A 57,671-nucleotide genomic window follows, 5' to 3' on the forward strand; every position below is an offset into this window, starting at 1 on the left:
GCTGGCGGGTATTCGGTTGGATTTAGGGCTGACCAAAAACCTGTCCTACGGGTTGAGTGTAAGACGTATCTACCTGGCGGATCAGGTAGCGGACATGTATTCGTTATCGGGGCGTTTGCGGTTTTAGCTGGTGATAAGCCTGAACTTGCACTAACTATTTCCTTTAAGGGCCCGCGCCAATTCGATTACCGATAAGGGCGCGGAGCCTTCTGCTTTATTGCTGAGTGTGACAAATACATTCTGCCCACCACTTGCTGTTCCGCTAATTACTTTTGCCAGCGCCATGCGTGTTTCTATGTCCGGGTCGATGATCTTGTCGTAAGGCTCATAGGCATCTTTGGCATCTTCATAACCAAATGCGCCATGCACCGGGTTTAAATTCCAGCGACAGACAAATGGCCCGGGCCAGAGCGCACGCAAAATGGGAAGTTGCTCGCTAATATGCGGCATTTTTGCATGTAAACCCATGCAATAAGTCGCGCCGGTATCGCGTAATGCCGCCACAAATTGCGGTGTTAACCACTGCGGGTCGCGCACTTCAACGGCGACAACGCCATCAGGGGCGATGCTTTTTAAATCGGGAATGGATTTTAATAATAGGTGCAAACGGTCTATTAATTTAGGCATCTGTGCGAGCCAGTGAGCGGGCAGGGGGCTGATCTGAAAAACCAGTGCACCTAATTTGTGTTGCAGACCTTGTAGTGCCGGCTCCGCAAATAATTGCACAGCATCTGCGGCGTTTAAGAAATTGGCATTGGCGCGCCTGCCGCGACCGCTTTCATCGCGCACCAACGCATCGGTAACCAAACTTGGGGCTTTCACCACAAAACGAAAATCATTGCCTACTTGTGAGGCATATTGCGCGAACTGGGCAAGGTTAAGTGGGCGATAAAAACTGCGGTCGATACTGACTGTGCGAAACAGCGGATGCTGGCCATAAGCTGCCAGTCCATAACGCGATAAGTTTGATTCGGTGTAATCACCATTCCACACTAGTCCATTCCAGCCGGGATAATTCCAGGATGATGTACCGAGCCGCACCTTCGCGGGCAGCGTATCTGCAAGTGCTATCCATTCTGGATCAGGATTCACCGGCGCAATCGCTTTGGTTGACTTTTTGGTCTGTTTTACGGTGGCGATCTCTGAACCATCAAACAGAGGGTTTTGCATAGATAAATTGCCCAAGTGGAATGACAAGGTGTCACTAAGAAAATCCTTGTCGTTTTTTATGGCTACTTGACCGCTAGATAGTGATTGGTTTGTAAATACTGAACAATTTGTGCAACGCATTGCTCAGGGTTCATTTGGTCAGTGTGCAGATGAATATCCGCATCAGTTGGCCGATCATAGGCGGAATCTATACCGGTAAATTGTGCAATTTTACCTTCACGCACTTTGCGGTATAGCCCTTTAGGGTCACGCGCCTCACATACACTTAAAGGTGCATCGATAAATACTTCAAGAAAATCACCTGGTGCAAAACGCGCCCGCAATTCGCGCCGGGTTTTTTCAAACGGGGAAATGGTGGCGCAAATCACCAGCAAACCTGCATCCACCATTAACCGCGCTACCTCACCAATGCGGCGTAAGTTTTCAGCGCGGTCTTCTTCGCTAAAGCCCAAATCTTTGCAAAGCCCCTGACGAAGCAAATCGCCATCCAGCAAATACGTATTGCACCCTAATTCGGTTAGTTGGGTTTGTAGCGCTGCAGCGGTAGTGGATTTTCCGGCGCCACTCAAACCGGTAAACCAAAGTACGCAGGGGCGATAGTGTTTAGCCATGGTTTCATCTATCCCTTTCTTTTTAATTAAACGGTAACTGGATCTACAGCAGTGTGCGCCGGTGGCATGGACAATAACTCATGCATCGCGCTGTCTGCGAGTGCTTGGCCTGCGCCATCGTAAACGTAAAAAATGGCGTTGGCTCCCAGGCTGCGCAGTATTTCTACTTCTTCTTCGTATTGCACTATGGCGGCGATTTTGCCCTTGAAGCGGCGGTGTTGCAGTTGTTTCAATGCAAACACGTTACCTTGGTGATAGGGCATGGCCAATACAATCAGCTGGATCTGGTCGGTGTTGACCAGCTTGTCCCAAAAGTCCGAGTCAGAGGCATCGCCCTCTGCCAGGCACATGTCGGAAACTTTGTGTAAGTGCTCAATGCGCAATGGATTATTGTCCACGCCCAGCACTCGCAGGTTGTATTTCTCCTGCAGCCGCTGGTAAGCCCCGCGGCCAATACGGCCCATACCAAACACAATCGCCTGGGCATCGCCCAAATACAGTGGGCGATCCTGCGGGCGCAGTTTTTCTGCTGGCAGGTCGGGGCGCTTGGCAACAAAGTACTGATACAGACGCTCGCTGTAGGCATTGGCGATAGCCGAAAATACAAAACTCAGTGATACCGCAAGGGCAATAATCACCAGCCAATCTATGGCTAACCAACCGGCAGTAACAGCGAGGCTGGCCACAATCAAACTGAACTCCGAGTAATTACCCAAGCCAAGGCTAGTGAGAAAGCTGGTGCGCAACCGCAGGCGAAAGCGGGGCAGTAACAGCATAAATAACACGACTTGCAGCGGTAGCAACAATTGCAACGCAAAGGCCCAGGCAAGGTGATCCCAGCTTGGGTCTGCCATCAGGCCGATGCTGAGAAAAAACGCCACCAGAAACAGCTCTTTGATATTAAAGAGGGATTTAGCCAAACCCGGTGCTGCCCGATGGGTAGAGAGCAGCATGCCTATCAGTAGTGCACCCAAATCACCTTTTACTCCCAGCGCCTCAAACAGCGCATAGCCAATCACTAGCGATAATAAAAAGCCAAACAACACCTGCATTTCGCCATGCCCCAGGCGATCCAGCAGGCGGCGTAAGATCGGTGCCAGTGGAATCAAACCAAGCAGTAAAAATGCCCACACACTGGGAATTTTGCCGGTAGAGGCGCTTAAAAAAATCACCGCGAAAATATCTTGCATCACCAATACACCAATGGCGATACGGCCATAAATGGATTGGCTTTCGCTGCGCTCCTCCAGCATTTTCACCACAAATACGGTACTGGAGAAGGACAGTGCAAACCCAATCAGTACAAAACTGCTCCACTCCATATTGCTGAGGAGTGCGGTTAAACCCAGCATTTTTAGCGTCATAAAAAGTAGCGCAATACCTGCGGTGGTGAGCAGCATATGCAGGGTGGCACCACCCCATATTTCGGCCTTCAACAGCGAGCGGACATCCAGCTTTAACCCGATAGTGAACAGCAGCAGGGTGACTCCCAAATCAGCGATAAATTGAATGTTGTCATTCAATTCATAGCCCATGAAATTCAGGGCAAAACCGGCCACTAAAAAGCCGGTTAATGGCGGCAATCGCAAAAACGACGCTGCCAAGCCGCCGGCAAAAGCGACCAAAATAATAATGGGTTCCATAGGGAGTCTACTGCTTTGATATCGAAGAGGTTTTCAGAGTAACAAATTTACAATAGGCTCGCCAAACTCACCAAGCTGCACTCGGCTTTGTTACTCCATACTCACGCGCAGGAGATTCGCTATGAGTTACCCCATGTATTTAGTTGATGCCTTCGTCGACCAACCCTTTAGCGGCAACCCCGCTGGCGTTTGTATTGTGGATAAAGAGCCGCCCGCCGGTTGGATGCAAAATGTCGCACTGGAAATGAATCAGGCGGAAACGGCATTTGTGCATAAGCGTGCCGATGGCAGTTGGGACCTGCGCTGGTTTACGCCGCAGGTAGAGGTAAGCCTGTGTGGCCATGCAACGCTCGCTGCCGCCCATGCGTTATGGCTGCACGCCGGAGAAACCGTCGCGACCTTGGAATTCCACACCCTCAGTGGCCGCCTTGCGGCGACAAGAATTGGCGATGAAATCCAACTCGATTTCCCGTCCGACTTCCCGCAGTTCATCGCCGAGGTTCCTACCGTGCTGTTGCAATTATTAGGTGATCAACCGCAGTGGTTTGGGCAGGGGCGTGACGATCTTATCGCCGTGGTGGATTCCGCCGACGCTGTCCGTAATTTTGTACCCAATGCGGAGCAGATTGCCTCGTTTACCTCGCGCGGATTAATCCTCACCGCACCGGGTGATGCAGGTTCAGGGTTGGATATGGTCTCGCGCTTTTTTGCACCCAAGGTCGGCATTAACGAAGATCCCGTCACTGGTTCTGCACATTGCTTACTCGCTTGTTACTGGGGACATCGCCTAGGGAAAACCCATCTGCGCGCGCAACAAGCATCGCCGCGTGGCGGATTGTTAACTCTCGATTGGCAAGGCGAGCGCGTTCTGTTGCGCGGCAAAGCGCGCACCATGCTCAGCGGAGAATTTCAGGGCTAATACGCGCTGCTTTTTCCAGATCAACTATCATAAACAAGATAAGTGGGTTGCTATCGCCAATAGTAAGGGTGCTGGGCATCTATCTTGCTAGCAATTTGGCAAGGGCTAACGAAGGCTCGTTACGCTTTGAAATAATTGGAGTTTTATATGTCGATTGCTAAAAAATTTATGTATGCCCTGACCGCCATTTTGCTGTTGGGTGTGGTGTCTGCTGTTCTTCTGGTATATCACCATCAGCGCGAGTTGGCTCAACAGCGTGCCGTCAATGAAAGCAACAGCATTAGCCGCGAAGCGATACGTCTGCTCACTGTTACCAACAACATAATGATGGAGCGTGTAAAAAGTAGCATGCAGCTGTTGCGTGAGTACGGCGGTGAGCTGGGTGAACCACAGCTGGGTGAACGGGTAGTCGTTAATGAACGCGAAACGAATAATCTTTTGCTCGGCGACACGGCCATTGCCAATCAGTTTGATCTGGTGGATAGAACCACCAAAATTATGGGCGGGACAGCCACAATATTTGCGCGCGACAATAATGAGTACGTAAGAATTTCCACCAATGTAATGACACCAACCGGACGCGCCGTTGGCACTATCCTGGCTCCGCAAGGGGCGGCCATTAAAAATATTCAGCAGGGCACTGCGTTTTATGGTGTGGTTGATATTCTCGGCAGCCCATACCTTACCGGTTATGAACCTATCACTAACCAGAGCGGCGATATTATTGGTGTTTGGTATGTGGGCTACAAAGCGGACTTGAATGATTTATTTTCAGCTATTGCGTCCAGTCGCGTATTGGAAGAGGGGTTTGTGGTCATTCGCGATAATACCGGCGCGACACGAGTCCATTCAGACAATCTATCCAAAGACGCTATCGACAAAATCCTTGCCGATCCCGGTACCGATTGGCATCTGCAAACTACCCGTTTTGATGCCTGGGGCTATGAAATTATTACGGTCTATTCCACCCAGGAAATTCAAGCCATGGTGCGTAAAGTTTCCTATCTCTTGACCGCGTTGATTATTGCAATTGGCTTGGTGTTTTTGGTTATCGTTTATTTGCTTATTCAAAAAGTTGTCGTAACGCCGCTACGCCAAACCACTAAACGGCTACACGATATTGTCGACGGCGAAGGCGATCTGACCCTGCGTTTTAATGTAGTGCGCGATGATGAAATCGGCGAGTTGGCCAAAGGGTTTGATTCACTGCTTGATCGGCTGCAAAACACAATCAAATCAGTCGCCAGTGCAACCCACCAATTATCGCAAGCGGCGCGGCATTTAAAATCAATCGCGGTGCAATCCACTGAAGCAATTAATACCCAAGCGCGCGACATAGACGGTATTGCCGCCGCTATACATGAAATGTCCACCACCGCGCAGGAAGTTGCACGCAATGCAGCCAGCGTCGCAACTGCAACACTAACGACCAATAAAGATGCCGAGCAGGGCTACAAGGTTTTGTCAGATACCATTGCGTCGACCGAAACCCTGGCAGGAAACATTGATAGCGCCGCAAAAGTCATTGCAGAGTTGGCTGATACCAGCAATGAAATTGGCTCGGTGCTGAATGTAATTCGCTCAATTGCCGAGCAGACTAATTTACTTGCCTTGAATGCCGCGATTGAAGCTGCCCGGGCTGGGGAGCAAGGCCGAGGTTTTGCCGTGGTTGCCGATGAAGTGCGCTCATTAGCCAGCCGCACACAAGCCTCTACCGCCGAGGTGGATAACATGGTGAAACGTTTTCAAAGCAATTCCGAGCGCGCCATTGAACAAATGCGTTTAGCGGATGAAATGATGCGGTTGAATGTCACTGGTGCGCAAAGTTCGGGTGAATCCATCAAAGCAGTATTGCGCAGTGTGTCTGATCTAAACGACCTGAACAGTGAAATTTCACACGCCGTAGTGCAGCAAAGCCATGTCGCGGAAGATATCAATAAAAATATTACCAACATCAATACTGCTGGCGACCAGAGCCAGACACGAGCGCAAGAGACATTGCGCGCATCGGAAGCCCTATCGCAATTATCCGAGGACATTCAACAGCAATTGGCAGCTTACAAAGTGTAAGCTGCGGCGTGGATTTTGTGATGTAAGAGTCAAAGCAAGTATTGCTTTGACTCTGATTAGGCTTTCAGCATATTCGTGAAATTTCGGTAATGCGAGCAGCACTGGCTGCTGTTGAAAGTGGTAACCGTATATATGACTTGATGATGGAATTAACACGAATCTTTCTTGCTACAACAGAGCCCTCTCTACTTCCTGCATCATTAGTGTTGCCTTCAATGGTGGTAACCATTCTTCCGCTAACACTTTCCACTATTCCTATGTGCGAAAAAGTGAAAACCACAATATCACCTTTCTGAGGTGTGAAAAACTCTGAGTTTCTTGGGAAAATTAAGCAGTTATTATTTTTCGCCCAGATGTTCAAAAACCGACTCACTGATGCTTCTTTTGGGGGTTGTGTTGTCAAAAAGAAAGGGGAGTTGTTTAGTAGTTTCTGCACGCAAAATGATACAAAAGCGGCGCACCAAGGATAGCCATCTGTAGCACCATTTATCGTCAGTGAGTCTGACTTAAAAATTGCCAGAAGTTCTTGGCTATCTCCGGCTTTATTATTTCCTGTCTCCTTCACACCAATATATTTTGCTGCGATTTCAGCCAGTAATCCCTGTGGCGAAGAAGCGCTAGAGGATGGGGTGCTGACAGTTGCTAATTTGGTTGTTGCATATGGTGCACCTAGGGACAGCGCATGCCATGTTTTTGGGCCAACCACGCCATCAGCCGTTAGTCCGGCATTTTCCTGAAAATGCTTAAGTGCCTTTAATGTTGCTGAACCAAAATCACCATCTACAGTTAAAAAGGTATTCTCATTAAATGCATTGAGCAATTTTTGTAGGTTTTCAACTGATTTTCCTTGTGATCCCTTGCGTAATGTTTTTTGTGTCATAGATAATTTCCTTTTTTAAATTTTTCCCAGTAGTCAGTTTTTTTCCAAATAAATCCACATGTCAGGTGAAATAAATTCGACGTCAGACTTCAGCTCCAACCACAAAATCCCTTTTTCAGTAAAAACACCGCGAACATGTTCACCGTATAGATGCTCTGCATTTATACATAAGTTCTTGTAATTCGAGGTCATATCTTGAAGGTCGGGTTCTTTGTAGAGTCGCGTTATCTGGTACTGATCTGTTAATGTTTGAACGTCAATTTTTATAGTGGAGCCACCCATCTCAGTATGAAAATGTGAACCTGAAATGGTAGAGCTTTTAAAACTGCTAATTTCTACCACATCTGTTCCATCAAGCACCTCAGTGGGTAACTTTTTGAATGCATCCGTGGGTATATTGCATGTTTTGGGCACCAGTATTTTTGCTGTGCTGCCCACCTCATTTTTAATTTCGCTAGCTATATTGTGCTCGTTTATACAGCCGCCTAGTAAAAAGGCTGCCATGTAAAGAAGGTTCTTCTTATTAATATTGCTCAACGTTAATCCTCCATAATTTAAGGGTGGTTGATTTTATACTTCAACCAATCGTTGTGGCCGAATTATTGCTCGCTATTGAGATAATTTGCTCACAGTTTCAGTGTTTCGATTAAGTCTGGCGGGTTTAGATCTTTATCCCATTTGCATGATTTAATTAAAACTCCTGACAATCAGTTCCTATTGCAAGTTGCGTACAGAAATAAGTACAGGTAGCATGAGGTCTTTACAGATCCTATTGGGGAGACGACCTATGGATACTATGAGCTATACCGCGTTTCGCAATGATCTGGCCAGTGTGCTAGACAAGGTGAACGACGATCACAAGCCGGTGCTGATTACCCGTCAGAATGGGAAGCCAGCGGTGGTGATTAGCTTGGAAGATTTTCAGGCCTACGAAGAAACCGCGTATTTGATGGCTAGCCCGAAAAATGCCGCGCGGCTGAATGATGCAATTAACCAGGTGGCCGCAGGGAAGGCGACGCAGCGGGGGTTGATTGAGGAATGATATTGGCGTGGGCGGATAATGCCTGGGAAGATTATCTTTACTGGCAACAAACGGATCAAAAAACACTGAAGCGCATCAATACCCTAATCAAAGAAATTCAACGTCAGCCCTTTATCGGAATAGGTGACCCTGAACCGCTTAAACACCACTGGTCAGGATATTGGTCGCGGCGAATTGATCGCGAACATCGACTGGTTTATCGCGTTGAAAATGAAATGATAATTGTGGTGCAATGCCGTTATCACTATTGATGACTACATTTTTAAATTGAATTTGATAAAGAGAAATCACATGTCTGCTGTTAAGGAAATCGTTTTAACATTTAGTTGTCAGGATTCCAAAGGCTTGGTGGCCGCTGTGGCCACTTTATTTGCGACCTTGGGTTTTAATATTAAAGAGTCTTCGCAATTTGAAGATGTGCAAAGCAACCGCTTTTTTATGCGCACCGTATTTGAGTGCCCGGTGGGTTACAACCTGGGGCAGATTCGCTCGCTGTTTAAGCCGCTGGGCGAGCAGTTCCAAATGGATTGGAATATTTTTGATAGCCACACCAAGCCGCGTGTGCTAATTGCGGTTTCCCAATGGGGGCACTGTTTGAACGCACTGCTGAACAGTTGGAAAAACGGTTCGCTGCCGATTGATATTGTGGGTGTAGTGTCCAACCACAATGTGATGCGCGATTTAACGGAATGGTATCAATTGCCATTTCATTATTTACCCATCACCGCCGACACCAAAGTGCAGCAAGAGGCGCAGCTGTGGCAATTAATGCAGGATTTGCAAGCCGAATTTTTAGTGCTCGCGCGCTACATGCAAATTCTTTCTGACGATTTGTGCCGCAAATTAAATGGCCGCGCGATCAATATCCACCACTCATTTCTGCCCGGTTTTAAAGGCGCAAAACCGTATCACCAAGCGTTTGAGCGTGGGGTAAAACTCATCGGCGCTACCGCGCATTTTGTCACGGCTGATTTGGATGAAGGCCCGATTATCGAGCAGTCGGTAGAGCGTGTGTCCCACGTAAATTCACCGGATGAAATGGCAGAGATCGGGCGCGATATTGAAGCGGTAGTGTTGAACCGCGCGGTGCGCTGGCATGCGGAACATCGCGTGTTGTTGAATGGCACCAAGACGGTGGTGTTTTCAAGATAGGTCAGTGCATAACTTCTTTTGGTAAGCAAGCTGGTGACAAAAAACGCGGCGATAAAATTATCGCCGCGTTTTTTATTGGATCAGATAATGTCGGTGTAAATTATTTGTGAGTCGCTTTTTTGGCCGACATCGCCAGCGCCAATAAACCAAGCGCTACAATCCCGAATGACACGTTCAAACTGCTTAACTCAGCGATAAAACCAATCACCGCTGGCCCCGCTAATAACCCTGCGTAACCCATGCTGACCACGGCAGCAATCGCCAAACCCATTGGCATGGATGTTTGATTGCCGGCGGCGGTAAATAGCACCGGCACTATGTTGGATGCGCCCACGCCAACCAGCGTGAAGCCGATAAAAGCGGTAGGGGTAAAGGGGGTAAGTACAACTAACAAAAAACCACTCGCAGCGCAGAGTCCACCCCAGAACACAACCCGGGTGCCGCCGAGGGCGTTGACAATTTTATCGCCGGTGAAGCGGCCGATGGTCATGGCGACTGAGAAACATGCGAAACCCAAACCGGCGTAAACCGGGTCGATACCGCGTAATGTATTGAGGAATACAGCGCTCCAATCCAGCACTGCACCTTCGGCGAGGAAGGCGACAAAACACAGGCTGCCGATGAGTAATACTTTGCCGCGCGGTAATACAAAAAAGGGTTCGCGTTCGCCGCTAGTACTTTCATTAATATTTTTTGGTAATAAATCTTTTGCACAGTAGGCCAGCATCAGTAAGAGCACGGCGGTAAGGCAGAGCAGGGCGTGAAAGGGCGATAAACCCAGCCACATCAGTGCGCTCATGACCACCGCACCAAAGATCCCGCCCAGACTATAAAAGCCGTGGAAGCCCGACATCATCGCGCGGCCGCTGGCTTTTTCTACCACTACCGCTTGCATGTTCATGGCGACGTCCGTGGCACCGAGCATCATGCCGAAAATTAATAAGTTAATGGCCATACCGGGAATACCGGGGGAAATGGCGAGGCAGACCAAACTCACACACATTAGTAACAAGGTGGTAGTGATAACCCGACGGCAGCCGTAACGATTAACCAGTGGGCCGGTGACCGGCATCGCCAGCAGTGAGCCAACGCCAAAACACAGAATTAATAAACCGAGGGTGGATTCACCAATCGCCAGTCGTGCTTTCACAAATGGAATCAGCGGCGCCCAAGCCGACATGGCGAGGCCGGTAATTAAAAACGCAAAACGGGTGGAGAGGTATTGGGCTGTACCAATAGGGTGGGTGGCAGACATAAGTAAAAACTTCCAGCGAATAAATCAAGCTGCGCACTATACCTGTCGCCAAAACGCAGGGTTAGTGAGGATTTGTAAATCGGATTTGCCCTATCAACTATGCTTGATACAGCGCAAATGGCGCTTGAGCATTTGGACTAGGATAGCCACATGAGATCACCTTTTATTTTTTGCCGGCGGTCGCGCCAATGACTTGGTTGCAATTATTCACCACGCTAGTACCCATTCTGTCAGTGTTTATCCTGCTGGTTTTACTGCGCTTGCCCGCGACCCGCGCTATGCCGCTCAGCCTGTTAATTACCGCTGCGTTTGCCGCCTGGGTGTGGCAGGTATCTGCAGTGCAATTGGCAGCATCGATACTGGAGGGGTGGATTATCGCCTTCACCATTCTGGTAATTGTGTTTGGGGCCATCTTGCTGCTGAACACCCTGACGGCTCTGGGGGCGATTCGGGTTATTTGCGACTGGTTCGCGCGTATCTCGCCGGATCACCGGGTGCAGGTGATTATCATCGCCTGGTTATTTGGTGCATTTTTGGAGGGGGCCAGCGGGTTCGGAACGCCAGCAGCGATAGGTGCGCCTTTGTTGGTCGCTTTGGGTTTTCCCCCGATGGCAGCCGTGGTAATGGCATTAATTGGGGATAGTGCGCCAGTCTCGTTTGGGGCGGTGGGTACGCCGGTGATTGTAGGCATAGGGCAGGGTTTGGCGAATGCGACGCCTGACCGGCTGCAGCAAATTGCCCTTGGTGCCTTGACGCTGGATGTGTTTATCGCCAGCTTTCTCCCGCTGTTAATGGTGGCCATGCTGACGCGCTTTTTTGGTGCCAATCGCAGCTGGCGCGAGGGCTTGCGACTTTGGCGTTTTGCCCTGTTTTCCGGTCTTGCGTTTACCTTACCTGCCTATGGCGTACTGCGCCTGTTGGGGCCGGAATTCCCCAGTATTCTTGGCGCTCTGGTTGGATTGCTGTTAGTCGTTGGCGCCGCACGGCGTCGCTGGTTACTGCCTACCGAGGTCTGGCGCTTGCCGGTTATGACAGATGAATTGCTGCCCCATGCCACCGGCGTTACACAGCTGCCAACGATGGGTTTATTCAAAGCCTGGTTTCCCTACCTGTTGGTAGCAGGGTTATTGGTGCTGACCCGGGTGGATACGCTGCCGTTTAAGGCGCTGTTGCAGTCAGTCAGCATCGAATTTAACGCGTTGCTAGGGACGCAAATTTCTACGCGGGTCGCGCCGCTCTATTTGCCGGGCAGTATTTTTGTGCTGGTCGCCGTGGTGATTGGTTTGTTATATCGCCTGCCATTGGTTGCTACAGGGCAAGTATGGCGAGCATCACTCGGGCGCCTATTACCCACCAGTATTGCGCTGGCGACCTCGGTACCTATGGTGCGCATTTTCCTCAATTCTGGCGAGAACAGTGCGGGTTTGGCGGCCATGCCCAAAGAATTGGGGGTTTTGGCGGCCGACACCTTTGCCAATCAGTGGCCGCTGGTGGCGCCATTTATTGGTGCTTTGGGTAGTTTTATCGCTGGCTCCTCTACCTTTTCCAACATGATGTTTGCGCGCTTGCAGCAGGACGCCGCCCAAGCGGCTGACCTGCCCGAACATTGGATTCTGGCGCTGCAGATGCTTGGCGCCAATGCGGGCAATTTGGTGTGTGTGCTTAACGTAGTGGCAGCGGTTTCGGTGGTGAAACTGGTAGGGCGGGAGGGCGATGTGATTCGCTACACCTTGGCACCGGCGCTGCTTTATTGTGCCTGCGCAGGTGCTTTGGGATATTTGGTAGTGGCGTTAGTTGTGTGATTGCTAGTGCTCGGTTTTCCGCAGGCTAGCAGTGGGGTTATAAAAACTGCTGTTATCCACGCGGTCCAGAATCTTGCGGTAACTACCATTCTTTTTCAGTTGTTTGAGGCCCTGGTTGAAGGTATTGATCAATGCCTGCGCGTTGGGGTGAGTTTTGCTTGCCAGCAAATAACCCTCTGGTGAACTTAGCGCGGGCTCTATTACCTTGAGTTTGCGCGGGTCTATACTCAGCTGGGCGGCCATGTAAAACCCTGACATCTCATCGGTGGCAAACAAATCCACCCGGTCGGCCATCAGCAATTTTATATTTTGGATGTCCGAGGGCACCATAATCGGGTTGATAACCTGGGCATCAACCGCGCGATAAAAATCCTCTGTGTAGGTAAAGCCCAAGGTGGCGCTCATCCGATACTGGCTTAAATCCCCAAAATTCTTCCAGCGGATGGCATCGCTATTGGTGCGTTGGAAAAAAACCGTGCGGTTGACTATGAGTGGGTCGCTGAACAGCATGGCCTCGCGCCGTTCGCTGTTTTCATACCAGTAGCTGGTGGCGTCAAATTTGCCCAAGCGTGCCTCTTCAAAAGCGCGTTTCCAGGGTAAGTACACAAACTCGACGGTCACCCCCTGGGTGGCAAACGCGGCTGCGATAATATGGTTCACATGGCCATTGTCAGGCAGTTGTTGGCCTGTCCAAGGGGCGAATTCGCCAGTGGCAATACGGATGGTTTGTTTTGCCGGAGCGGCTGATTCCGCCGCGGGGTGTTGGTTACTCTTTGTGTTGTCGCCAGCGGCCAGGCAGCTGAGGCTAAACGCCAGCGAGAACGACAAGGAACGTGAAAGGGTAGATCCAATCAATTTGGCCAGTGACACACATAGCTCCTGTACTGAACTCACAAAAACCGCCTAATCCAATTACGCGGCCTGCTTATCATTTGATCACAACACACTGTTTATAGCTCAGATAACCGGCTTTTGCCTTGTCGCCTCAATCTGCCCAGCAAATAAGCGGGTTTTCTGCCGGTACTTGGGCGTGAGGGTGACAGGCTATAGCGCGCAGGCTCCAATCACTCACTGGTCGGTGTTGCGGAATAACACCTTGGTAGTGATAGGCATTAATCGCTCCGGTTAGGGGGTAAGCCAATTGCAGGCGGATGCACTCTGCAGGCACTTCGCCCACCGGATCGGCGATCATTTCTATCGCCACTTGCTCCGGTGCTATACCGCCTAAATAAACCTGGGTTTCAGCCAGCCAGTTGCCCGCGCGTTCGGTCATCGTGAGTTTCCCAAGATGAATTTCATGCCAATGGCGTGCCAAATGCTGTTGCCAGAGGCGCAATTCCTGCGCCAGCGCGCCTTGCTTATCCATGCGCTGCTGGTACTGCCGGGCGGCGGGCAGGTAGTAGTTGTCCAGATAATCGCGCAGCATGCGATTGGTGCTAAAACGGGGAGTGAGCTGCGCCATGCTGGTGCGCATTAGTTGCAGCCAGCGACGGGGAATGTCCTCGGCATCCCGTTCGTAAAAGCAGGGAATAATCTGCTGTTCCAGCAATTGGTAGAGCGCTTCGGCATCGGCGGCGTCCTGTTCCGCGCCGTATTCGCCGCCATCACCCAGTGCCCAGCCGTATGCCGGGTCGTAAGCCTCGGCCCACCAACCATCGAGCGATGAAAGATTTAACCCGCCATTGACCAGCACTTTCATACCGCTGGTGCCGCAGGCTTCCCAGGGGCGACGGGGGTTGTTGATCCATACATCAACCCCTTGCACCAAATGGCGGGCGAGGGCGATATCGTAATCCTCGATAAAAATCAGGTGCTTGGCCACCTCGTCGCGCTGCACAAATTCCTGCCAACGCTGCAATTTGGCTTTGCCCAGTTTGTCGGCCGGGTGTGCTTTACCCGCCACCAATAGCTGCACCGGGTGGCGGCTGTTGCACAGTAAACGTGTCAGGCGCTCCGGGTCGTGCAACAGCAAATCCGGGCGTTTGTACTCGGCAAAGCGGCGGGCAAAACCCAGGGTGAGAATGTTCGGGTCGAGCGGGTGGAGGTTGGGTAGGCTGCAATCCAGCTGGCTGGATTCATGGCGCCACTGGCGCTGGTAGCGCAGGCGGGCATAGTCCACCAGCCGCGCCCGGCTGGTGCTGGCAAGCTGCCACAAGGTCTGGTCGCTCAGTTCTTGCCAGCGTGCGGGGTTGAGTTGGGTTTCGTTCTGCTGCCAGGGGTTGTCGCCGAAGAGTTGGCGCCACAAGGCGTCGCTGTCGCTCGCCGCCCAACTGGGCATATGCACGCCATTCGTCACATGGCCGACCGGTACTTCGCGCTGCGGCCAACGTGGAAACAGTGGCTGGAAAATACGCTGGCTGACTTGGCCGTGCAGTTCACTCACACCATTGCTGCGCGCGCAGGTGCGCATGGCGAGGTAGGCCATGTTGAACTCCTCGCTGGCATCTTTGGGGTTGGCGCGCCCTAGCGCGAGTATGTCCTCCATGGTGACGCCCATCTCCAGCGCGGCCTCACCGGCATAGCGGCGCAAAAGTTCACTGGGGTAGCGATCAAACCCCGCTGCCACAGGCGTGTGAGTGGTAAACAAATTGCCGCTGCGCGTGGCCCAAAGTGCCTGCCAAAAATCGACTTGATACTTAACGCAATGAGCGCGGATTCGTTCCAGCGTGGCAAAAGCGGCGTGGCCCTCATTCAGGTGGCAGATATCGATCTCCAGCCCCAGCCGCTCCAGTAAGCGCCAGCCACCAATGCCCAGCGCGATTTCCTGCACCAGCCGCAGTTCGGTACCACCGCCGTAAAGCTGGCTGGTTATGCCCCGGTCGCGGGGTTGATTGCAGGGGTGATTGCTATCCAGCAGGTAAAGTTTGACGCGCCCGACCTGGGCTACCCACACCCGAAACAGCACTTCGCGACACAGAAAGTTGGTAGCGACATCCATCCAGCTGCCGTCCTTATCCAGCAGCGGTGTCAGGGGTAAACTACCGGGGTCGTTAAACAGATAGGTTTGCTGCTGCCAACCCTGGTTATCAAAGCTCTGGCGAAAGTAACCTTCCTGATACAACAGCCCTACACCCACCAGCGGCACGCCCAAATCGCTCGCGGTTTTTAAATAGTCGCCCGCCAGAATGCCCAAACCACCTGCATAGAGTGGCAGGGCATCGCATACACCAAATTCCATACTGAAATAGGCGATGCCTTTGAGTGGCACATTGCTGTAGTGCTGCTGATACCAACCCGGTTCGTCCAAATAGCGACGGCGCGCTGCCACGAGTTGGGCGAGGTGGGTGAGGAAATCCGGGTCTTTCGCCAGCTGTTGCAAATGTTGGTCACTGGTGAATTGCAACACACTCACCGGGTTGCCTGTGCTCTCCCATATGGCGGGGTTGAGCCGGTGCCAGAGGGCATCACCGGAATGGTTCCAGCTCCACTGCAGGTCGGCAGCCAACTCGTGCAATATCGCCAGCGGTGGTGGCAATTGACGTTCAAGGTTCGGCATGGACGGCGCTCCTTTGCGTGTAATGGGCGGCTAAACGGCAGTGTTTCAGTTCACCAAACACACCTGCGTCAGTTCGCCCCGTTCAACATGGGTGATATTGGCCAGGGTCACGCGGGCGATGGCAGTGAGTGCCTCGCGGGTAAAAAAGGCTTGGTGGCCGGTGATGACTACATTGGGGAAGGTGAGCAGGCGTGCAAATACGTCGTCTTGCAACAACTGGTTGGAGTTGTCTTCAAAAAATAAATCGCCTTCCTCCTCGTACACATCCAGCCCGAGGTGGCCAATTTTTTTGCTTTTTAAGCCGTCAATTACCGCTTTGGTATCAATCAAACCGCCGCGCCCGGTATTAATTAACATCACCCCATTTTTCATTTGCGCAATGCTGTTGTTGTTAATCAGGTGATGGGTATGAGTGTTGAGCGGGCAGTGGAGGGAAATAATATCGGCTTGTGGCCAGAGTTGGTCGAGCGGCAGATAAGCCACACCGGCGGCGATCAGTGCGCTGTTGGGTTCAGGGTCGTAGGCGATCACCCGGCAGCCCAGCCCGCGCACAATCGTCGCCAGTACTGCGCCGATTTTTCCGGTACCAATTACCGCGACGGTTTTATTCACCATATCAAAACCTAACAGGCCGTTGAGCGAGTAGTCGTTCTCGCGTACACGGTGATAGGCGCGATGCAAATTACGGTTGAGCATCAGCATCAAACCCAGCGCATGTTCGGCCACGGCATGGGGTGAATAGTCCGCCACACGCGCGACCAGCAGGCCCAGTTTTTTCGCGGCAGTTAAATCCACCTGATTAAATCCGGCGCAGCGCAGTGCGATCAGTTTTACGCCTAATTCGGCAAGTTGCGCCAATGTTGTTGCATCCACATGGTCATTCACAAAACAGCAAACCGCTTGGCAATTTTGTGCCAGTAGCGCGGACTGAGTGTTAAGTTGGGTTTCGTGAAAAATTAATTCGTGGGCTTGCGGTAGTGCATTGTTTGCTTGAGTTAAAAACTCGCGGTCATAGGGTTTGGTACTGAATATGGCGACTTTCATAATAGGGTTCCTTCAGGTAGCGAGTCGAAATTACATCATAGCCCCAATTGCGCTTGGCCACCTTGTTGAGAAGGTATGTAACACCGGTTTTGCCTGTGTAGGTGTAGCGGCGCACAGACTGGAAGAGCAATTTATTGTGATGATTAGGCTTAACCTTTTTTTGGATTTTTTATGCGTATAGTTCATCTTCGGAAGCGCCCCCTTGTCGCGGCGGCAGTTGGAGTTGTTGCTGCCAGCATGGTGTTGCTGGTAGTGGGGGTGCTGTGCATCATTATATTCTCCGCATCCCTGCTGCGCACATTGATCGAGGTCAAGGGAAGCCAAATACTGGAGCGGGAAATTTCTGTCGATGGTGAAATCAGGGTTAACTGGCGTTGGGCCTATACCCATATTTATGTTGAAAACATTCGCTTGCAAAATGCCGCTAATTTTAGCGAGCCAGACATGGCGCGGATTGAATTAATTGATCTGCATTTCAAGCCACTTCGTTTGCTGCGCGGTCATATCGATATCAGTGAAATAAACATAGTCGCACCAGAAATTTATTTGGAGCGAAAATCAGTTGATCTGGCAAATTGGAATTTTCCCGCGCTGGCACCAGCGGATACCGATGGCGCCATTGTTGCCAGAAGCCGCTATGAATTTCCGGTAATTGATCAGTTAAAAATCAGTCGTGGTCATATCGTTTTTAACGATAACCTGAAGGGCCTGAATCTGGATTTGCAATTGGATTCAGTAACTGGACATGAGCAAGTCGCTGCCTCTTCTCATCAAGGGTTTGAAAAAGGTTACACCCTGAACGGAAGCGGAAAAATGCGCGATAAACATTTTACTATTACCGCCACTGGCGGTTCGCTTAGCCAATTACGCGATGCATCGGTGTCGTTTCCACTGCGGCTTAAACTGGAAATGGGTGAGACCAAAGTGCTGGTCGATGGGCGATTCCAAAACCCACTGCAACTGGACGGTGTGGATGCACTGCTGGAAATAGAAGGCACCAACCTTGCTGATATTTTTTATCTCACGGCAATTCCTTTGCCACCCACCCCGCATTACACCCTGAAAGGGCAACTCACTAAGTCGGGCAATGTCTGGTCTTACCATAAATTTAAAGGGCAAGTAGGGAGTAGTGATTTAGCGGGGAATTTATCCTATGACGTTGGCGGTGAGCGCGGTTATTTAACGGCGGATCTAACGTCCACGGTACTCAATGCCGCAGACCTGGGTGGATTTATTGGTCTCGATCCAGAGGGTGAAGCCGTTAAGTCCACACGATTAATTCCCGATGTTCCCCTTGCGCGTGAACGGCTGCTGGCAACTGATTTGGATATACAGCTAAAGGCCGAACAAGTAACGGGGCCGAATTTACCCTTTAAAGGAATGGAAATAAGGTTTGATCTACGCGATGGAAGTTTAAAATTAAATCCATTCAATCTCGTACTGGCCGATGGCACAGTGGATGGCATAATTGAAATCGATGCAAACCCCGCAGTGCCGCCAATGACCATGGATTTAAATATGCGGCAATTAAATCTGGTGCAATTTTTTAAAGGCACACGTTTTGAATCCACCACCGACGGTATGTTTGGTGGAAGAATCGCTCTCGCGGGGGAGGGGGCATCCCTTGCGGAAGTACTGGCAACCAGCAATGGCGACTTAACACTTATTATGTCCGGTGGTGAAATCAGCCAACTATTAATTGAGGCTTCGGATCTGGATATTGGGCAGGCCTTTCCCTTATTTTTCGGCAAGGATAAAGCGACGCGTATTAATTGCGGTGTATTGGATTTTGATGTGAAAAAAGGAATGCTCACCTCTGAAGTAGTGGTGCTTGATACCAACGATTCATTGCTGGTGGGTGATGTCAGTATTAATTTAAAAGATGAAAAAATTAATGCCTGGCTGGATGCAAAACCCAAAGACAACAGCCTCTTGTCGTTGCGCGTACCTATTACTATTTCGGGGCAATTAAAAGACCCGAGGATTGGTCTTCACCCGGAAAAAACCGCTGTGCGCGGTGTGGCAGCCATAGCGCTGGGTGCATTGCTCACACCTTATGCCGCGATTCTCGCGTTTATCGAAAAAGGCAATGTGCCAAATACTGATTGCAGGGCGTTAATAAGTGCTGCCAATAAACAATAAATGTTAATGCCTTTATTGTTTGGGTTTGTTGCTCGTCACCAGAAATTCCAGTCCCGCACCTGGGTCTTCTTCGCCGCCAATTGATGTATTGCTTGCGCTGGTTGCTTTACTCGCTTTGTGCTCCAGGGTCATATCTTTATCCAAGGGGTAAATGTGATCTGTAGCGGGCGACGGATGAATATGCGGGTCCATACTTTGCGGCGGTTGTGTGGCAGTAATCTGATGTGCAGGAATATTATGGCCGTTGGATGCTGGAGCAGTGTTTTCATGGGTGGAGACTGCAAAGTCTTCCGGTTGAACGCGTTCACCGCAGTGGTCTGCATATATGCGGGTAAATTCAGCTCCAAACAACAGGATTAACGCGGCGTAAGAAACCCAGAGCATGATTAAAATAACTGTGCCGGCAGCACCATAAGCAGAGGCGGGGTTGCTGTGAGCAAAATAAACGCCCAAGGCAAATTTGGCGAGCACAAATAATAACGCGGTTACAAAAGCCCCGGTCCAAACATCTCGCCAGGGAATTTTTGCATCGGGAAGAAATTTAAAGATCGCCGCAAATAAAAAAGTAATGACCCCCAGTGATAAGGACAGGTCAAGAATACGAAAGACGATATTGAATGTCTCGGAAAAATAAAAAGCTACCCAATTGCTTAATAATGTAAGCAAAGCAGACAAAATTAACGACACCAATAATAAAAAGCCAACGGCGAGAACTAGCCCGAAGGAAAAAATCCGATCCAATACCATTTTGAGTATTTTACGTTTGGGCTGTGCTTTTACCTCCCAAATTTGGTTCAAGGTTTGTTGCAGCTGATAAAAAACCCCGGTAGCACCAAAAATCAAAGTCGCTATGCCAACCACGGAACTAAACGTGAAGTCATGATGGACACTGGCATTTGCGATTATCGCTTCAACATCTTTAGCGGTATTGCTACCAATCATTCCTTCAATTTCTGAACTGATCCGGCGTGTCACCGCGTCCTTTCCGTAAAAATATCCCGCAAGATTAATGATAATGACCAATAACCCCGGCATTGAAAATATAGTGTAGAACGCGATAACAGCTGCGCTTCTGAAGGGTTCTCTTTCGATCCACTGGTTATAGGTGTCACGAAAGATATAAAAAAATTCTTTCAGTTGTACAAAGGGAATCATTTTAATATCCTTTTTTAATAAGGATTCACTGGGCTCATCGCGACTTAGTGTCCCTCTTTGCGCGAAAATCATCTGTGCGTTTGCACACGCTATGGATTATTTGCCCTTGCTGACAAGTGCCTGGTTTATCTCATTGCCCAGCTCTGCCAGCAATGTGCTATAGGCTGCTGCAATATCCCGCGCCGTGCTCTCACAAGGGCGTTTATTGATGTGGTGATGTTGCGCCACAGTTTTTTTGGCAAGATTATCCATTAATTTCCAGCTGGCATTGATCACCGCATAACCGTCGATAATTTGTAAATCGTGTATCTGAATCCGAATGCTAATGGCAGGGGTGCTGTCGCTGCGCCAAGGGAATAATTCGACTGCACGAGTGGGTTGGTGGTTCATTAAATTCATCGCCAATACTCTGGTAATGCCTTTGGGTAGCGGTTCGCCCCAATAAGCGTTATCTGACACCTGCAAGCTGTTTGCATCGCTGTTAACAATTAATTGCGAGCGCTGTAAATAATCGGCAACTTCTATTGGCCCCAACCCTACCGACTGGGTAACCGCTACTGATTGATCTGCATGGGGCGTTGCGTTTAATAAATAATATTGTTTGCGCGGTGATTGTTGGCAGCCCAGCAATAGGCTGCTGAGTAATGCAATGATAAATAAATGTCGCATCATATTATTCGTCCTCATCCGAAACCTGTTTGCCGCGCAGTAGCGCCTCAGGTTGTTGGTCAATCGTTTCGCTCAGCGTACGGAATGCCTCGGCAGAGCGGCTTATTTCTTTAAGGGTGTCATTAAGCTGATTTACCAGTGGCGCGTCTTCAGAGAAACTTTGGTGCACGCTATTAGAGGCTTTGTCTAACTCCACCAGGCTTCGTTGTAATTGCAGCATACTTGCTCGCAGTTCATCGGCTACGGCTGGTGTCTGTTTGTTGAGTGACGCTAATAAAGTATTGAGCGTACGGCTGGTATCGCTCAGATTTTTGCTTAACTGGCTAACATCCTGCCCCATAGTTTGGGATGTTTCGGTGAAGCTATCAGCCGCCAATTTTACGCTGCCCAATGTTTCTTCTATTACACCGCTTTTTACAATGTTGCTCAGGCGCAGTGTTAGTTGATCCAAGTTTTTAACCAAGCTTTTCAGGTTAATCTCTTGCAGGTTTTTAGTGAGCTCTTCAAAACCGGTTGCGACCGTGGGTAGCTCAAGGTAATTTTTTTTGAAACCGTAGAGGGTGGCAGGTGTGTCCGGGAAAAAGTCCAGTTCCACATAGAGTAGGCCGGTTAAAAAACTTTGGAAGTTGAGCTGCGCGCGCAAGCCATTGGCTATGGCCTCTTCAAAGAATTCCAGCGATACCTCATTCCCCTTACGGCTGATACGTTTTAACGCTAAGTCGCCGGTTACCGCTGTGACAATGTTTTTTGCGGAATTATTTTTATTGCCGTTATCTTGTGTGTTGCTGTCAAAATTAATTTGAATATCCGTTATTTCGCCCAGAATTACCCCTTTTAGTTTAATGGGGGCGCCGACCTGCAGGCCTTGAACCGAGCCCTCAAAATACATGACGACTCGCTCCTTTTGCGAAAAAAGGTCACCGCCGGAAAAGAATAGCAGAGCTAAAAATACCAGCAGTATTGCACCGACAATAAAAGCGCCGATCCTAAACGAATTGTTCTTTTTCATTGCTTCTCCGCTGCCGCTGTTCCTGCACGGCTCAAAAATTGACGCACTTTTTCGTGCTGGCTGTGATGGAGTAATTCTTTCGGGTCGCCTGAATCCAACATGGTTTTGGCTTGTGCATCCAAAATTACACAATGGGTTCCTATGGATAAAATGCTGGGCAGTTCATGTGAGACGATAATTACCGTGGAGCCCAGCGCTTTACAGATTTGCACGATTAATTGATCCAGCCGCAAGGAGCTGATGGGGTCCAGGCCTGCGGAAGGTTCGTCAAAAAACAATAATTGCGGGTCCAATGCGATGGCGCGAGCTAGCCCCGCACGTTTGTGCATGCCGCCACTGATTTCTGACGGATAAAATGTTTCATAACCCGCGAGCCCGACCAGGGATAATTTGTACGCAACTGTTTCGGCGATTTGTTTTTCGGATAAGTCCGTATACAACTGCAAGGGCAGGGCGACGTTTTCAGCAAGCGTCATACTGGAAAACAAAGCGCCCGACTGATAAGTAATGCCCCAGCTCTGCAACAGTTTTAATTGTGTGGCTTCATCGGCTTGATAATAATTAACACCTTCGTATAACACTTGGCCTTTGCTCGGTGCAATCAAGCCAATCATATGTTTGAGTAATGTGGTTTTGCCGCAGCCGCTGCCACCGATAATAAAAAATATGTCGTTTTTGCCAATATCAAAATTTAAATTCTGCTGCACTACACGGCTGCCATAACCGATGCTGAGATCGCGCACGCTAATAAACGGAGTGGTATTCATCTTAAATACCCAGCTTGTCGTAAAGAATATTAAACGCTGCATCGGCGACCACTAAATAGACAATGGCGCGCACCACGGCATTGGTGGCCGCCATGCCAACCGCATCGGAATTGCGCCCGCACTCTATCCCGGCCTGACAACCGGCGATGGCAATTAAAATGCCGAAAAATACACTTTTAATTAAACCGGCCATGATATCCATAAGGTCCACCGCGCCCTGGGTTTGCAAAATGTATTGGCTAAAATTGACATCCATACTGGTCGCGACTAACGCACCGCCAAACATGCCGATTACATCGGCGTAAATGCACAGCAGCGGCATAATGAAAACCAATGCGAGTAAACGCGGTAGCACTAAAAATTCCATGGCGGAAATGCCCATGGTTTTCAGCGCATCAATTTCTTCATTTACCTGCATAGTGCCCAACTGAGCTGCATAAGCAGCACCGGTGCGCCCCGCCATAATTACTGCGGTCATCAATGCACCCATTTCGCGCACCATACCAATCGCAACCAAATCGGCCACGTACACCTGGGCGCCCAATTGGCGTAATTGCACTGAACCCAAATACGCGAGAATCATGCCCACGAGCAATGCAATCAAGGTGACAATCGCCAGCGCGCGTGGACCAACCTGATCGATAAAAAAGAAAATATCCTGCCTACGTGTTTTGGCATTGCCACGCAACCAATTGATAAACGCGAGGCTCACATCGCCAATAAACGTCAGGGTGCGCGCTAAACCTTCCCCTTGGGCAGCAATTGTTTTTTGCAATCGGCTGAGCAAACTTGCCTTGTTATCGGTGGTGGCGGGTTGGTAGGCAGGAATTGCGGTAGCCAGGTTGAGAAGTTGTTGCAGGGTTTCCGGCGTGGCACTGGTATCCAGCGAAATTTGCTGTTGTTCGCACCAGCGCGCGAGTTGCAGCAGAGTAACGGCGAGGCTGGAGTCCCACTGTTTGAGTTCATCGGTGATGAGCGTGATAGTTTTGCTATCCGCAGGGATAGCGGCGCACAGGCTTTCGCCATCGGGGGTATGGCCAAGTTGCCAGTCCCCGCACAGGTGCAGCTGCACCCTGCCAGACGGTGGATCGGCTGCATCAGGTTGTTCAATGTGAAAGAGCAACGCAGTCATCCTTATCTTCCAAATTGAGTGTTAGGGTTGATCATAGTCGCTCTGGCGAAGAAAATGAAACGCACAACATGGCAAGATAATATAAACCGCACACAGAGAACTGTTATCCTCCGCACTTAACACCGTCAATAACAAGATTAACCGGACATTATGGCCAGATTATTATTCAAACTCGCGCAAGTGCCTGACGATGAAGCTCAGGAAATTCGTATGCTGCTCAACGAGCACCAGATTAACTACTATGAAACCGATGCTGGATTTTTCCGCGTAGGGTTGGATGCAATTTGGCTCGCAGATGGCGCACAAGAACAACGAGCGCGGGAATTGATTCACGCCTATCAAGCTGAGCGCGCGATTCGCCAGCAGCAAAATTATGCGCAGTTGGTGGAGGCGGGGCAGGTGCCCAGTCTGTGGCAACATTTTTGTGCGCAACCGCTACGTTTTATGGCGTTGGTGATTGCGATTATTTTTGTTGCAGGCTTAACCTTGTTGCCCTTTGTTATGCCTGCATTGCAGTAGGTCTTCGTAGTGGTTTATTGGTATTGCTTTGTTGATATTAAAACTTATCGTTGTTGGCAAAACCCAAATTATTAATTTTGGTTTTGCCCAATAGCTTTAATAATAAATTACGCAGTGCGCGCAGAATCGGGTAAAGCACATGGCTTAATCGTTTGGATTTAAACAGCCAATAGTTCAAACGATTAAACAACCCCGAGCGACTGCTCAGCAGCGACAGCATGTAAATTGCATCGGAACCGTAATAGAGTTGCTGCTCCAGTTTCACCACCATTCCCTGATCTATATCCCAACCCAGTGCGGTAATCTCATCCATAATGGGCCCTGGCTCGCGCGCATCCCACAGCACTAATTCACCAATATCCTCACGAATACGCACCATGCGGCAGTAGTTGTCGCAGGCGGGGCATTCTTTGTCGTACACCAGTACTACTTGTTGGGTTGTGGTCACTCATCACCTCGGTTTTTGTGTAATCAAGCTGTCATTTATTTGTTGTTTTTCTGTCATCTGGCTGCCGTAACCTTGGCGCGCCAAAAAACATTTATTTACGACAAATAGCCTTGGTTTTATTAACACATGCCTTATTTGAGAACACATAATATGAAACTCATTCAACAAATACCACGCTGGGCAGCGCTGGCCGCTGTGTCATTTAGCCTGGTGGCCTGCGGCGGTGATGACAATGATTCATCCAGCAGTTCATCGATTAGCTCAACCAGCAGTTCAAGCAGCGTGTCGTCATCCAGCGATGCCTCTTCGGTGGATACTATATCTTCGTCGAGCACTTCTGTTGCAACTACAAGTTCTGCAACCACTTCTTCTGCAACTATTAGCTCTGTTGAAAGTTCTTCTTCGTTAAGTGAAAGCAGCAGCTCATCGTCAGTATCTTCAGCCGCCTTGCCGACGCTGGTGCTCAATGAAATGCGCTCGGACGGCGGTGGTTATGACTACATCGAAATCTACAACCCAGGCAATAGCGATTACACCTTCGTCGAAGGCGAATGGGCGGTCAACGATTTAAAAGGTTTTAGTGAGGACAAAGTTCCCGGCGTGTTAATACCGGCGGGCAGTGTCATTCCGGCTAAAGGATTCTTGTTGGTAGCGGTGGATCAAACTGCCGTACCCTTTGGTGCGCCCGAGGGAACCATTATTGGCGGTGCCGCTGAATTTGGTTTGGGTAAAGGCGATACAGCATTGCTGACCCACAAGGGCGAAATTATTGATGAAAAAGGTTGGGCTGCCGGTAGCCATGTAAACACCATTGGCCGTTTGCCCGATGGTGGCGAGTGGCACGATGAAGCTGAAGCGCTGACCGCAACTCCCGGTGTGATTAACGCTTTACCAGTAGTGAACCCACCCGCATCGCAGAGCGATATTGTGATTAACGAAGTGGTATCCAAAGGCCGCGCCGATTTGGATTTTGATTACGTAGAGCTTTACAACAAATCATCGCAACCCTATGTGTTTGCGGAAGGTGAATGGTCGCTGAGCGACAGCGAAAATACTCTCATGCCCATTCCCGGCGGCACTACTATTCCCGGACATGGTTTTCTGGTGTTGTTGACCGATGTAGCCACCGGTACAAATTTACCCACCAATGCACCGGCCGGTGCAATCACTAACAGCACGGGTGGTTTTGGTATTGGTAAAAACGAAAATATTATTCTGGCGCGTTTTGAAGCGATTATTGATAACGTAAGCCACGGCGACTTTCACGTAAACGCGTACGGTCGCCTGCCAGACGGCGGTGAATTTATCGACTTGGGCGATGGTAGTGCTCCCCAGCTTTACGCATCGCCCGGCCTGAAAAACTTTATGACCCCCGCGTTGAATTTAACCGTCACTACGCTGAATTTTTCCTCGTTTAATGACGACGAAACCACGTTGGAAAATAGTGGTTTCCGTGTATTTGGTTTGAACGCCGATTTAGCCAAAGATGTTGAACCGGAATACATTGCCGTTGCTGCTGACTCAAAAACAGCCTGGGTAACGCTGCAAGAAAACAACGGTGTTGCACGTATTAATCTGGATGGTACCCCGGCTATCACTAATATTTTTCCCTTGGGTTTTAAAGATTACGGTGCAGTAGGCAATGAGATCGACCCGAGTGACCGGGATGATAAAGTCGAGTTTGCCGCGTATCCAAAAGTGTTTGGTATTTATCAGCCTGACGGCATTGCTGCATTTAATGATGGTGGAATGGATTATGTGATTACCGCCAATGAAGGCGATGTGCGCGATTACTACACGAATTTTGAAGAGGGTGTAAAAGTCGCCGATATCACGCTCGACGAATCGGATTTCCCCAATGCCACTGAGCTAAAACAAAATGCGCAGTTGGGCCGTTTGCTGGTGACGCAATTTGCAAAAACCTCCAGCGCGGAAACTGTATTCAGTGAATTGCTGAGTTTTGGTGCGCGTTCATTCAGTATTTGGAATGGCACTACGGGTGAACAGGTGTATGACAGCGGCAATGATTTGGAAGTCCAAGCTAATAACGCCGGTGTTTACCCGGATGACCGCAGCGATGCCAAAGGTGTTGAGCCGGAGAATCTGGCGATTGGCATGGTTGGTTCCAAACGGTTTGTATTTGTCGGTTTGGAACGTGCCGATGCGGTAGCGGTGTATGACATTACTGATCTTGGCAATATCCAATTTAGTCAAATGCTGATCACCGAAGGTGATGATGCACCGGAAGGGATTTTGTTTATCAGTGCGGCTAACAGCCCCAACGGTAATCCCTTGTTAGTGGTGTCCAACGAGGAGAGCGGCAACGTGACGGTTTACCAAGGCAATGTGAATGGTGAATTTAGTTTTGCCTCGCGCTTGATATTGGAAGGTGGTGTGGCTGCAGCAGAAATCAGTGCCTACGATCCAATCACTAAACGTTTATTTGTATTGAATAACGGTGAGCTGCTTGCAAATTCGCGCATTGAAGTATTGAACCTGGCCGACCCTGCGGCACTGTCATTGCTGACCACTATCGACCTTAGCCCTTACGGTGGTGGTATTAATAGTGTGGCTGTGAGCAACGGTAAAATTGCGGGCGCATTGCAAGCGGTTGATAAAACCCAGACAGGTACCGTGGTGGTTTTTGATACCAGCAGTTATGCATTGCTCGGTATTGCCAAAGTCGGCGCCTTGCCCGATATGCTGACCTTTTCACCGGACGGAAAATTTATCCTGACGGCCGATGAAGGTGAGGCTAAGGACGATTATTCGTATGATCCAATCGGTTCTGTTTCGATTATTACGTTGCCCTAATTGTCGCAAATCGAGCCTCCTGTAAAACAGGGCTTGGCTTGAGAGATAACAGGGGTTTTATAAAGGCTGTGTTCGGTGTTAAACCGGCACAGCCTTTTTTGTTTTTGGTTTCTTTAGAGCGCTTCAGGATTCTTCAGGTTATTGGTGTTTAGCGCTTGGCAAAAATCAGGCAATTCTAAAATCTAATCAGTGAGCGCAATATTGGCGGCGAAGTTGTTTATTTTTAGCAATTCACTACTATACCTATCGACTGGGAGTTGTCTCTTGCTAATCCTGGCAATCATTTTTGAGATGTTAATAATGGTTGTTAGCCAAAAAATTCCAAATACCCATCAAGGTAAATCACATGTCCCCCTGTTCTACTAAGAATAAACTAAGCCTTTCAGCGCTCTTGTTGCTGTTTGGTCAAGGATGGGCGCTGCCGGCGCTGTCCGAGGATGACATTAATGGGAAGGAAACCTCAGTAACAAAAACCATTGAAGAGGTAATGGTCACTGCCAGAAAGCGCGAAGAAAGCCTGTTGGATGTACCTATAGCGATTACCGCGTTCGGCGCCGGGATACTCTCCAATCCGACCATCAGCGACATTTCCAATTTGGCAGCTTTAGCCCCCAACGTGGAGTTTTCTGCATCGCCACCTATCTCGGGCACCAGCAACGCCGCGGCAGTGTTTATTCGCGGTATCGGCCAAAATGATTTCCTTTCAACCAATGACCCGGGCGTGGGTATTTATCTCGATGGTGTTTATATCGCCCGCTCGGTTGGCGGTGTGCTGAAGGTGAACGACATTGAGCGCGTGGAAATATTACGCGGCCCCCAGGGAACGCTGTTTGGCAAAAATACTATCGGTGGAGCGGTGAATGTTATTTCACGCTTACCCAGCAATGAAGCCAGCGCAACTATCGCCCTTACGGGTGGTAGCAAGGATCGTCAGGATCTTGCTTTAAGTGCAGAAGGTCCATTGGCCGAGAACTTGGCTGGTCGTATTTCCTTACTGGATGAAAACCGCGATGGTTATGTAGAGCGGACGCTGGATGGGAAAGATCAGGGCAACATAAACCGCAGTACTTTGAAAGGCATATTGCATTGGCAGCCTGCCGAACATATCGATGTTCGCTTAACCGGTGACTATACCCGCCAACGCCAAAACGGTGCGGCAGAGGTGATGATAGAAATCGCCGAGGGCAGGGATCTAAGCACACTGCCACCGGGGGAACCCTTAACCAACTGGGAGGCGTTCAATGCACTTATCGCTGGGCCGCGGTTTAATACCCAATGGGACGCTCGTTGGTTGCCCACAGGCGATGGGTTTAATACCTTCAGTACTGGTCCTTCACAGGATGATATAGATGTAAAAGGCCTGTCGCTCACCGGCGATATTGAACTATCCCCAACAATGACCCTGACTTCAGTTACAGGATACCGCGCCATGGAGGGCACCTATTCGCGGGACGCGGATGGTTCACCGCTGAATTATGGCAGCGTGGTGAATCTGGATGAGCAATCGCAATTCAGTGAAGAGCTGCGTTTAACCGGCACTAGCGGCAACCATTTATCCTGGACACTAGGGGCTTTTTATCTGAAGGAAGATATTACCAATCACCAGGACGTTGTTTTTTTGGATGGATTGTTTGAGGCGACTGGCGGCGGCGCCGATGCAACTTTTGATGTGAATAATGTAGTGGATGTCGATAGCCGCGCGCTTTTTGGTCAGCTCTCCTGGGAACAGGATGCCTGGGAAGTAACGGGTGGTTTGCGTATGACACGTGAACAAAAAGAATTTTTTATCGATAACTTTACCGTCAACAGTGGAGCCCAGTTGATTGGCCCGGAACAGAAACCCACGGATGTGTGGCGGGAAGTCTCACCCGGGTTAAATATCTCCTACGATATTAACGATCGCACCATGCTTTACTCCAGTTACAGCGAAGGTTTTAAAAGTGGTGGCTACAATGGTCGCTTGGTTAACCCACCAACCGATGCCCAAAACGGCACTCCGGTTATAGATACCTTTGACCCGGAAAACGCCACCACCTATGAGTTGGGATTCAAGCAACAATACGATTGGCTTTACCTACAGGGCGCGGTGTTTACCACCGAATACACCAACATGCAGGTCTCGGTGCTGACTGTCGGTGCGAATAATTTAATTGCTGTCACCATCGATAACGCTGCAAAAGCTACCATTGACGGTGCCGAATTTGAGGCGATAGTTACGGTGGTTGATAACTTTCAGATCCGTACCGGCTTTGGGTATCTTGATGCTCGTTATACCGAGTTAGGAGAGAGCACCCTCTTGAATAAAGACGATGACTTACAAAAAATTCCGCGCTGGAATGCATTTGTAAGAGGTGAATACGATTATCACCTCAGAGACTATGGCAGCCTCACAACCACCTTGGAGTTAAGTTACAAAAGCAAAACCTACAATGACCCGTTAAATGTAGAATCTATCGCGCAACCGGCGTTTACTTTGGTTAATGGTTCGGTAACCTGGGCAAATAATCAGGATACGATCAAGGCCTCGCTATTTTGTAACAACCTTACCGACGAGACCTATTTTTTAAGTGGCACCACTGAACTTTCGTCTGTCGGTATTTCAAGTGCTACCTATGGTAGGCGACGTGAAGTTGGGCTCTCGCTGGAATACAGTTTCTAAACAATGGGATTGATAACTATGAACCTGAAACGAATCAAACAAAGCGTGTTTTTTCTGGCGGGCATGCTGTTGGTGGGAACGGCGGCAGCACAAACCAAGGTTGAAGCAGAAGCTCCAATCAGCATTTCTGGTGTGGCATTGGAATATCGCCTACGTGAAAATGGCAATGATCAATACAACAAGCTATTGGAAGCCCTGGCCGATAAAAATCTCAACTTTAAGTTGGTGATTTTTCCATTGACCCGCGCCGTGCGTAACTTAATGGATAGCGAAGACTGTATTTTCCCTTCGTCCCTGAATTCAATACAAACACATTTTTCCGAACAAACAAAAGGCCGTGAATTCATTGCCTCGAATCCCATCGACTATATCAGCATGCGCGTTTTTACACGGCAAGGTGAAAAAACTATCGCCTCTTTTAATGAGCTAAACGATAAAAGAGTCGCCATCTGGCTCGGTTTTGATCGCAATATTTATTTGCAGGGAGTTAATGCGGTGGTTGACGAAGTGGCCAGTGAAGAGGTGCGCGTTAATATGCTGACAAAAAAACGGGTAGATGCAATAGTAGGGTTTACACCGGATGTTTTTCTGGCCGCCCAAAAACTTGGCGTGCCAATTCCGGAATACAATAAAAAGCTTTCCGTTTTTGAAGGTGAGGGCGCCTCGGTGGTGTGTCACAAGAATGCCAAAAATCTTCAGTTTATAGAACAACTAAATGTGCAATTAGAACTGCTGAGAGAATCGGGTGAATTGGGTAAAATTTTGGGGCCTTACGCTACCCTGGTTCATTGATTCAGTTAAAAAAATCTTTAATCAAGTCATTTGAATAAATAACTGAAGTGGTCAGTGCAAGATCGAGCCTCTGGTGTGATCAGAGGCTCGAATAAAAAATAAAATTAATATTCCCACAGCATGGCAATTGAATAGCCGCCCGCTGAAGGCGCCATGAATAATATTTTTTCACCTCTTTGTAAATCACCTTTCTTTCGCCAGTAATCCAATGTTACCGGTATATTAGCTACGGTCATGTTGGCATAAAGCCCTATGGTATGCCGGATTTTGTCCTCAGAAATTTCCAGTTTGTCGGCCCAGACTTGCATCATTTTTAATCCGGACTGGTGCATTATCACCTTATCAACTGCAAGGCTCGGGTTTCTATCAAGCAGCGTTTTTGCGACAGACATAGGAAACAAAATTAAATCTTTTATGGTGGTTCTTCCTTCCGGGGGGCGCACAGTAAAAAATTCTTTCTGTTGGGTAAATTGTGCATTTTTCATTACCAGCGCGTTAAACACTTCCGGCTTGGTATTGTTTAATTCATGCTTATCAATAAAAGACTCTGAGGAAGCATCCAAAATTACCGCGCCTGCACCATCGCCCGCAAAAGCAAAGTTTGGCTTGGTGGTGTCCAGCATAGTGTGAACCCAATCGGTCGAGGTTACTATGAGTACCACTTTATTTTTGCCGGTGCTGATCAGCGAATCCGCCATATTTAATGCGGTAATAAACGAGGAGCACGCAGTATTGATCGGCAACACCGAGGCATTCCATGCACCTAACTCGTGTTGCATCAAATTCAAATCATCGCCGTAAACATTTCGACTGGGTTGGATAATGCCGATAATTAAATCGATATCCATTGCCGTGTATTTACTGTTAGCCAAGGCATCTTTAGCGGCTTCGACCGCCATCATCAAGGCGGTTTCAACCGCACTGGCATGGCGACGTTCTTCGTAGCCGGAAAAGTATTCATCCATGGATTCAAACAAGGCATTGCCGCCCACAAATTCACTATTGAGGACGATGTTGGATGGTAGATAACTACCCGTTGCTTCTATATGGGACAAAACAAAAACCTCTCATTCATAAAAATAAGTGTGGATAAAAATTCAGGGGAATTATTGGTGGTTGCTATAACGATTAGGTTTGGTCTGTGTTAGCCGCCGGGTGTTGCCGAGCCATTAATCGCCAAGCCTTTGATGCGATCCCCCATAGGAGGCACTTCATCGCGATCAATGCGCACGTCAATCAGGGTCGGGCCATTTTTTGCAAACAGCGCAGGCATATCCAGCTCAACCAATTCTTGGGGTGAGGTAATGACGATACCCTCAACACCCATGGCTTCGGCCATGGCGGCATAGTTGATACTGTTTAGCTCCCAGCCGATGGATTCCTGGTTGCCCAAGCGTTGGCCGTGTTTCACCATGCCCAGTGCGGCATCGTTTAACACCATAAACACCACCGGCAGTTGGTGCTGGGCGGCTACGGTTATTTCCTGTGCGCTCATTAAATAGGAACCATCGCCCACTAGGCAGAGCGTAGGGCCAGTTTCTTTTGCAAAGGCGCTGCCAATGGATGCACCAATCGCCCAGGCCATGGAGCCAAAGCCCATCGCAATACGGTAATAACCCTGATTATTCGGTCGCACAAAATAATGTGTTGCCCAAGCCCAAGCATTGCCCGCATCGATAAATACGCGAGTGTCTTCGGGCAGTGTTAGCGCCAAATGCGCCATAAGTCGCTGGGGTTTAATGGGGCTTGCGTCGCTCAAACATTTTTCCGGTTCGCGCAAGGTAACGTGTGTACCTAATACATTTTTTTCGGTATTGCCGGGAATGGTTTGCCAGGTGCGGCCCCACTTGCGCGCCGCTGCCACATTTTCAATGAGCCGCGTAAAAATGGTGTGCAAATTTCCAAACACATGCAGGTTGGCCATGGGCGAGCGAGTGAAGTGCTCCACGGAAGAATCAATGTGCACCAGTTTGGTATTTAACAGGTCATCATTCCAACCGCCGGTCCCCATTTCTCCGAGGGCGGCACCCACAGCGATAATCAGATCGATCTTATCTCCTTGAAATAATTCTTTGGCACTCTCGTGTCCGGCAAAACCGTACACGCCTCGGTACTGGGGATGGGTTTCATCAACCCAACTTTTTCCCATCGGGCCGGTGACAAACGCGGCACCCGTCAATTCAATAAATTTAATGATTTCCTTATGCGCACTGCCTGCGCCGTTACCCACATAAACGGCAATAGTGTCAACGCGCCCCAACTTTTCACAGAGGCGATTGATTGCCGATTCGTCGGACACAAAAAAATCATGAATTAATAAATCCGCATGAATGTGCGGTTTTATCTGGGCAGGAGTGCGCAAAACATCGGAAGGTATGCTGATATGGGCCGGCCCCTGCGGGGTGCGATGCGCCGCCATTAAAGCCGATACCAATTTGCTCTCCAGCTGTTCGTGGTGGGATATGAGCGTGTTGTAGCGGGTGCAATGGCGAAATAACCCGACCGTATCAATTGCCGTGCAACTGGACTCCTGCAGCGCACGCTTGCCAAACTTGGGCAGCGGGGTTTGCGCGGTAATTACCAGCATCGGGATCTCTTCGCTGATGGCGGAGCAGATACCGGTAATCAGGTTAGTGGCACCAGGGCCGGTAGTCGCGCAGACCACGCCCATCTTTCCGGTTTCCCGGCTGTAGCCTTCGGCCATAAACGCGGCGCCACACTCGTGCCGCGCCACCACTAATCGCGGGCCGCCGTTGCGTTCAGAGCGAGCCAGAGCATTGAGCAAAGGCTCTATTGCACCGCCCGGCACACCGAACACTTTATCAATACCCAGGAGCTGCAGATAATTCACGATCATATCTGCATAGGTGGAGGCTTCTCGCGGGATATTGAGTGGAAGTGTGGGAAGTACTTGTTGATCGTTGGGTATATTTAAATCGAGTAACTTGATGTGATTTAACATTTGCAGGATAGATCTCGGTGTTGCGCATCCCTTCGGTAATTTCAAAGTGCGCAAATTATATCCAGATGTGTATTTTGACGACAGTGCCGATATTTACTTGTGCGAGTGTTTTTTTTGCTCAATGACAACCTATGGTGGTGGTTGTCACCAATTAGCCGTAGGCCGAAAAACGTTTAGATTGAATAATCTCTAATGGAGTTTTTCCCCTGTTTTAAGCGGGTTTTAGCTTCAAAGGTGGAATAACTAGGGATAATTAGATAGACCAGATGGGTATAAAAAAGAGGGGGTTATAACTATATTTTAATATTCTTATAGTGAATTATTATTAGTTTTAATATTCAAAAAAAGTATAAAAATAAATATTTTTTGTAGCTTTTGTCACATACTTTTTCGGAAGTGCGCTGATTTTTGATCTTTTTAGAAAGAAAAAGCTTAGACGCTTCCCTTCAAAGGTTCCGTTTCTATCGATTGGGCGGGCATATATTTCAGGCGACAGGCATTCGGGGTCATGGGCTTATCGATTAAGTATCCCTGAAAACAAATATCGGGATATCGATTTAACCAGTCTGCCTGCACCTGCGTTTCCACTCCTTCGGCAACCACAGCCAATTTCATGGTGCGGGCGATGGCGATAATGGACTCGACCAGTACCTCATCCTCACCATCTACCATCAGGTCATCGATAAAGGATTTGTCGATTTTGATCTTGTTGATGGGGATACGTTTTAAATAACTCAGTGAGCTGTAGCCGGTGCCAAAATCGTCCAGTGAAAAAGTTGCACCACGGCGTTGCAGGGTAACTATTTTTGCCACCACCTCATCAAGGCGGTGCAGTGCCGCTCGTTCAGTAATCTCAAACTCAATATTGCGTTCGGATACCCCGTAACCTTCAACAATAGCAACAATACGCTCAACAAAATCCGCTTGATACAAAGTGTTGGCGCACAGGTTTAAGGTGATACGAAATTGGGGCGGAAGTACGCCTGCGATCATTAACTCTTTTAAAAACGCACAGGCTTTGTCCACCATCACATAGTCAACATCGACGATCATGCCGGAGTTTTCAAGGAAGGGAATGAAATCATTCGGTGAAACCAAGCCCTGGGTTGGATGATTCCAGCGAATTAACGCCTCTGCTGCTACCAGGTTCCCTGAGAGCCCGTTGACGATGGGCTGCAGCACTATAGAGAACTGTTTCTTTTTAATTGCCTCCCGTAGGTCTGACTCCAATTGCACATGTCTATGGACCTCTGCCGCCATGGATTCCTCAAACAGCTGATAGCCATTGCGGCCATGTGCTTTGGCTTTGTACATGGCGGTATCGGCAAAGCGCAAGAGTACTTCGGTGTCACTATCCTCGAAGGGGTACATCACAATCCCGATGCTGCCACTCACCACAAATTCAGCGCCGTTACTCAGGGCCACCGGCGCATTGATTGTTGCGAGCAGGTGTTTGGTTAGGGTTATTGCCTGATTTTTTGCTGCCTCAAGGTCTTTGTCTAAATCCGGCATGCTGATAACAAATTCGTCCCCCCCTAAACGTGCAAGCGTGTCTGATTCTGGCAATAGTTTGCGGATTTTTACCGAGAGCTTTAGTAAGAGTTCATCGCCCAGCGAATGGCCAATGGTGTCGTTAATGCGTTTGAAATCGTCAAAATCGATAAACAAAAGCGCGCCAAAGTTGTGAGTGCGGTTAGCGCGTCTCACATCCTTTTTTAGTTGGTTCTGAAATAAATTGCGATTGGGCAGATCGGTGAGGGTATCAAAATAGGCAAGGTATTCAACGCGCTCTTCGGCTTTAACCCGTTTGGTGATATCAAGCCCAACGATGAGTACACAGGATTTGCCATCGAGCGTGAAGGCGATAAAGGTCATTTGTATAACCAGTTTATCGCCGCTTGCGGTGGTGAGTTTGTGCTCCACCGTGAGGCCTTGGGGGTTGTTAAAGTCCAACTGTTTTAGGCTGGAAGTCAGGGCTTTTGCTTCTTCCTTATCAACACTCTTGTGTACATCACAATAATCCTGACCAATGAGGTCGGTTTGGTTCTTTTGATAAAACTGTTCTGTGGTGTTATTTGCAAAAATGAACCGGTAGTTTTCATCGACGGCAAATACCAGATTGGGGCTGGTATCCAAAATAAGGCGCAATTGCTGTTCACTTTTGGTCAAGCCGGTTTGCCAGTGTTCAAGTGCGGCAAGGAAGCTGTTGGCATCATTGACAATGTAGCCCAGTTCATCAAATCGGTGCCCTTCAACATGGTCGATACGTTTTCGCTCAGTTTGCTCCGGCCGTATCATGGAAAACCGCTGCGCTATAGTGACCAGGGGGCGCGTGAGCATAAAATGGAAAAGTGCAAAAAGTACTAATGCCAGACTAAGGTTCCGGAGTAAACCCGACACTATGATGGTGAGCACCCGATCATAAAAAGGTGCAAAACCCAAGTCATTGCTTACGCTCACTACCAGTTTTCCCTCATAGGTATTGTCGGTGTAGATGAGATCGAGCTGGTAGGTTTTGATTTCTTCCGCAATGAGTCGTGTTAACCAGAGCGTATCGGACGGAGAGGGGGAGGATGAATAATCAGCGATGACCTGGTCGCGGTCATCCAAAATGGCGGCATAAGTAATGAAGTTATAGTTTTCCAAACCTTTGATAACTTCGTTAGCCAGGTTGGCGTCTAATTGGTGCACTGCACGCTGCGCGGAATTTTGTACTACCCGAAAAATCTCGTCGACGTTGTTATCTATTTGTTGGCGTTGATACCCCAAATCTATAACTACTTGGAACAGCGCAACAATGAGTCCCAATATAAGAGCTATAGCTAAGCTGGATCGCATTAGACGAAAGGCAATGCGCTTATAAAACTCAATTGTCATAAAAGAGCGTTCCCACCGTCATGAAAAGACAAACACCCTGTAAGCCTGTTACATCATTTATTATTATTTAATGATAATGCCATTCCTTGTGCATTAGCCTCTGCGCTCTATAGTATTTCAAGTGTGGTTATAAAAGAAGGCAGATATTCTATCTTTTTCGCACAGCCAAGCCTGATGGCTGTGCGTTGATCATTTACACTGGATTATTTACAAATAGTAATTCGCATCCATAATTTCACTCAGCTCGACCTTGGCAACTTGCGGTTGTGCCACTAACCACGCGTGCAATTTTGCTTTGTCCGCTTCGGTGGTTGAACCGTAGCGTTTGGCAGAGCCGACAAAACCCGAGAGGCGTTTGCTGGAGAGCCCGCCACCAAATACCAGACCCTCGGCGTTAATGGCATCGATAAAAAAGCTATCGACAAATTCGCTGATGGTTTCGTCGGTTAAGTCGCTTTTAAATTCACATTCCAGTTCAAAACCAAAGGTGGCGAACTCGTCCTGAAATAATTTTTTGCGCAAACGCTTACTGCGCTGTGGTGCTTTTTTGGTGCTTACAACTGTCATGGTTTTACCTTTACTTAATCACAAACAAAAAAATTAGTTTAAATCGTCATTGCTAACGCCGTTTAACTCCATCAGCGTCGCAACTTGTTTTTCCAGTAACTCAATACGGCTTTCCAATTGTTGTACTTTTTGTTCAAGTTGCTTTTGATGTTCATGCTGCGCGCTGTGTTCATCATTGCTGCTGCGGCTAATGGTGCTGTTTTGCATGGCGGCAATCGCGGCTAAATCCGGTGCACCGCAGAGTAGGTGCATGTAGCGATCTTCACGCTGGCCAGCCTGCCGGGGAATGTGTACCACATGAGGCTTGGTTTTGGCGCAGAGCTGCTGCAGTTTTTCTTCCAGTGCCTGATGGCCGGCAAATTCCACCATGCGTTGGGTCCGGGTATGAATTTCTGCCACGGTTTGCGGGCCGCGCAGCAGCAGTACCGTCAAAATAGCCTGGGTGGCTTTATCTACACTGAGCACGCGGGTCAGGCGTTGGTCGTAACGTGCGGCGCGGTTGCCGTAATCCACACTGAGCAATTGACGATCCTGCAATTCACTGACACAGCGTTGTACCTGACCGCTCTCATAATTGCTAATAGGTTCGCGACTGGTTTTTTGGTTGCAGGCCAATAACAGGCTGTTGAGCGTTAGCGGGTACTGGTCGGGTGTGGTTAGCTGTTTTTCCATCAGGGCGCCTAATACACGGGCCTCAATGGCATTGAGTAAGGCGGGTTCTTCGTGGTGGATGTCTTTGTTGGTGTCGTGGTTGGTATCGTTGCTGCTATCAATACTGTTTTCCATAAGAACTCTCGAAGATCATCGGCGGATGAACACTCTACGCGGATGGCGGCTAAATTTCACCCTTTAGCGCGTTAAGCAGTGGTGATCAGTCAAATATTTCATGATTCCAACAAACCTTGACTATATTTTAAACGCTGCAGCGATTTGCAGCGGTAATGTGATTTTGTCGAGGATGATGTTATGGAAGCATTGTGGTTAGTAGGGGACCCCGCCCGGTGTTATCGGGTGCCTGATCAGCACATGATCGTGAATAACACCGGTGCGTTGCTTGATGATGCGGCGCCGTATCGGCAGGAGATACATTCAGCGTCTGATTTTGAAGCGCTTTGTCATGCAGTCGATCTGTTGGTGTTTGCCGAGGGTGCCATTGTGCCGGAGCATAGTTGGCTTGAGTTGATTCCCGTTCATTTACCTAAAATCGTGCTGCTCACCAGAGGGAATGGTCACAGTGATGTAGCAATCCAGTTAACTCATGTAGGGGTGGACGCTTACATAACCAGCGCTATGAGCCAAGCCGATTACGCCTTGGTAATGCGCAAGGTGTACGAGGACAAACAGTCGATCCTCGCGCTGCAACAGGAATTAAAAAACTTTTCCGCCATTGCGTTTACCGCCATGTCATCGGCGTCGGAAATGGGCACCATCGCCGTATTCGCTGAAAAAATACAGGAGGTGATGGAACTGGAGCGCTTAGCGCATTTGATTCACAGCTGCCTCGGTGACCTCAATTTAAGTGGCGTTGTGCAATTTGTATTTGATGATGAAACCCGCTTGTTTCCCGCCGCTATATCTCCCGCTTATTTGCAGCTGCTTAGCCTCGCGCGTGATACCAGTGCACGCATTATTTCCCAGGGGCGGTTTTTGTTATTCAGCTTTACACACCTGCAGTTATTAGTGACGGATGCGCCGGCCAGTGATGAGGAGCGCTATGGTCGCCTGCGCGATGTGCTGGCGCATTTGGTGTCTATTGCCGAGGCGCGCGCAAAAACCTTGAAGGTGAATTCGCTGTTAAAAATCCAGCAGGACAATACGCGTACCGTGATGATGTTGCTGGAAATGTCCTCGCGCGATAACCGCAACGCGGTTAAAGAAATTATGACGGAGCTATCCGATTCCCTACGCCTGATGGCGACGGGTCTTGATTTGAATATGGAGCAAGAAACGGCGTTGCTCAGTTTGTCGGAAAAGGCGCTAGTGTCGCTGGAGGGGCTGCAAGAAGCGACGGAAGCGGTAGAGGTACATTTCCGCAGCTTGGTGCAGGAGTTGGATAATGTAGCGCATTTGCTGGATGCCCCCGAAGGGGCAACAGAGGAGGATGAGCACGATAGCCGGGTTGAATTGTTTTAGCGCGTGCGGTCAGGCATCTGCTGCGGCAAAGGCATTTGCCTCCTGACAGATTATTTCATCCAGCAGGTCTTCAATATTTTTGCCATCGCAATCAATCACTATGTCCGCATAGCGTAAATAAAGCGGGCGCCGCTCGCTATAGACATCGGCAAAACTTTGCCCGGCTGGGCGAGCAATACCACGGTTTTCCATATTGTGAATGCGTTTTTCCAGCTCACCTACTGTCACGTCCAAAAACACAATCGGACCAAATTGTTTTAAGTGATGCATGGCAACATCGCTGTATACCGCGCTGCCACCAGTGGCGATCACATGGTTGGGGTAGTGGGCATTCAACAACACTTTTTCCTCTGCATTGCGCAGCGCCATGTACCCATGGTGGTGCAAAATATCTTGCAGGGTTTTGCGGTGTTCAAGCTGGATAAGCAGATCGGTATCGACAAAATCCTTCGCCAGATTTTTTGCCAGCAGCAGCCCCAGTGTGCTTTTACCTGCGCCGGGCATGCCAATCAAAATCAAACTTTGATGATAGGGATTCATAGTATTACTCCGGCAAAAAAGTCAGCGAGGGAGATCTAGGCCATTGGTTATTACGGTGAGTGGCTGCAATTAACTATAGCTGAGAATCATTGCGCTGCCGCGACTGTTTTATCGTGCAAGGCTTATAGCAAACTTGTCTCAGCCCGCGAGCTGCTATGGAAAGTAGCCACTAATGAATAGCTGAAAAACGGGCTATAACTCGCCAAAAAATCACTCAGCAAAAATTTGATGGTCTCTGGTAGGGTTTCGTCCGCCGCCTTGTCTTGCAGGTCTGGCAACTCTGCCTGCACCTTGTAGGCGCCGTCATTGGTTTTGTTTGCATCGGTAACCACAATCACTAATTCCGCACGCGCAGGGTTCCATTCAAACAGTAAGTAGAGTGAATCCTCCTGAATGTTTACATCCAGCAGGCCAACGGCTTTGGCGGCGCAGGTTTCCAGGGCTTGTTTTAGTGCGGGCTGATCGCTGCCGCTAAAACGGCTGAGATAAACGGTGTGGTTGGCGGCAGATTGGCTCTGCCAAGGGTGATTAATCAACATATCAGGCGTTACACAGGTCTTCAAAGGCATCTACTACAGCTTCTTCATCCGCTTCGGATAATTCGGCCAAATCCATAATGCAGGGTTCATTGATCCCGAGGATCTCTTCGATATCCTCAAACGTCAATTCGGCAGCCAGCGCGCGTTGTACATAATTCTTTACGGCTTGATGCAGCGCTGTTTCGTTGTCGCGTGCGGCTTGCAGTTCGGCCACTGTCTGCGCAGTTAACCAGTCGATAAACGCACTGCGGTCGGCATCGGAGGTGTTAGTGCTAGCGTTGTAGGCAGGGGCATTGGTCGGAATTGTGGGGGTGCTCAAGGGAAATACCATCCAGTCAATAAAAAGGGCCACCAGTATAAGGCTTTTCACCCGTTCAGCAGCCCGTTTTTTGCGCTAGTTTCCGCACCAGCGCTGGATAAATTCCCCATCAGGGTCGTAGGTATCGCGCTGTTTTTGGATATTAAACTCCCGTCGCCCACGCGGGTCTGTACCGACGCCGGCCAGATACTGCCAATTGCCCCAATTTGCCGCGCAGTCATAGTCGATAAGTTGCTGCTCAAACCAGGCCGCGCCGTAGCGCCAATCCACACCCAGTTGATTGATCAGGTAGCTGGCGACGATTTGTCGGCCGCGATTACTCATCCAGCCGGTTGCTGCCAATTGCCGCATAAACGCATCGACAAATTGATTGCCGGTATTTCCCGCACACCAGGCAGCAAATGCCTCGGGGTAGAAACTCAGCAAAGGATTTTTATTTTGTACGCCGCGTAATGCAAACAGTTGTTTACCAAAGCGAAACGCCAGCCACTGGAAATACTCGCGCCAGAGCAATTCAAAATACAGCCAGTAGCTCGATTCATTGGCGCCATGCGCCTGTTCATAGTCTTTAATCGCACGCACTGCTTGCCGCGCCGACAGGCAACCCATGGCTAGCCAAGGTGATAGCTTGGAGGAAAAATCCCAGCCATCCAAACCGTTGCGGGTGTTTTTGTAATTGCTGATGAGTTTGTGCTCACCTAAAAAATACTGCAGCTGCGCGAGCCCCGCCGTACTGCCACCGTGAAAGGGCAGGCGACGGTTATCGGCCGGTTGCACTAATTGCTGCGCACGCATGATTCCTAGCCATTGATCCAATTCGCAGGGCGAGTCCTCAAGCACAACTGGCTGGCGCAGGTTGGGTGCGCGCGGTAGGGGCATGCTGCAAGGCCGTGCTTCCACCAGTTTGCGAAATTGCGAAAAAATCAGCGGTAAATCTGCCAGCGCAAACGGCAGCTCAGCGCGATCAAACAGGGTGAAGTTTTCATGGCAGCGCAGTGGTATATCAAGCATATCGCGCAGGCGCTCTACATCCCGTTGTTCATCGCTCCCCGGGTATTCGCCGGTGGCCATGGCGCTAACGTTCCAGCGTTCTACCAGGCCTGTTAATGCGGTAGCAGGGTCGCCCACCACCACTATTAAATCGCTGCCTTGAGTGCGCAGTTGTTGCCGCAATTGCTGCAGCGATTCCAGTAAAAAATGCTGACGATGAATGCCGAGGCTTTTTTGTTGATAGCGCAGTGGGCGCAGCCAGCGGTCAGGTAATACATAAACCCCTATAACCCAATCGTTATTGGCGACCAATTGGCTCCAGCCGGGGTTGTCGTGCAGGCGTAAATCGTAACGAAACCAGTAAATTGCTTTGCGCATTGCGTATCTCCGGATATATCCCGTTCATACGCAAATGCGTGGGCTAACAATCAGTGAAGAGTTAATTTTTTTAAATTTCTCAGGCAAAACCACCGCCAGCTTTTAAAAATGGCAGCAAACGCAAGCTGATATGTTTAGGGCGATGTTCCAGCAGGCGCTTGATGCTGGCTTGCGGTGCAAGATACTGATCGTAATAGGTTTGAGCAGCCTGCTTCATCTCCGCTCGCTGTGCATTGTCCATGCTCATGGCTTGTTGCACCGCAATTTGCAGTTCATCGGGCGATGAAAACACCAAGCAGTTTTTGCCATGCTCCAGCGCCGGGAAAAACAATTCAGGATATTGGGTAATGGGAATAGTGCCCACTGCCATGGCTTCAATTAAATTGTGCGACATGGGGTAGCGCACACCCGGGCAGGCAAGGAAAAAGTGCGCGCGTGCCATAGTGCCGAGCCACTCCTCACTGGCCACTTTACAGTGGCGCGTGTTCATGGCAATCAATCCTGGGTAGGAGGATTGCTCGGCTTGCTTCAGTTGCTCGGGGTTGTTCAAGCGCCAAAAAAAATCGTTGGGCAAACGCTGGGATAAACGCTCCAGAATTTGTGTGCGACTGAGTTTGGCGTAAATTTCCCGAATCGATTTTTTATTGTATTTGCCGGGTTCCGCATCGCCACCAAAAAATATTTTCCATTGCCTATCTTGTTCCCGGTAGTACGCTAAACGCAGGTCTTCTTTTGCGGCATAAAGCGGAGGGAAGAGTGGAAAGGGCATCGGGAAGCAGCTGTCGTTTGTGCTGTAATCGGGTTGGTAATTAATGTGGATAATCTTGCCGGCGCGCTCAGCCAGGTTCGAATACCATTTGTCGGTGACCAATACATAACCCGCTGGCAAATCGCGTTCGTGCGTCAGTACACTGAAGTTTTCCTGCAGGCAATAGCGTTTGTGTTTTTCCTGAATGTTGCCCAGTACCAAATAATTATTGCGCAGTACCGGATAAAAGCCTGCGCGCACAAAATAAATAAACAAACTATAAAAACGTCGACCTTGCGGGCCATCAATCCGGCTGTCACGAAAATCAAATACCACAACAGGTTGGTTGTGTGCGAGTTGGTGCAGCTGTTCAGTGCCTACCTGCTGCTGGAGCCAGCGGCGATAATCCCAATAGCGCTGTGGATACACCAGCGCCTTGTAACGCTGCAGAGTGCCATCCAGCTGATGACCAAAGGTGGATAGTTGGGAAAGTCCGTGCATAGTAAGTACCTGTTCGCGAGCGCAAAGATCAGTAGTGTGGTGCAATCCGATTGCTTACAGGCTAGGCGCTGAGTGTGACCATTTAATTGCAAATAAAATTGTTTCGTGCAGCTCAAACTTCCTCACACATTTGACGTCTATTGGCCCGCACCCCATGGCAAGGGCGGGATCTTGTGGTAATGTACGCCGCACTTGGAGCCAGGGGCTCATTGGGTTTGGACATTAAAAGAGGAAGGTCTCTGTGTTTGAAATATTTCTGGCAGGTGGTTTTTTAATGTGGCCAATATTGGCCTGTTCGTTGATTGTGATTGCCGTGAGCGCAGAACGTTATTGGACGCTCAACCCCGCCAAAATCGCCCCTAAAACCTTACTGGCGCAAGTCTGGAGCTGGATTAAAAACAACCAGTTGGATGCGACGAAACTGCGCGAACTCAAACAATCCTCACCGCTGGGTCAAATTCTGGCTGCGGGTTTGAGTAACTCCAAACACGGCCGCGAAATCATGAAAGACTCGGTGCAAGAAGCAGCCAGCCAGGTTATTCATGAATTGGAGCGCTACGTAAATATTCTGGGTACCATTGCCAACATCGCGCCGCTGATGGGATTGCTTGGAACCGTATTCGGCATGATTCAAGTATTCAACTCCATCATGATTCAAGGTACGGGTAATACCGGTGTCTTGGCGGGCGGTATTTCAGTTGCGCTTTACACCACTGCGGCAGGTTTGGTAGTGGCGATTCCCGCGATGATTGCACATCGCTTTTTCCAGCGCCGTATCGACACTATTGTTGTCACCATGGAAGAAGAGGCCATCAAACTGGTTGATGCATTGCACAGCGACCGTCGCGTCGATGTGAAACTGGTTTAAGGGCGCGGGGTCGGAACGTGAAATTTCGTCGCCAACAAGTAGAAGATCAAGGTATTAATCTGACGCCCTTGATTGACGTGGTGTTTTTGCTGCTTATCTTTTTTATGGTCTCCACCACCTTCACCAAAGAAACGCACCTGAGTGTGGATCTGCCGGAAGCTGTAGGTGAGCAGAGTAGTGACTTGCCGGAGCAGATCGAAATCCTGATCAACAGCGATGGCAGTTATTCGGTGAATGGACTGGCGCTGGTGAATAACCAGGTGGCGACACTCAGGTCAGCGCTGGAAAAAACCTCTGAGGGTAATAATCAAGTACCGCTAGTGATTACTGCGGATGCCAAAACCCCGCATCAAGCGGTAGTGCAGGCGATGGATGTGGCAGGGCAGTTGGGCTTTGCGCGCTTGAGCATTACTACGCGTCAACCGGAACCTGAAAAAGACTAACAACTCAGCTACAATTCGCGCTGGTTTTCTAATGTCAGGCAATCCCGCAGGGCTTTTGTATTCACCATGCAAAAGCCCTTCTTTCTTTTGGCGCTACCCCCCGATGTCAGGATAGTTGTCGCGTCATAAATTTTCGTTATCAATAGCTTGATAGGTTCTTATCGTGCATTCCTCTCCACCGGCTTCACCACCCTCAAGTCCGCCCGCTAATACCCAGCGTTCAGCTGAAACTGATCGGTGGCAATCGGCATGGTATGGCTCGCGTCGCTGGAGTTTTTGGCTCTTGCCGCTGACATGGCTATTTATTCTGCTCTCGGCCATTCGCCGCTATGTGTTGCTCCGTTGGCAACAAACGACACTCGCCACACCGGTGATTGTGGTGGGTAATATCACCGTGGGCGGCACGGGCAAAACCCCCTTGTTGATCGCGCTGGTGCAGTGGTTGCAAGCGCAGGGATACACCCCCGGTGTAGTCAGCCGCGGTTATGGCGGACAAGTAGCAACCTATCCTTATTTGCTCACCGCAGAGAGCATTGCCGCCCAAGCGGGCGATGAGCCGGTTACGATCTATCAGCAAACTGGCTGTGCGGTGTGTGTCGGCCCTGATCGTCTTGCGGCGGCGCGCGCGCTGGAGGATCAGGGCTGCGACCTCATTCTCAGCGACGATGGTTTGCAGCACTATCGCTTGGGGCGCGATATTGAAATTGCTGTGGTTGATGGCCAGCGTGGTGTCGGCAACGGTTGGCGTTTGCCGGTTGGCCCGTTGCGTGAGCCAATCAGTCGCTTAACGACCGTGGATTGGGTCGTCGTGAATTCACCGGCAGCGAATTTTGTGTTGCCGCAACTCGCCGATTTGTATTTTATTCCGATGCAGATTCAGGCCCACTCTCTGGTTAATCTTGCGACCGGCAGTGAGCATCAATTGTCATCAATTGCCGGGAGCCCGGTAAATGCAGTGGCCGGAATTGGCAACCCGCAGCGTTTTATCAATACCCTGGGCGAATCGGGTATCCATGCGCAGCTGCGTGCTTTTCCTGATCACCACGCTTACACGGCGACTGACCTTGTTTTTGATAATGTTTGGCCTGTGGTAATGACTGAAAAAGACGCCGTGAAATGCAAAACCTTTGCGCAACCTAACTGGTATTACCTATCGATTGGTGCAAATTTGCCGGATGCATTTTGGGCGGCATTTGCGCAGCGTATTGAGCGTGTCATGGAACAAAAAAAATCCCGTTTTGGGCTTTAATGTTTAATTTTTTTAATTTTCTTTTTAATCCTGTTGTTAATGCTGTTATCAAAACTACAGTGGAATCTTGCTATGAAATTTTATGTTGTCATTCCTGCCCGTTACGCTTCCACCCGCTTGCCTGCCAAACCCTTAAAAGAAATTGCGGGTAAGCCGATGATTCAACACGTGTACGAGCGCGCCTGTGAAAGTGCCGCGACGGAAGTTGTTATTGCAACCGACGATACGCGCATTGAAGCGGTTGCCAAAGCCTTCGGTGCCCGCGTCTGCATGACATCTGCCGCACACAATTCCGGTACTGATCGCCTGCAAGAAGTGGTCGCGCAATTAGGTTTGAGCGATGACGACATAGTGGTGAATGTGCAGGGCGATGAACCCCTCATTCCGCCCGCAGTAATTAATCAGGTCGCAGAAAATATCGCCAACAATCGTTTCGCCAGTATGGCTACGTTGAGTGAACCCATTCATTCGCTCGACGATTTTCGCAATCCCAACATTGTAAAAGTGGTGGCAGACCAAGTGGGCAGAGCATTGTATTTTAGCCGCGCGCCCATTCCCTGGGCGCGCGATCATTTTGCGCAAGCTGAGGTGACTAGTTTGCCGGATGATTTCCCGGCGCAGCGGCACATTGGTATTTACGCTTATCGTGTGGCGCTGTTAAATCGTTTTATTACCTGGCCACAGGCGTCGCTTGAAAAAATTGAATCCCTTGAGCAATTGCGTGTGCTTGCTAATGGCGAAGCAATTCATATCGCCGAAGCCTACGCTGCCGTACCGGGCGGTGTGGATACCGAAGCGGATTTACTGCGTGTAAAAGCATTGCTGGAAAAATAATCGGTGCCGTTAATTGGGTGAATAGTATGACCAACGTTTTATTTGTATGCCTCGGCAATATTTGTCGCTCGCCCACGGCGGATGGCATTTTTCGTGAATTGGTGGCGAATGCAAAATTAGATCAAAAAATTATGGTTGATTCGGCGGGCACCGGTGCATGGCACATAGGCAAAGCGCCTGATTCACGCACCGTCGCTGCAGCGCGCACGCGTGGCTACGATCTTTCGGTATTGCGTGCACGTCAGGTTACGGCGCGCGATTTTGACGAATTCGATTATGTACTGGCGATGGATGAAGCTAATCTTTCGGATTTACAGCAGCTGAAACCGGCGCATTTTACCGGTCATTTAGGCTTGTTTTTGGAATTTGGTGCGCGTGGTGATTACCGTGAAGTGCCCGACCCTTATTACGGCGGCAGTGACGGCTTTGAGCTGGTATTGGATTTGGTGGAAGATGCAGCACAGGGCTTGTTAAAACATATTCGTCAGCGTTTGTACTAAGCCTGTTTTTTTAAATTTGTATAAAGTCATATTGTTAAGGTGATGTCGCTGTGCCACTTTTTTTACCGCATTTTAATTTACAAAAACTCAACACCCTCGCTGTGCCAGCGGTGGCAAATTTTTATGTCGCCGTGCAGGATGACGATGAGTTACGTGAGGCATTAACTTTTGCGCGCACAGAAAATTTACCGCTGTTAGTTTTAGGTGGCGGCAGCAATATAGTGTTGCGTGCTGATTTTCCCGGGGTGGTGGTTCAGTTGAAATCCCAGGGTAAAGAAGTAGTCGCGGAGGATGAACATTTTGTTTGGCTAAAAGTGGCTGCAGGGGAGAATTGGCATCACCTGGTTGAGTACACCTTGGACAATGCACTCTATGGATTGGAAAACCTGTCGCTGATTCCTGGCAGTGTCGGCGCTGCCCCCATTCAAAACATCGGCGCTTATGGTGTGGAAGTAAAAGATCTAATCACTGAATTGAGTGCGCTTGAAATTCGCTCAGGCATCGTCGTGAATTTTACTAATGAAAGTTGCCGGTTTGATTATCGTGACAGCATTTTTAAACAAGCACTCAAAGATCAATATGTTATTACGTCGGTGACCTTTCGCTTGCGCAAAACTGCGCAGCTGAACTTATCCTACCCTGCGCTGCGCGACACCTTGGCCGGTCTTGATAATCCCAGCCCGCAAGCGGTAAGTGAGGCGGTTATTGCTATTCGTCAATCCAAGCTGCCAGACCCGGCCCTTACGCCGAATGTTGGCAGCTTTTTTAAAAACCCTATTATCAATTTGGCGCAATTGCAGGTATTGCGCACAACTTATCCCGACATAGTCAGTTACCCCGTTGATACGGTTCGCGTCAAGCTCGCGGCTGGCTGGTTAATTGATCGCGCTGGCTGGCGCGGTAAGGAAGCGGCTGGTGCAAAGGTTCACGCCCAACAAGCGCTGGTACTTACTAATCCAGATAGAGCTTCTGGAGCAAGGGTATTGGCTTTGGCGGAATTAATTCAGCAGTCGGTTAGGGCACAATTTGGCGTCACCTTGGAGATGGAGCCACGGGTTTACCCATGAGTTTTTGGGTGTAGTGGCTGAACCCTTCATCTAGTTTTCATAACTAAAAGACAAATCAAAAACTGCAAAAATCGATTATTGGTATTTGAGAAGGCGTAAACGGGCGATTAAATAGTGGTAGTTTGCTGAGAGTCTCACTACAATCGTTAAAAATGTGGCAGTAAATCTTCTGGGTATAGTGACCACTTTATAACAACAATGTTTATGAGTCCGGTTTCGGATTGGGGGCTAGTTTGACAAAGATTCTCGTAGTCGATGATCACGATCTAGTTCGCATGGGGATAGTGCGTATGTTAGCCGATGTAGACGGCTATCAGGTGGTTGGGGATGCCAAGGCGCGCGTTTTGAAGCCTGACGTTGTACTGATGGATGTAAAAATGCCCGGTATGGGTGGCCTTGAAGCGACCAAAAAACTACTGACAGTGAATCCAACGCTCAAAGTTATCGCGGTTACCGCTTGTGACGATGACCTGTACCCAACCCGCTTGATGCAGGCGGGTGCAGTAGGTTACGTCACCAAAGGGGCAGAGTTTACCGAGATTACGGATGCGATTAATAAAGTGATTCGCGGCGATCTCTACATGAGTAACTCAATTGCACAGCAGTTGGCACTGCGAACCTTTTCCGGTTCGAATAGTCAGGAATCGCCATTTGAAAAGCTTTCCCAGCGTGAGCTGCAAACGGCGATGCTGATTGCGAATGGCCAAAAAGTGAACGATATAGCCACTACTTTTTGTGTTAGTCCAAAAACCGTTAACTCTTACCGTTACCGTATTTTTGAAAAGCTTTCTATCAACAGCGATGTGGAATTGACGCTGTTAGCAGTAAAACACAACCTGCTCGATCCAGAAGCAGTCGTATAAACGGCTGCTGTTCCTTTTTCTGCTGCAGCTAACGCCCTGTGGCAGTTAGTTTTGGCAGATAGTATTTCTATGACGCAAGAGCGTGCCGATCTTTTTGATCACTCCCGTTTTTTAGCCAACACCACCCAGCAACCGGGCATTTATCAAATGTTTGGCGTTGATGGCAGTATTCTTTATGTTGGTAAAGCCAAAAACCTCAAATTGCGCCTTGCCAGTTATTTCCGCAAAACGGGTTTAACACCAAAAACCCAGGCGCTGGTTTCGCGTATCGCGCGTATCGAGGTCACGGTTACGGCCAGTGAGACGGAGGCGCTGATCCTTGAGCAGAATCTCATCAAGTCAAATCGTCCGCCATATAATATTTTGCTGCGGGACGATAAATCCTACCCGTATATTTTTATTTCCAGTGGTGAGGATTATCCGCGTATTTCTTTTCATCGCGGTGCAAAGAAAAAGCGCGGCGATTATTACGGCCCTTTTCCCAACGTGGGAGCAGTTAAAGACAGTCTGAACTTTTTGCAAAAAACATTTCGTTCGCGCCAGTGTGAAGACAGTGTATTCAAAAATCGCACACGCCCCTGTTTGCAATATCAAATCAAGCGCTGCACTGCGCCCTGCGTGGATTATATTTCGCCCGAGGATTATCAAAAAGATCTGCACCACACCCGGCTTTTTTTAACGGGAAATAGCGATAAATTGCTCAGTGAACTTGCGGATCAAATGGACTTGGCGTCGCAGCAACTGCAGTTTGAAAAGGCGGCAGATTATCGCGATCAAATTACTGCTCTGCGTACCGTGCAATCGCAACAAGTGATTGAAGAGGGCAATGGCGACATCGACATAATCGCGGCAGAAATGCGCGCCGCTGCAATTTGTGTCCACATATTGTTTGTGCGGCAAGGGCGAATATTAGGTAGTCGCAGCTTTTATCCTGCTTCCACTCTCGCAGAAACACCTGCAGAAATTCTTGCTGAATTTATTCCCCAGTTTTATCTGGCCAGTAGCGGGCGTGACATTCCACGCGAAGTGATTGTGAGTCAGCCGCTGGAAGATGTGGAAGTAATTAGCGCTGCGCTGCAGCAAGCAGCGGGGCGTCAGGTATTTATCAATCACCAAGTGCGCAGTCATCGCACCCAGTGGCTGCAAATGGCAGCAACCGCAGCGCAGCAAAACCTTATCGCGCATATCAATAATAAAAAGAGCTCGCTGGATCGTTTTGTCGCTTTGCAGGAGGCGTTAGGATTAGAGGAAACCCCGCAGCGGATGGAGTGTTTCGATATCAGCCATAGCAGCGGTGAACTAACCGTAGCCAGCTGTGTGGTATTTGATACCAATGGTCCACTCAAATCGGATTACCGCCGATTTAATATCGATGGCATAACCCCCGGCGATGACTATGCCGCAATGGAGCAGGCGCTAACTCGCCGTTACACACGCCTGCAAAATGGTGAGGGTAAGCTGCCCGATATCTTGCTGATTGATGGTGGCAAAGGGCAGCTGGGTAAAGCGATTGAAGTGCTCGGTGAATTGGGTGTGCAGGGTGTACAGCTAATTGGCGTAGCCAAAGGGACAACACGTAAGGCGGGTTTTGAAACTTTGTTTGATGGTGAAACGGGCGATGAGATTGTCTTGCCGGGCGATTCACCGGCATTGCATTTGATTCAGCACATCCGCGATGAATCCCACCGTTTTGCCATTACCGGCCACAAACAGCGGCGCGATAAAAAACGTAAAACATCAACCTTGGAGGATATTCCCGGAATAGGCGCTACTCGGCGTCGTGATTTGTTGCGTCATTTTGGTGGGTTACATGAAATCAAAAATGCAAGTATCAGTGATCTTGCGCGGGTAAGCGGCATCAGCCAGAAGTTGGCTGAGGAGATTCATGCGTTTTTTCATAATGACTAACCCTGCGGTGCTGTCACAAAAGCGTCACGGGATGTGAAAACCATGGTGCTGGTGTATCATCTGCACCGATTTTACGACATCTAGCGCCACCTGAGACCTCTCTATGAATCTTGCCAACCAATTGACCTTACTGCGGATATTTATGATTCCGCTATTCGTTGTTGTCTTTTATCTCCCCTTTGGTTGGGCGCATATTGTCACCGCAATTATTTTTAGCGTGGCGGCGATTACTGACTGGGCCGATGGTTATGTCGCCCGCAAATACAATCAAAGCACACCTTTCGGCGCTTTTCTTGACCCGGTTGCTGACAAGTTAATGGTAGCTATTGCGTTATTATTGCTTGTCACCCTTCATCATGATTCAGCCTGGTTTGTAGTTGCAGCGGCCGTAATTGTTGGTCGTGAGATTGTTATTTCAGCGCTGCGCGAGTGGATGGCGGCGGTAGGGCAGCGCGCAAGTGTGGCGGTATCCAGTATCGGAAAAATAAAAACTACCCTGCAAATGACAGCAATTATCGTATTGCTCATGAATGTACCCGTATTAATTCCCTTGGGGTTTGTTGCCTTGGCGGGCGCGGCTGCACTGACCCTTTGGTCAATGATTTTATATCTGCGTGCTGCCTGGCCATTTTTGTTGCCATCATCAGGCGAAAAATAACGGCTTTTTAAACGACTTGACCAGCATTTGAACAATCCGTAAAAAACCTTATAGCAGCTTCTATAAAAGACTAGGATTTTTAAAATGAGTCCGCTAGAATTGCGGCCTCTCGAAATGGCGCGATAGCAAAGCGGTTATGCGTCGGATTGCAAATCCGTTGAGCCCGGTTCGACTCCGGGTCGCGCCTCCATTTTTCTTTTACTTACCGAAGTAAAAGCACTCTGCCCGAGTGGTGAAATCGGTAGACACAACAGATTTAAAATCTGTCGATCTTTTGGTCGTGCCGGTTCAAGTCCGGCCTCGGGCACCATATGTAATTCCCAACATTTTAGAACGACTGACAAACCCGCCCTGAAATACAAAGCAGAGCGGGTTTTTTTATGATTTTCTATTTGCACTACGCCAGAGCTTTCGGTGTAGTGTCTACACTAAGGGGGCACAAATCCAAGGGCGGTTTGTTCTCTGGTTTCCTCGCTATTTTTAGTTTTTGTAAGTGTCATTTATGTCCAATATTGCGCTAGTAGTTATTTGTTTGGTTATTGGGTTGTTATTTCAGCGCAGCAAGCGGTTGCCGGAAAATAGTTCGGCTTCACTTAATTTATACGTCATTTATGTAGCTTTGCCGGCATTGGTTCTGCTTGAAATTCCCAAGCTTTCGTTTAGTCATCAGGCAGTTATTACCGTAGTTGCTGCCTGGTTGATTATGCTATTTGCAGCAGTGCTTACCTGGGTGACTGCGCGCATGTTGTCTTGGTCACGCGAGGTGACGGGGGCAATGTTGCTGCTCGTTACATTGGGGAATACGGGCTTCGTAGGTATCCCGCTGATTGAAGCGCATTTGGGGGTAAACGCCTTACCCTATGCCATTCTCTATGATCAGTTAGGCACATTTATCGCACTTAATACAGTAGGTGTTGGGCTCGCGTGCTATTACTCAGCAGGTCACGGGTCGGTACTTGGCATTGTGCGCAACATCTTGTTATTTCCACCATTTATTACCCTGATAATCGCTTTCATGGTGGCTATGTTTGGTAGCTATCCGGCGTGGTTGGAGGCGGTGCTTGCGCGAATTTCGTCTACACTGGTTCCAGTAGTGATGGTGGCTGTGGGGCTGCAGTGGCGATTTGCGTTAGAGCGCGAGCATTTATCACCGCTATTATTGGGATTGTTCTACATATTAATTGTGACGCCGGCTTTTGCGTGGGGCGGGCTATGGTTGTTTGATGTGCGCGGTTTGGCCGCTGATGTGATTTTGCTGGAGGCGGCAATGCCCGCGATGATTTCTGCTGGTGTGCTGGCTGCCACTCATAATTTAGCGCCTCGGTTGGCTGCCTCGATGGTGGGTTATAGCCTGTTGCTGGGCTTATTGACGGTATGGGGCTGGCGTTTATTGCTTGGCTAGGATTTTCCAGGCTGCAGGTGTTGCGTTGATTGGTGGGAAAATAAAAAACATGGATGAGGCTTGTCGCGCGTTTTTATAGTGTCGGCGGGGTTAATCAATTGCTTGAATGGAGTCCATCATAATTGGATCCTTATCTTCATTATCTGGTTAAATTATCGGCAGCTAATCCGGCAGTGGTGGCTGACGATATTTACACTGTAAATGGTGAGTTATTGCTTGCGCGGTCAGCGCCGCTTGATGAAAAAACCTGCCTCGCCCTCCAGGGTAAAACTCTCGCTCGCCCGCTCGCCAATTCTATTGAATTAAAGACAGTTATCACCTCAAGCGATTTGCTGCAGCATTTGTTGGGCACGATTCGTTCAACCGAATATTTTCAAGCTCTAGCAGAGCAGAAGCATCCTCTGAGTTCTCTTGAGCCTGTATGTGCCAAGTTGGCGGATCTACCGTTATTGCAGCAGTATTTGACGGTGATGGCAGCGCAAATGAATGATTTATATCAACGCACACTCTGCGTGAGCCTCTGGGCACTTTACATCGCGCAGGAGATGCGCTTGCCTGCGGCGGAGTCTGGTGAAATATTTTGGGCGGCAATTGCCCATGATATTGGTATGTTGCACATCGATCCGCAAATCCTTCATAAATCCGAAAAATTAACCGCTGAAGATTGGCTGCATATACAAAGCCATGTGGAAATTGCGCGTAGTATTTTGATGGATGTTCCCGGTTTATCTGCTGAGATAGTTGCTGCGGTCAGTGAGCATCACGAGCGCTGTGATGGCACGGGTTACCCTTTGGCTAAAGTGGAGAGCGAACTTTCCATTGCTGGGCAAATTCTTGCCGTTGCCGATTCAATTGTGGGTATTTATTTTAATCGCTTTAAGGCGCAGGGGCGGCGTTGGCGTGAGGTGATTCCTATTCTGGAGATGAATCGCGCCGCTTATTTGTATCGCAGTTGCGACATTGTGACTACCATGATTCTTCGCAGCGAATTGCCGCTGCCCAATGTAGTGCATGGTAGTGGTGTTCCTGAATTTGCTGAGCGGATGTTGCAACAAAATTTGCAGCTACAGAATTGGTTTACGCAATTGCGCGATTGTTTGACCTCGGTGGGCTATACCCACGGTGACCGAAAGCTACATGCATTGCAAAACGTTATTTTTCATATTGCTACCACCTTTAAAGGTAGCATGTTGTTCAAAGAAGATTTGCGTGAGTCCCTTGAATCCATGGCGGGTAAAGAGGGTAATAGCATCACTCAAGTAGTTGCGGATGCCTCGCTTAGGCAAGAGGAAATGAAATTTCATTTGCAGCGCTTGAGTCGAATGGTGCAAATGTACATCTCATCGGGTGATGCAAAAGACCCAAAAATTTTACGCAAAATAGAAGAGGGTTTTGCAAATATCAGCGGCCGTATTAAGTAAACAAATAGTTCATCACAATACGCCGCCAGTTTCCTGATATTAACGCCCGTTAAAATTACTGTTGATGCCAAAAGGGTTGGCCAATGGTTGGGGTACTCGGGCTGGCCGTTTGGCGTTTTTGCATCAAGCCTGCTTTAAATGCTTTGCGGCCTGCATCGATTGCATCGGCAAAGGCTTCGGCCATCAGTGGCGGGTTGTGCGCCTTGGCCACTGCCGTATTTAATAAAATCCCATCAAACCCCATTTCCATTGCTTCGGCGGCCTGCGAGGGCGCGCCCAGTCCCGCATCAATAATCATCGGTACGTCTTTAATGCGCTCGCGCAGGGTGCGTAAATTGTAGCGATTTAACAAGCCCTGGCCGGTGCCAATGGGTGAGCCCCAGGGCATCAATACTTCGCAGCCCACATCCAATAGTCGTTTACATAAAATTAAATCATCGGTGCAATAGGGCAGTACTTTAAAACCTTTTTTAATCAAAATATCCGCAGCTTCCAGTAACCCAAAGGGATCGGGTTGCAGGTTGTAATCGTCGCCGACTACTTCCAGTTTGATCCAATCGGTATTAAAAATTTCGCGCGACATTTCAGCCAGCGTCACGGCTTCTTTTACCGATTTACAACCGGCAGTATTGGGCAGCAAACGGCAGCCGCTTTCCTGAATATAGTGCCAAATTGCATCGCCATCGCGATTGGCCGGGTTTTGCCTGCGCAAGCCGAGCGTCACAATTTCACTGCGCGATTGAATAACCGATTCGCGCATTAATTGGGGCGATGCATAAAGGGCGGTGCCCAATAAAAAACGACTGGAAAATGTTTCGCCGTAGAGCGTGAAATCTTTTTCAGGTTTGTTGTAGCTCATATCAACCTCCACCAACCGGTTTGACGATATCGATTTGATCGCCATTCAATAATTCGCGCTCAGGGTAAGTCGAGCGAGGTACAAATTCGCCATTAATCGCCACGGCGATTTTAGTGTCGCCATAACCCCATTGTTGTAGGGCAACGCTGAGCAGCACCTTGTCTGCCAGCGTTTTGATTTCGTTGTTTACACTCAGTTCAATGGTCATAAGCTCGTGCTTTTTAGTGGTGATTTAACAGTGCAGAAAAAATCGGCTCCGGTTTTTTAAAAATATGCGCTAGCACATTTTCAACCACGGCCGGTGCGAGTAAATACCCATGGCGAAATAATCCATTAGCGCTGATCAGGCCATCCTGAATATTTACTTTCGGTAAGTTGTCCATAAACGCCGGGCGCAAATTGGTGTCCATTTCGATAATACGCGCCTCGGCAAAGGCGGGTGATAAGGTGTAAAGCGCGCTGCTTAGTTCAAGGCTGGATTGCAGTGTAACCGGTGAGCGATCCTCACTTTCAATTTGTGTTGCGCCGATAATAAAACGATTGCCTGGTTTCGGCACCACATAAAGTTGATAGCGAGGGTGCATTAAACGCACCGGGCGTTGCAGGCGAATCTCACTGGTCTCTACATGCAGGGTCTCACCGCGTACGCCGCGCAATTGTCGCATTTGGGGTTTGGCGCCCAGCCCGCGGCAGTCAATGACTAAATCAAACTCTTCTGCAGTGCCGTTGGCGATGACTTTTCCCGCTGCGACATCGACAGCGGTGTGTTCTCGCACTTTAATCGCGCTATTAATAATGTTATCGCCCAATAGCCGTAGAAATTCACGATTGTGCAGGTGACCTTCTTCTTGCAGAAATAGTCCTTGCTGAAAATTCGGGCTTAAATCCGGCTCTAACGCCTGAATTTGTGTTTGGGTTATTTGTTGATAACTGTTGCAAGCGGGAATGACAAAATGTAATTCGCGGGCGAATTGTTCCAGCTCGCTGGCGTCTTGCGGATGTGCCACGACCAAGCTGCCGTTGCTAAAAAAGAGCGGGTCTGTTGTGGTGCTATCAGTATTGAGTTGATTGGTCCAGCGCGGCCAATGGGTGAGCGCAAATTGGCCCATACGGTAAACGCCTTCATCCGACACCACGGCTTCGCTCAGCGGTGCAACCATGCCTGCCGCCGTAAACGCGGCGGCGCGTTTGCTCTGGGGTTCGCTGGGCGTAAAACTACCGGCTTCAAACAGGGTGACATCAAGCCTGGCTTTGTTTAATTGCCAGGCGAGTAAACGCCCGAGCAAACCGGCACCCGCTATGGCAATAGTTTGTGGGGTGGATGAATGGTGTGCGCTGAGGTTGGCCGCGGATTGTTTGGTCGAAGATTGTGTGGTCATAGTGCCTCTGAGTCGAGGCGGAGAGCGGGCAATAGCCGTGGCTGATGCACCTTGTTCCCTCCGCAGGTATTAGCCTGTTCAGGTTCTACGGATTGGGCCGAACCCATCTCAGCCTTCGTATGGCTCACTCATTAAGTGAGGCACCAAGGCGCTCCGACAAGAAGGTGGCCAATATACTGGCCACGAATTTAGTTCGCAATCTATACGCAGTTTATTTACGGATGGATTGCACGCGACAAATTAATTCGCCGTGCGCAAGGCGGGCACTGATTTCACTGCCGGGAATGACTTGATCGCTGTCGCTAATGACTTTGCGGGTTTGGGTGTCAGTCACCAGCGCATAGCCGCGCTCAAGGGTGCTGAGTGGGCTGAGCGTGTTGAGCATACGCACTGATTCGCCCAAGGCTTGTTTTTTGCGATCAATCAACCGGTGTTGCGCCGTATGCAGCCGTGTTTGGGCGTTTTTAATGCGCTCG

The 57,671-nt window shown here is 49.2% G+C and carries 53 protein-coding genes, 2 tRNA genes and 1 riboswitch (1 of these 56 running past the window's edge); of the genes, 25 read left to right on the forward strand and 30 right to left on the reverse strand.

Features of this window, described 5'->3' with window-relative positions; all coding sequences use genetic code 11:
* Positions 1-150 precede the first annotated feature (150 nt).
* The 3 genes from O59_RS05225 to O59_RS05235 form a co-directional block, all read right to left on the reverse strand.
* Entirely contained in the window at positions 151-1,170 is a 1,020-nt protein-coding gene (locus O59_RS05225; RefSeq protein WP_007640290.1) for a DUF72 domain-containing protein, read from the reverse strand.
* 62 nt (positions 1,171-1,232) lie between these two features.
* The gene (cysC, locus tag O59_RS05230) at positions 1,233-1,781 is read right to left on the reverse strand and encodes an adenylyl-sulfate kinase (RefSeq protein WP_007640297.1); all 549 of its coding nucleotides are present in this window, start codon (positions 1,779-1,781) and stop codon (positions 1,233-1,235) included.
* Between the two features lie 26 nt (positions 1,782-1,807).
* Positions 1,808-3,424, reverse strand: a complete 1,617-nt coding sequence (locus O59_RS05235) for a cation:proton antiporter family protein (RefSeq protein ID WP_007640299.1) — start codon at positions 3,422-3,424, stop codon at positions 1,808-1,810.
* Between the two features lie 121 nt (positions 3,425-3,545).
* Here O59_RS05235 and O59_RS05240 point away from each other — a divergent pair, with 121 nt between their 5' ends.
* A complete protein-coding gene (locus tag O59_RS05240) occupies positions 3,546-4,343 on the forward strand; it encodes a PhzF family phenazine biosynthesis protein (RefSeq protein ID WP_007640301.1) in 798 nt (265 codons plus the stop codon).
* Positions 4,344-4,490: 147 nt separating this feature from the next.
* A complete protein-coding gene (locus O59_RS05245; RefSeq protein WP_040391563.1) occupies positions 4,491-6,413 on the forward strand; it encodes a methyl-accepting chemotaxis protein in 1,923 nt (640 codons plus the stop codon).
* A gap of 64 nt (positions 6,414-6,477) precedes the next feature.
* On the opposite strand, the gene O59_RS05250 is transcribed toward O59_RS05245, so the two are convergent.
* Together O59_RS05250 and O59_RS05255 are read right to left on the reverse strand one after the other, a co-directional pair.
* Complete coding sequence (locus O59_RS05250) at positions 6,478-7,293, reverse strand: peptidoglycan-binding protein (protein ID WP_007640306.1); 816 nt, start codon at positions 7,291-7,293, stop codon at positions 6,478-6,480.
* A gap of 33 nt (positions 7,294-7,326) precedes the next feature.
* On the reverse strand, positions 7,327-7,830 hold the full coding sequence (locus O59_RS05255) for a hypothetical protein (protein WP_157152488.1): 504 nt from the start codon (positions 7,828-7,830) through the stop codon (positions 7,327-7,329).
* Positions 7,831-8,080: 250 nt separating this feature from the next.
* Here O59_RS05255 and O59_RS05260 point away from each other — a divergent pair, with 250 nt between their 5' ends.
* Genes O59_RS05260 through purU form a run of 3 tightly spaced genes read left to right on the forward strand, consistent with a single transcriptional unit; the run spans position 8,081 to position 9,487 of the window.
* On the forward strand, positions 8,081-8,335 hold the full coding sequence (locus tag O59_RS05260) for a type II toxin-antitoxin system Phd/YefM family antitoxin (protein ID WP_040391565.1): 255 nt from the start codon (positions 8,081-8,083) through the stop codon (positions 8,333-8,335).
* Positions 8,332-8,586 (forward strand): Txe/YoeB family addiction module toxin, encoded by a 255-nt coding sequence (locus O59_RS05265; protein WP_007640312.1) that lies wholly within the window; start codon positions 8,332-8,334, stop codon positions 8,584-8,586. The genes O59_RS05260 and O59_RS05265 overlap by 4 nt, the downstream gene beginning before the upstream one ends.
* A 40-nt stretch (positions 8,587-8,626) precedes the next feature.
* Complete coding sequence (gene purU, locus O59_RS05270; protein WP_007640314.1) at positions 8,627-9,487, forward strand: formyltetrahydrofolate deformylase; 861 nt, start codon at positions 8,627-8,629, stop codon at positions 9,485-9,487.
* Positions 9,488-9,587: 100 nt separating this feature from the next.
* On the opposite strand, the gene O59_RS05275 is transcribed toward purU, so the two are convergent.
* Positions 9,588-10,742, reverse strand: coding sequence for an MFS transporter (locus tag O59_RS05275; RefSeq protein ID WP_007640316.1), 1,155 nt, complete (start codon positions 10,740-10,742; stop codon positions 9,588-9,590).
* Between the two features lie 188 nt (positions 10,743-10,930).
* Here O59_RS05275 and O59_RS05280 point away from each other — a divergent pair, with 188 nt between their 5' ends.
* Positions 10,931-12,544, forward strand: a complete 1,614-nt coding sequence (locus tag O59_RS05280) for an L-lactate permease (RefSeq protein ID WP_007640318.1) — start codon at positions 10,931-10,933, stop codon at positions 12,542-12,544.
* 3 nt (positions 12,545-12,547) lie between these two features.
* Here O59_RS05280 and O59_RS05285 read toward each other — a convergent pair whose 3' ends face one another.
* From O59_RS05285 to O59_RS05295, 3 genes are all read right to left on the reverse strand, one after another.
* Positions 12,548-13,414: an ABC transporter substrate-binding protein gene (locus tag O59_RS05285; protein ID WP_007640320.1), complete on the reverse strand. Its 867-nt coding sequence runs from the start codon at positions 13,412-13,414 to the stop codon at positions 12,548-12,550.
* Between the two features lie 115 nt (positions 13,415-13,529).
* Positions 13,530-16,040 carry an alpha-glucan family phosphorylase gene (gene glgP, locus O59_RS05290; RefSeq protein ID WP_007640322.1) on the reverse strand — a complete coding sequence of 837 codons (2,511 nt, stop codon included), beginning with the start codon at positions 16,038-16,040 and terminating at the stop codon, positions 13,530-13,532.
* A 45-nt stretch (positions 16,041-16,085) separates the two neighbouring features.
* On the reverse strand, positions 16,086-17,084 hold the full coding sequence (locus tag O59_RS05295) for a 2-hydroxyacid dehydrogenase (protein ID WP_007640324.1): 999 nt from the start codon (positions 17,082-17,084) through the stop codon (positions 16,086-16,088).
* 171 nt (positions 17,085-17,255) lie between these two features.
* Here O59_RS05295 and O59_RS05305 point away from each other — a divergent pair, with 171 nt between their 5' ends.
* Positions 17,256-19,226 (forward strand): AsmA family protein, encoded by a 1,971-nt coding sequence (locus O59_RS05305; RefSeq protein WP_081489653.1) that lies wholly within the window; start codon positions 17,256-17,258, stop codon positions 19,224-19,226.
* Positions 19,227-19,238: 12 nt separating this feature from the next.
* Here the strand turns inward: O59_RS05305 and O59_RS05310 are convergent, their stop codons facing one another.
* The 5 genes from O59_RS05310 to O59_RS05330 form a co-directional block, all read right to left on the reverse strand.
* Positions 19,239-20,381, reverse strand: coding sequence for a YihY/virulence factor BrkB family protein (locus O59_RS05310; protein ID WP_157152489.1), 1,143 nt, complete (start codon positions 20,379-20,381; stop codon positions 19,239-19,241).
* Between the two features lie 96 nt (positions 20,382-20,477).
* Positions 20,478-21,053: a membrane integrity-associated transporter subunit PqiC gene (locus O59_RS05315; protein ID WP_007640331.1), complete on the reverse strand. Its 576-nt coding sequence runs from the start codon at positions 21,051-21,053 to the stop codon at positions 20,478-20,480.
* A gap of 1 nt (position 21,054) precedes the next feature.
* Positions 21,055-22,059 carry an MlaD family protein gene (locus O59_RS05320; RefSeq protein WP_007640333.1) on the reverse strand — a complete coding sequence of 335 codons (1,005 nt, stop codon included), beginning with the start codon at positions 22,057-22,059 and terminating at the stop codon, positions 21,055-21,057.
* On the reverse strand, positions 22,056-22,826 hold the full coding sequence (locus O59_RS05325) for an ABC transporter ATP-binding protein (protein WP_007640335.1): 771 nt from the start codon (positions 22,824-22,826) through the stop codon (positions 22,056-22,058). Before O59_RS05325 ends, O59_RS05320 begins: the two co-directional genes overlap by 4 nt.
* Position 22,827: 1 nt before the next feature.
* A complete protein-coding gene (locus tag O59_RS05330; protein WP_007640337.1) occupies positions 22,828-23,958 on the reverse strand; it encodes an ABC transporter permease in 1,131 nt (376 codons plus the stop codon).
* 150 nt (positions 23,959-24,108) lie between these two features.
* On the opposite strand from O59_RS05330, the gene O59_RS05335 reads away from it, so the two are divergent.
* Positions 24,109-24,477 (forward strand): DUF6164 family protein, encoded by a 369-nt coding sequence (locus O59_RS05335; protein ID WP_007640338.1) that lies wholly within the window; start codon positions 24,109-24,111, stop codon positions 24,475-24,477.
* A 37-nt stretch (positions 24,478-24,514) separates the two neighbouring features.
* Here O59_RS05335 and O59_RS05340 read toward each other — a convergent pair whose 3' ends face one another.
* Both O59_RS05340 and O59_RS21805 read right to left on the reverse strand, forming a co-directional pair.
* Positions 24,515-24,925 (reverse strand): DCC1-like thiol-disulfide oxidoreductase family protein, encoded by a 411-nt coding sequence (locus O59_RS05340; protein ID WP_040391567.1) that lies wholly within the window; start codon positions 24,923-24,925, stop codon positions 24,515-24,517.
* Positions 24,926-25,086: 161 nt separating this feature from the next.
* A complete protein-coding gene (locus O59_RS21805; RefSeq protein WP_198284762.1) occupies positions 25,087-25,392 on the reverse strand; it encodes a hypothetical protein in 306 nt (101 codons plus the stop codon).
* 4 nt (positions 25,393-25,396) lie between these two features.
* Between O59_RS21805 and O59_RS05345 the strand changes: the two genes are divergently transcribed.
* The 3 genes from O59_RS05345 to O59_RS05355 all read left to right on the forward strand — a co-directional run bounded on the left by O59_RS05345 (position 25,397) and on the right by O59_RS05355 (position 31,190).
* Positions 25,397-27,739, forward strand: coding sequence for a choice-of-anchor I family protein (locus tag O59_RS05345; protein WP_198284763.1), 2,343 nt, complete (start codon positions 25,397-25,399; stop codon positions 27,737-27,739).
* Between the two features lie 346 nt (positions 27,740-28,085).
* On the forward strand, positions 28,086-30,398 hold the full coding sequence (locus O59_RS05350) for a TonB-dependent receptor (RefSeq protein ID WP_040391568.1): 2,313 nt from the start codon (positions 28,086-28,088) through the stop codon (positions 30,396-30,398).
* Positions 30,399-30,416: 18 nt separating this feature from the next.
* Positions 30,417-31,190 carry an ABC transporter substrate-binding protein gene (locus O59_RS05355; RefSeq protein WP_007640344.1) on the forward strand — a complete coding sequence of 258 codons (774 nt, stop codon included), beginning with the start codon at positions 30,417-30,419 and terminating at the stop codon, positions 31,188-31,190.
* Between the two features lie 104 nt (positions 31,191-31,294).
* Here the strand turns inward: O59_RS05355 and O59_RS05360 are convergent, their stop codons facing one another.
* The 5 genes from O59_RS05360 to O59_RS05380 all read right to left on the reverse strand — a co-directional run bounded on the left by O59_RS05360 (position 31,295) and on the right by O59_RS05380 (position 38,382).
* Positions 31,295-32,245, reverse strand: coding sequence for a 3-oxoacyl-ACP synthase III family protein (locus tag O59_RS05360; protein ID WP_157152491.1), 951 nt, complete (start codon positions 32,243-32,245; stop codon positions 31,295-31,297).
* Positions 32,246-32,334: 89 nt separating this feature from the next.
* On the reverse strand, positions 32,335-34,152 hold the full coding sequence (locus tag O59_RS05365) for a thiamine pyrophosphate-binding protein (protein ID WP_007640346.1): 1,818 nt from the start codon (positions 34,150-34,152) through the stop codon (positions 32,335-32,337).
* 432 nt (positions 34,153-34,584) lie between these two features.
* Positions 34,585-36,960, reverse strand: coding sequence for a bifunctional diguanylate cyclase/phosphodiesterase (locus tag O59_RS05370; protein ID WP_007640347.1), 2,376 nt, complete (start codon positions 36,958-36,960; stop codon positions 34,585-34,587).
* 276 nt (positions 36,961-37,236) lie between these two features.
* The gene (locus O59_RS05375; protein WP_007640349.1) at positions 37,237-37,596 is read right to left on the reverse strand and encodes a YggL family protein; all 360 of its coding nucleotides are present in this window, start codon (positions 37,594-37,596) and stop codon (positions 37,237-37,239) included.
* Positions 37,597-37,629: 33 nt separating this feature from the next.
* A complete protein-coding gene (locus O59_RS05380) occupies positions 37,630-38,382 on the reverse strand; it encodes a YceH family protein (protein WP_007640351.1) in 753 nt (250 codons plus the stop codon).
* Between the two features lie 180 nt (positions 38,383-38,562).
* On the opposite strand from O59_RS05380, the gene O59_RS05385 reads away from it, so the two are divergent.
* A complete protein-coding gene (locus O59_RS05385) occupies positions 38,563-39,729 on the forward strand; it encodes a hypothetical protein (RefSeq protein WP_040391573.1) in 1,167 nt (388 codons plus the stop codon).
* Positions 39,730-39,738: 9 nt separating this feature from the next.
* Here O59_RS05385 and O59_RS05390 read toward each other — a convergent pair whose 3' ends face one another.
* The 5 genes from O59_RS05390 to O59_RS05410 form a co-directional block, all read right to left on the reverse strand.
* Positions 39,739-40,269 (reverse strand): shikimate kinase, encoded by a 531-nt coding sequence (locus tag O59_RS05390; RefSeq protein ID WP_007640355.1) that lies wholly within the window; start codon positions 40,267-40,269, stop codon positions 39,739-39,741.
* A 122-nt stretch (positions 40,270-40,391) separates the two neighbouring features.
* Positions 40,392-40,838 (reverse strand): hypothetical protein, encoded by a 447-nt coding sequence (locus O59_RS05395; RefSeq protein WP_157152492.1) that lies wholly within the window; start codon positions 40,836-40,838, stop codon positions 40,392-40,394.
* Positions 40,810-41,127, reverse strand: a complete 318-nt coding sequence (locus O59_RS05400) for a hypothetical protein (RefSeq protein WP_157152493.1) — start codon at positions 41,125-41,127, stop codon at positions 40,810-40,812. Before O59_RS05400 ends, O59_RS05395 begins: the two co-directional genes overlap by 29 nt.
* A 75-nt stretch (positions 41,128-41,202) precedes the next feature.
* On the reverse strand, positions 41,203-42,495 hold the full coding sequence (locus O59_RS05405; RefSeq protein ID WP_007640360.1) for a DASH family cryptochrome: 1,293 nt from the start codon (positions 42,493-42,495) through the stop codon (positions 41,203-41,205).
* A 79-nt stretch (positions 42,496-42,574) separates the two neighbouring features.
* Positions 42,575-43,744: a glycosyltransferase gene (locus O59_RS05410; protein WP_007640362.1), complete on the reverse strand. Its 1,170-nt coding sequence runs from the start codon at positions 43,742-43,744 to the stop codon at positions 42,575-42,577.
* A gap of 241 nt (positions 43,745-43,985) precedes the next feature.
* On the opposite strand from O59_RS05410, the gene O59_RS05415 reads away from it, so the two are divergent.
* The 13 genes from O59_RS05415 (at position 43,986) to O59_RS05475 (ending at position 54,957) form a co-directional block, all read left to right on the forward strand.
* Positions 43,986-44,612 carry a MotA/TolQ/ExbB proton channel family protein gene (locus O59_RS05415; RefSeq protein ID WP_007640364.1) on the forward strand — a complete coding sequence of 209 codons (627 nt, stop codon included), beginning with the start codon at positions 43,986-43,988 and terminating at the stop codon, positions 44,610-44,612.
* A gap of 17 nt (positions 44,613-44,629) precedes the next feature.
* Positions 44,630-45,055, forward strand: a complete 426-nt coding sequence (locus O59_RS05420; protein ID WP_007640366.1) for a biopolymer transporter ExbD — start codon at positions 44,630-44,632, stop codon at positions 45,053-45,055.
* A 163-nt stretch (positions 45,056-45,218) separates the two neighbouring features.
* Positions 45,219-46,304, forward strand: a complete 1,086-nt coding sequence (lpxK, locus tag O59_RS05425) for a tetraacyldisaccharide 4'-kinase (protein WP_007640368.1) — start codon at positions 45,219-45,221, stop codon at positions 46,302-46,304.
* A gap of 72 nt (positions 46,305-46,376) precedes the next feature.
* Entirely contained in the window at positions 46,377-47,138 is a 762-nt protein-coding gene (gene kdsB / locus O59_RS05430) for a 3-deoxy-manno-octulosonate cytidylyltransferase (RefSeq protein ID WP_040391576.1), read from the forward strand.
* Between the two features lie 26 nt (positions 47,139-47,164).
* The gene (locus O59_RS05435) at positions 47,165-47,638 is read left to right on the forward strand and encodes a low molecular weight protein-tyrosine-phosphatase (protein ID WP_007640372.1); all 474 of its coding nucleotides are present in this window, start codon (positions 47,165-47,167) and stop codon (positions 47,636-47,638) included.
* 50 nt (positions 47,639-47,688) lie between these two features.
* Positions 47,689-48,705 (forward strand): UDP-N-acetylmuramate dehydrogenase, encoded by a 1,017-nt coding sequence (gene murB, locus O59_RS05440; RefSeq protein ID WP_007640373.1) that lies wholly within the window; start codon positions 47,689-47,691, stop codon positions 48,703-48,705.
* Between the two features lie 233 nt (positions 48,706-48,938).
* Positions 48,939-49,568, forward strand: a complete 630-nt coding sequence (locus tag O59_RS05445; RefSeq protein ID WP_040391578.1) for a response regulator — start codon at positions 48,939-48,941, stop codon at positions 49,566-49,568.
* A gap of 69 nt (positions 49,569-49,637) precedes the next feature.
* A complete protein-coding gene (gene uvrC / locus O59_RS05450) occupies positions 49,638-51,476 on the forward strand; it encodes an excinuclease ABC subunit UvrC (protein WP_007640376.1) in 1,839 nt (612 codons plus the stop codon).
* A 103-nt stretch (positions 51,477-51,579) separates the two neighbouring features.
* Complete coding sequence (gene pgsA, locus O59_RS05455; RefSeq protein WP_007640377.1) at positions 51,580-52,134, forward strand: CDP-diacylglycerol--glycerol-3-phosphate 3-phosphatidyltransferase; 555 nt, start codon at positions 51,580-51,582, stop codon at positions 52,132-52,134.
* Positions 52,135-52,250: 116 nt separating this feature from the next.
* Positions 52,251-52,324, forward strand: a tRNA-Cys gene (locus O59_RS05460).
* A 33-nt stretch (positions 52,325-52,357) separates the two neighbouring features.
* Positions 52,358-52,444: transfer RNA gene (locus O59_RS05465), tRNA-Leu, on the forward strand.
* 192 nt (positions 52,445-52,636) lie between these two features.
* Positions 52,637-53,536 carry an AEC family transporter gene (locus O59_RS05470; protein ID WP_007640380.1) on the forward strand — a complete coding sequence of 300 codons (900 nt, stop codon included), beginning with the start codon at positions 52,637-52,639 and terminating at the stop codon, positions 53,534-53,536.
* Between the two features lie 122 nt (positions 53,537-53,658).
* Entirely contained in the window at positions 53,659-54,957 is a 1,299-nt protein-coding gene (locus tag O59_RS05475) for an HD-GYP domain-containing protein (RefSeq protein WP_007640382.1), read from the forward strand.
* Positions 54,958-55,012: 55 nt separating this feature from the next.
* Here the strand turns inward: O59_RS05475 and O59_RS05480 are convergent, their stop codons facing one another.
* From O59_RS05480 to xseA, 4 genes are all read right to left on the reverse strand, one after another.
* The gene (locus tag O59_RS05480) at positions 55,013-55,816 is read right to left on the reverse strand and encodes a thiazole synthase (RefSeq protein WP_040391580.1); all 804 of its coding nucleotides are present in this window, start codon (positions 55,814-55,816) and stop codon (positions 55,013-55,015) included.
* A gap of 1 nt (position 55,817) precedes the next feature.
* Positions 55,818-56,024, reverse strand: a complete 207-nt coding sequence (thiS, locus tag O59_RS05485; protein ID WP_007640393.1) for a sulfur carrier protein ThiS — start codon at positions 56,022-56,024, stop codon at positions 55,818-55,820.
* Between the two features lie 13 nt (positions 56,025-56,037).
* Complete coding sequence (locus tag O59_RS05490) at positions 56,038-57,195, reverse strand: FAD-dependent oxidoreductase (RefSeq protein ID WP_007640395.1); 1,158 nt, start codon at positions 57,193-57,195, stop codon at positions 56,038-56,040.
* A gap of 38 nt (positions 57,196-57,233) precedes the next feature.
* Positions 57,234-57,361: riboswitch (TPP riboswitch) on the reverse strand.
* 45 nt (positions 57,362-57,406) lie between these two features.
* Positions 57,407-57,671 carry the end of an exodeoxyribonuclease VII large subunit gene (gene xseA, locus O59_RS05495; RefSeq protein ID WP_007640396.1) on the reverse strand. The gene runs 1,091 nt beyond the window's last position, so 265 of the gene's 1,356 nt are visible here — the last part of the coding sequence; the start codon falls outside the window, past its right edge; its stop codon occupies positions 57,407-57,409.

The organism is Cellvibrio sp. BR, from assembly GCF_000263355.1.
Lineage (GTDB): Bacteria > Pseudomonadota > Gammaproteobacteria > Pseudomonadales > Cellvibrionaceae > Cellvibrio.

Bases quoted from the DNA above. Each gene is read 5' to 3' on its own strand.
- uvrC (WP_007640376.1), top strand. From the start codon at position 49,638: ATGACGCAAGAGCGTGCCGATCTTTTTGATCACTCCCGTTTTTTAGCC.
- O59_RS05390 (WP_007640355.1), bottom strand. From the start codon at position 40,269: ATGAATCCCTATCATCAAAGTTTGATTTTGATTGGCATGCCCGGCGCA.
- O59_RS05275 (WP_007640316.1), bottom strand. From the start codon at position 10,742: ATGTCTGCCACCCACCCTATTGGTACAGCCCAATACCTCTCCACCCGT.
- O59_RS05250 (WP_007640306.1), bottom strand. From the start codon at position 7,293: ATGACACAAAAAACATTACGCAAGGGATCACAAGGAAAATCAGTTGAA.
- O59_RS05490 (WP_007640395.1), bottom strand. From the start codon at position 57,195: ATGACCACACAATCTTCGACCAAACAATCCGCGGCCAACCTCAGCGCA.
- O59_RS05410 (WP_007640362.1), bottom strand. From the start codon at position 43,744: ATGCACGGACTTTCCCAACTATCCACCTTTGGTCATCAGCTGGATGGC.
- O59_RS05365 (WP_007640346.1), bottom strand. From the start codon at position 34,152: ATGTTAAATCACATCAAGTTACTCGATTTAAATATACCCAACGATCAA.
- O59_RS05405 (WP_007640360.1), bottom strand. From the start codon at position 42,495: ATGCGCAAAGCAATTTACTGGTTTCGTTACGATTTACGCCTGCACGAC.
- kdsB (WP_040391576.1), top strand. From the start codon at position 46,377: ATGAAATTTTATGTTGTCATTCCTGCCCGTTACGCTTCCACCCGCTTG.
- O59_RS05380 (WP_007640351.1), bottom strand. From the start codon at position 38,382: ATGGAAAACAGTATTGATAGCAGCAACGATACCAACCACGACACCAAC.
- O59_RS05350 (WP_040391568.1), top strand. From the start codon at position 28,086: ATGTCCCCCTGTTCTACTAAGAATAAACTAAGCCTTTCAGCGCTCTTG.
- glgP (WP_007640322.1), bottom strand. From the start codon at position 16,040: ATGCCGAACCTTGAACGTCAATTGCCACCACCGCTGGCGATATTGCAC.
- O59_RS05385 (WP_040391573.1), top strand. From the start codon at position 38,563: ATGGAAGCATTGTGGTTAGTAGGGGACCCCGCCCGGTGTTATCGGGTG.
- O59_RS05240 (WP_007640301.1), top strand. From the start codon at position 3,546: ATGAGTTACCCCATGTATTTAGTTGATGCCTTCGTCGACCAACCCTTT.
- O59_RS05235 (WP_007640299.1), bottom strand. From the start codon at position 3,424: ATGGAACCCATTATTATTTTGGTCGCTTTTGCCGGCGGCTTGGCAGCG.
- O59_RS05395 (WP_157152492.1), bottom strand. From the start codon at position 40,838: ATGCCTTTGAAGACCTGTGTAACGCCTGATATGTTGATTAATCACCCT.
- O59_RS05375 (WP_007640349.1), bottom strand. From the start codon at position 37,596: ATGACAGTTGTAAGCACCAAAAAAGCACCACAGCGCAGTAAGCGTTTG.
- O59_RS05225 (WP_007640290.1), bottom strand. From the start codon at position 1,170: ATGCAAAACCCTCTGTTTGATGGTTCAGAGATCGCCACCGTAAAACAG.
- O59_RS05310 (WP_157152489.1), bottom strand. From the start codon at position 20,381: ATGATTCCCTTTGTACAACTGAAAGAATTTTTTTATATCTTTCGTGAC.
- O59_RS05470 (WP_007640380.1), top strand. From the start codon at position 52,637: ATGTCCAATATTGCGCTAGTAGTTATTTGTTTGGTTATTGGGTTGTTA.
- O59_RS05265 (WP_007640312.1), top strand. From the start codon at position 8,332: ATGATATTGGCGTGGGCGGATAATGCCTGGGAAGATTATCTTTACTGG.
- O59_RS05260 (WP_040391565.1), top strand. From the start codon at position 8,081: ATGGATACTATGAGCTATACCGCGTTTCGCAATGATCTGGCCAGTGTG.
- O59_RS05345 (WP_198284763.1), top strand. From the start codon at position 25,397: ATGCGCTCGGACGGCGGTGGTTATGACTACATCGAAATCTACAACCCA.
- O59_RS05355 (WP_007640344.1), top strand. From the start codon at position 30,417: ATGAACCTGAAACGAATCAAACAAAGCGTGTTTTTTCTGGCGGGCATG.
- O59_RS05335 (WP_007640338.1), top strand. From the start codon at position 24,109: ATGGCCAGATTATTATTCAAACTCGCGCAAGTGCCTGACGATGAAGCT.
- O59_RS05295 (WP_007640324.1), bottom strand. From the start codon at position 17,084: ATGAAAGTCGCCATATTCAGTACCAAACCCTATGACCGCGAGTTTTTA.
- O59_RS05320 (WP_007640333.1), bottom strand. From the start codon at position 22,059: ATGAAAAAGAACAATTCGTTTAGGATCGGCGCTTTTATTGTCGGTGCA.
- purU (WP_007640314.1), top strand. From the start codon at position 8,627: ATGTCTGCTGTTAAGGAAATCGTTTTAACATTTAGTTGTCAGGATTCC.
- cysC (WP_007640297.1), bottom strand. From the start codon at position 1,781: ATGGCTAAACACTATCGCCCCTGCGTACTTTGGTTTACCGGTTTGAGT.
- O59_RS05325 (WP_007640335.1), bottom strand. From the start codon at position 22,826: ATGAATACCACTCCGTTTATTAGCGTGCGCGATCTCAGCATCGGTTAT.
- thiS (WP_007640393.1), bottom strand. From the start codon at position 56,024: ATGACCATTGAACTGAGTGTAAACAACGAAATCAAAACGCTGGCAGAC.
- O59_RS05280 (WP_007640318.1), top strand. From the start codon at position 10,931: ATGACTTGGTTGCAATTATTCACCACGCTAGTACCCATTCTGTCAGTG.
- pgsA (WP_007640377.1), top strand. From the start codon at position 51,580: ATGAATCTTGCCAACCAATTGACCTTACTGCGGATATTTATGATTCCG.
- O59_RS05315 (WP_007640331.1), bottom strand. From the start codon at position 21,053: ATGATGCGACATTTATTTATCATTGCATTACTCAGCAGCCTATTGCTG.
- O59_RS05480 (WP_040391580.1), bottom strand. From the start codon at position 55,816: ATGAGCTACAACAAACCTGAAAAAGATTTCACGCTCTACGGCGAAACA.
- O59_RS05305 (WP_081489653.1), top strand. From the start codon at position 17,256: ATGCGTATAGTTCATCTTCGGAAGCGCCCCCTTGTCGCGGCGGCAGTT.
- O59_RS05435 (WP_007640372.1), top strand. From the start codon at position 47,165: ATGACCAACGTTTTATTTGTATGCCTCGGCAATATTTGTCGCTCGCCC.
- O59_RS05245 (WP_040391563.1), top strand. From the start codon at position 4,491: ATGTCGATTGCTAAAAAATTTATGTATGCCCTGACCGCCATTTTGCTG.
- O59_RS05330 (WP_007640337.1), bottom strand. From the start codon at position 23,958: ATGACTGCGTTGCTCTTTCACATTGAACAACCTGATGCAGCCGATCCA.